The 57,671-nt window shown below is 29.3% G+C and carries 57 protein-coding genes, 1 tRNA gene, 1 pseudogene and 1 other annotated feature; of the genes and pseudogenes, 7 read left to right on the top strand and 52 right to left on the bottom strand.

Annotated features, from left to right (window positions below; translation table 11 throughout):
* Positions 1-305: 305 nt before the first annotated feature.
* The 4 genes from leuS to nadD form a co-directional block, all read right to left on the bottom strand.
* A complete protein-coding gene (gene leuS, locus BN899_RS11945; RefSeq protein ID WP_042275688.1) occupies positions 306-2,726 on the bottom strand; it encodes a leucine--tRNA ligase in 2,421 nt (806 codons plus the stop codon).
* 182 nt (positions 2,727-2,908) lie between these two features.
* Positions 2,909-3,100: a binding site (T-box leader), on the bottom strand.
* A gap of 30 nt (positions 3,101-3,130) precedes the next feature.
* Positions 3,131-3,481 carry a ribosome silencing factor gene (gene rsfS, locus BN899_RS11950; RefSeq protein ID WP_042275689.1) on the bottom strand — a complete coding sequence of 117 codons (351 nt, stop codon included), beginning with the start codon at positions 3,479-3,481 and terminating at the stop codon, positions 3,131-3,133.
* Positions 3,482-3,613: 132 nt separating this feature from the next.
* The gene (yqeK, locus tag BN899_RS11955) at positions 3,614-4,183 is read right to left on the bottom strand and encodes a bis(5'-nucleosyl)-tetraphosphatase (symmetrical) YqeK (RefSeq protein ID WP_042275690.1); all 570 of its coding nucleotides are present in this window, start codon (positions 4,181-4,183) and stop codon (positions 3,614-3,616) included.
* Between the two features lie 3 nt (positions 4,184-4,186).
* Entirely contained in the window at positions 4,187-4,873 is a 687-nt protein-coding gene (gene nadD, locus BN899_RS11960) for a nicotinate-nucleotide adenylyltransferase (RefSeq protein WP_042275691.1), read from the bottom strand.
* Between the two features lie 119 nt (positions 4,874-4,992).
* Between nadD and BN899_RS19825 the strand changes: the two genes are divergently transcribed.
* The 3 genes from BN899_RS19825 (at position 4,993) to BN899_RS11970 (ending at position 6,218) form a co-directional block, all read left to right on the top strand.
* Positions 4,993-5,292 carry a regulatory protein RecX gene (locus BN899_RS19825; protein WP_242824166.1) on the top strand — a complete coding sequence of 100 codons (300 nt, stop codon included), beginning with the start codon at positions 4,993-4,995 and terminating at the stop codon, positions 5,290-5,292.
* Positions 5,293-5,348: 56 nt separating this feature from the next.
* Positions 5,349-5,630, top strand: coding sequence for a regulatory protein RecX (locus BN899_RS20840; protein WP_373276238.1), 282 nt, complete (start codon positions 5,349-5,351; stop codon positions 5,628-5,630).
* Between the two features lie 189 nt (positions 5,631-5,819).
* Entirely contained in the window at positions 5,820-6,218 is a 399-nt protein-coding gene (locus BN899_RS11970) for a hypothetical protein (RefSeq protein WP_042275692.1), read from the top strand.
* A gap of 56 nt (positions 6,219-6,274) precedes the next feature.
* Here BN899_RS11970 and BN899_RS11975 read toward each other — a convergent pair whose 3' ends face one another.
* From BN899_RS11975 to BN899_RS11985, 3 genes are all read right to left on the bottom strand, one after another.
* A complete protein-coding gene (locus BN899_RS11975) occupies positions 6,275-9,040 on the bottom strand; it encodes a calcium-translocating P-type ATPase, PMCA-type (RefSeq protein ID WP_042275693.1) in 2,766 nt (921 codons plus the stop codon).
* A 156-nt stretch (positions 9,041-9,196) separates the two neighbouring features.
* On the bottom strand, positions 9,197-9,721 hold the full coding sequence (locus BN899_RS11980) for an ECF transporter S component (protein ID WP_042275694.1): 525 nt from the start codon (positions 9,719-9,721) through the stop codon (positions 9,197-9,199).
* Positions 9,722-9,745: 24 nt separating this feature from the next.
* On the bottom strand, positions 9,746-10,888 hold the full coding sequence (locus tag BN899_RS11985) for a pyridoxal-phosphate-dependent aminotransferase family protein (RefSeq protein ID WP_042275695.1): 1,143 nt from the start codon (positions 10,886-10,888) through the stop codon (positions 9,746-9,748).
* Between the two features lie 378 nt (positions 10,889-11,266).
* On the opposite strand from BN899_RS11985, the gene BN899_RS11990 reads away from it, so the two are divergent.
* Positions 11,267-12,184 carry a ribonuclease Z gene (locus tag BN899_RS11990; RefSeq protein ID WP_042275696.1) on the top strand — a complete coding sequence of 306 codons (918 nt, stop codon included), beginning with the start codon at positions 11,267-11,269 and terminating at the stop codon, positions 12,182-12,184.
* A gap of 92 nt (positions 12,185-12,276) precedes the next feature.
* Here BN899_RS11990 and BN899_RS11995 read toward each other — a convergent pair whose 3' ends face one another.
* The 10 genes from BN899_RS11995 to BN899_RS12040 form a co-directional block, all read right to left on the bottom strand.
* Positions 12,277-13,611, bottom strand: coding sequence for a CoA-disulfide reductase (locus BN899_RS11995; protein ID WP_042275697.1), 1,335 nt, complete (start codon positions 13,609-13,611; stop codon positions 12,277-12,279).
* Between the two features lie 114 nt (positions 13,612-13,725).
* Positions 13,726-15,129: an L-cystine transporter gene (locus tag BN899_RS12000; RefSeq protein WP_042275699.1), complete on the bottom strand. Its 1,404-nt coding sequence runs from the start codon at positions 15,127-15,129 to the stop codon at positions 13,726-13,728.
* A gap of 289 nt (positions 15,130-15,418) precedes the next feature.
* Positions 15,419-15,790 carry a YhbY family RNA-binding protein gene (locus BN899_RS12005; protein ID WP_042275700.1) on the bottom strand — a complete coding sequence of 124 codons (372 nt, stop codon included), beginning with the start codon at positions 15,788-15,790 and terminating at the stop codon, positions 15,419-15,421.
* Between the two features lie 20 nt (positions 15,791-15,810).
* Positions 15,811-17,088 carry a GTPase ObgE gene (gene obgE / locus BN899_RS12010; RefSeq protein WP_042275701.1) on the bottom strand — a complete coding sequence of 426 codons (1,278 nt, stop codon included), beginning with the start codon at positions 17,086-17,088 and terminating at the stop codon, positions 15,811-15,813.
* A 118-nt stretch (positions 17,089-17,206) separates the two neighbouring features.
* A complete protein-coding gene (rpmA, locus tag BN899_RS12015) occupies positions 17,207-17,497 on the bottom strand; it encodes a 50S ribosomal protein L27 (protein ID WP_042275702.1) in 291 nt (96 codons plus the stop codon).
* 13 nt (positions 17,498-17,510) lie between these two features.
* Entirely contained in the window at positions 17,511-17,828 is a 318-nt protein-coding gene (locus BN899_RS12020; RefSeq protein ID WP_042275704.1) for a ribosomal-processing cysteine protease Prp, read from the bottom strand.
* A 14-nt stretch (positions 17,829-17,842) separates the two neighbouring features.
* Positions 17,843-18,154 carry a 50S ribosomal protein L21 gene (gene rplU, locus BN899_RS12025; protein ID WP_042275706.1) on the bottom strand — a complete coding sequence of 104 codons (312 nt, stop codon included), beginning with the start codon at positions 18,152-18,154 and terminating at the stop codon, positions 17,843-17,845.
* A gap of 115 nt (positions 18,155-18,269) precedes the next feature.
* On the bottom strand, positions 18,270-19,667 hold the full coding sequence (locus BN899_RS12030) for an Rne/Rng family ribonuclease (RefSeq protein ID WP_042275708.1): 1,398 nt from the start codon (positions 19,665-19,667) through the stop codon (positions 18,270-18,272).
* A gap of 116 nt (positions 19,668-19,783) precedes the next feature.
* Positions 19,784-20,482 carry a TIGR03936 family radical SAM-associated protein gene (locus tag BN899_RS12035; protein ID WP_042275709.1) on the bottom strand — a complete coding sequence of 233 codons (699 nt, stop codon included), beginning with the start codon at positions 20,480-20,482 and terminating at the stop codon, positions 19,784-19,786.
* A gap of 2 nt (positions 20,483-20,484) precedes the next feature.
* On the bottom strand, positions 20,485-22,329 hold the full coding sequence (locus BN899_RS12040) for a TIGR03960 family B12-binding radical SAM protein (protein ID WP_042275710.1): 1,845 nt from the start codon (positions 22,327-22,329) through the stop codon (positions 20,485-20,487).
* 360 nt (positions 22,330-22,689) lie between these two features.
* Between BN899_RS12040 and BN899_RS12045 the strand changes: the two genes are divergently transcribed.
* On the top strand, positions 22,690-23,883 hold the full coding sequence (locus tag BN899_RS12045; RefSeq protein ID WP_042275711.1) for an FprA family A-type flavoprotein: 1,194 nt from the start codon (positions 22,690-22,692) through the stop codon (positions 23,881-23,883).
* 89 nt (positions 23,884-23,972) lie between these two features.
* On the opposite strand, the gene BN899_RS12050 is transcribed toward BN899_RS12045, so the two are convergent.
* From BN899_RS12050 to polA, 27 genes and pseudogenes are all read right to left on the bottom strand, one after another.
* Positions 23,973-24,386 carry a methylglyoxal synthase gene (locus tag BN899_RS12050; RefSeq protein WP_147568547.1) on the bottom strand — a complete coding sequence of 138 codons (414 nt, stop codon included), beginning with the start codon at positions 24,384-24,386 and terminating at the stop codon, positions 23,973-23,975.
* Positions 24,387-24,403: 17 nt separating this feature from the next.
* Complete coding sequence (gene rodA, locus BN899_RS12055) at positions 24,404-25,522, bottom strand: rod shape-determining protein RodA (protein ID WP_042275712.1); 1,119 nt, start codon at positions 25,520-25,522, stop codon at positions 24,404-24,406.
* Between the two features lie 113 nt (positions 25,523-25,635).
* Positions 25,636-25,920 (bottom strand): cell division topological specificity factor MinE, encoded by a 285-nt coding sequence (gene minE, locus BN899_RS12060; protein ID WP_042275713.1) that lies wholly within the window; start codon positions 25,918-25,920, stop codon positions 25,636-25,638.
* 17 nt (positions 25,921-25,937) lie between these two features.
* Positions 25,938-26,735 (bottom strand): septum site-determining protein MinD, encoded by a 798-nt coding sequence (gene minD / locus BN899_RS12065; protein ID WP_042275715.1) that lies wholly within the window; start codon positions 26,733-26,735, stop codon positions 25,938-25,940.
* Positions 26,736-26,764: 29 nt separating this feature from the next.
* A complete protein-coding gene (locus tag BN899_RS12070) occupies positions 26,765-27,445 on the bottom strand; it encodes a septum site-determining protein MinC (RefSeq protein WP_042275717.1) in 681 nt (226 codons plus the stop codon).
* A gap of 59 nt (positions 27,446-27,504) precedes the next feature.
* Complete coding sequence (locus tag BN899_RS12075; protein ID WP_042275719.1) at positions 27,505-30,507, bottom strand: penicillin-binding transpeptidase domain-containing protein; 3,003 nt, start codon at positions 30,505-30,507, stop codon at positions 27,505-27,507.
* A gap of 10 nt (positions 30,508-30,517) precedes the next feature.
* Positions 30,518-31,006, bottom strand: a complete 489-nt coding sequence (gene mreD / locus BN899_RS12080; RefSeq protein WP_042275720.1) for a rod shape-determining protein MreD — start codon at positions 31,004-31,006, stop codon at positions 30,518-30,520.
* Positions 31,007-31,021: 15 nt separating this feature from the next.
* Positions 31,022-31,915 carry a rod shape-determining protein MreC gene (gene mreC / locus BN899_RS12085; RefSeq protein WP_242824167.1) on the bottom strand — a complete coding sequence of 298 codons (894 nt, stop codon included), beginning with the start codon at positions 31,913-31,915 and terminating at the stop codon, positions 31,022-31,024.
* 10 nt (positions 31,916-31,925) lie between these two features.
* A complete protein-coding gene (locus tag BN899_RS12090) occupies positions 31,926-32,936 on the bottom strand; it encodes a rod shape-determining protein (RefSeq protein WP_042275761.1) in 1,011 nt (336 codons plus the stop codon).
* 95 nt (positions 32,937-33,031) lie between these two features.
* Positions 33,032-33,691: a RadC family protein gene (radC, locus tag BN899_RS12095; protein ID WP_161628747.1), complete on the bottom strand. Its 660-nt coding sequence runs from the start codon at positions 33,689-33,691 to the stop codon at positions 33,032-33,034.
* 22 nt (positions 33,692-33,713) lie between these two features.
* On the bottom strand, positions 33,714-34,319 hold the full coding sequence (locus BN899_RS12100) for a Maf family protein (RefSeq protein WP_042275721.1): 606 nt from the start codon (positions 34,317-34,319) through the stop codon (positions 33,714-33,716).
* Between the two features lie 302 nt (positions 34,320-34,621).
* Positions 34,622-35,593, bottom strand: coding sequence for an RnfABCDGE type electron transport complex subunit B (locus tag BN899_RS12105; RefSeq protein ID WP_042275723.1), 972 nt, complete (start codon positions 35,591-35,593; stop codon positions 34,622-34,624).
* Between the two features lie 18 nt (positions 35,594-35,611).
* Complete coding sequence (gene rsxA, locus BN899_RS12110; protein ID WP_042275724.1) at positions 35,612-36,187, bottom strand: electron transport complex subunit RsxA; 576 nt, start codon at positions 36,185-36,187, stop codon at positions 35,612-35,614.
* On the bottom strand, positions 36,184-36,792 hold the full coding sequence (rsxE, locus tag BN899_RS12115; RefSeq protein ID WP_042275725.1) for an electron transport complex subunit RsxE: 609 nt from the start codon (positions 36,790-36,792) through the stop codon (positions 36,184-36,186). The genes rsxA and rsxE overlap by 4 nt, the downstream gene beginning before the upstream one ends.
* A 3-nt stretch (positions 36,793-36,795) precedes the next feature.
* Positions 36,796-37,365, bottom strand: coding sequence for an RnfABCDGE type electron transport complex subunit G (locus tag BN899_RS12120; protein WP_042275727.1), 570 nt, complete (start codon positions 37,363-37,365; stop codon positions 36,796-36,798).
* Positions 37,365-38,345, bottom strand: coding sequence for an RnfABCDGE type electron transport complex subunit D (locus BN899_RS12125; protein ID WP_042275729.1), 981 nt, complete (start codon positions 38,343-38,345; stop codon positions 37,365-37,367). The genes BN899_RS12120 and BN899_RS12125 overlap by 1 nt, the downstream gene beginning before the upstream one ends.
* Positions 38,346-38,366: 21 nt before the next feature.
* A complete protein-coding gene (gene rsxC, locus BN899_RS12130) occupies positions 38,367-39,689 on the bottom strand; it encodes an electron transport complex subunit RsxC (protein WP_042275731.1) in 1,323 nt (440 codons plus the stop codon).
* Between the two features lie 148 nt (positions 39,690-39,837).
* A complete protein-coding gene (locus BN899_RS12135) occupies positions 39,838-40,803 on the bottom strand; it encodes a hypothetical protein (protein ID WP_042275733.1) in 966 nt (321 codons plus the stop codon).
* A 123-nt stretch (positions 40,804-40,926) separates the two neighbouring features.
* A complete protein-coding gene (locus BN899_RS12140) occupies positions 40,927-42,114 on the bottom strand; it encodes a C40 family peptidase (RefSeq protein ID WP_042275735.1) in 1,188 nt (395 codons plus the stop codon).
* 145 nt (positions 42,115-42,259) lie between these two features.
* Positions 42,260-42,631 (bottom strand): VOC family protein, encoded by a 372-nt coding sequence (locus tag BN899_RS12145; protein WP_042275737.1) that lies wholly within the window; start codon positions 42,629-42,631, stop codon positions 42,260-42,262.
* A gap of 58 nt (positions 42,632-42,689) precedes the next feature.
* Positions 42,690-43,418: an endonuclease/exonuclease/phosphatase family protein gene (locus BN899_RS12150; protein ID WP_081712257.1), complete on the bottom strand. Its 729-nt coding sequence runs from the start codon at positions 43,416-43,418 to the stop codon at positions 42,690-42,692.
* Between the two features lie 114 nt (positions 43,419-43,532).
* Positions 43,533-44,138: a hypothetical protein gene (locus BN899_RS12155; RefSeq protein ID WP_042275739.1), complete on the bottom strand. Its 606-nt coding sequence runs from the start codon at positions 44,136-44,138 to the stop codon at positions 43,533-43,535.
* A gap of 269 nt (positions 44,139-44,407) precedes the next feature.
* On the bottom strand, positions 44,408-44,620 hold the full coding sequence (locus BN899_RS12160; RefSeq protein WP_042275741.1) for a heavy-metal-associated domain-containing protein: 213 nt from the start codon (positions 44,618-44,620) through the stop codon (positions 44,408-44,410).
* Positions 44,621-44,768: 148 nt separating this feature from the next.
* A complete protein-coding gene (locus BN899_RS12165) occupies positions 44,769-46,421 on the bottom strand; it encodes an ABC transporter substrate-binding protein (protein ID WP_042275743.1) in 1,653 nt (550 codons plus the stop codon).
* The gene (locus BN899_RS12170) at positions 46,421-46,975 is read right to left on the bottom strand and encodes a lytic transglycosylase domain-containing protein (protein WP_042275765.1); all 555 of its coding nucleotides are present in this window, start codon (positions 46,973-46,975) and stop codon (positions 46,421-46,423) included. The genes BN899_RS12165 and BN899_RS12170 overlap by 1 nt, the downstream gene beginning before the upstream one ends.
* On the bottom strand, positions 46,971-47,573 hold the full coding sequence (coaE, locus tag BN899_RS12175) for a dephospho-CoA kinase (protein WP_042275745.1): 603 nt from the start codon (positions 47,571-47,573) through the stop codon (positions 46,971-46,973). The genes BN899_RS12170 and coaE overlap by 5 nt, the downstream gene beginning before the upstream one ends.
* Positions 47,574-47,581: 8 nt before the next feature.
* A pseudogene (gene polA / locus BN899_RS20845) lies at positions 47,582-50,229 on the bottom strand (DNA polymerase I).
* 149 nt (positions 50,230-50,378) lie between these two features.
* On the opposite strand from polA, the gene BN899_RS12185 reads away from it, so the two are divergent.
* Together BN899_RS12185 and BN899_RS12190 are read left to right on the top strand one after the other, a co-directional pair.
* Positions 50,379-50,464, top strand: a tRNA-Leu gene (locus BN899_RS12185).
* Between the two features lie 129 nt (positions 50,465-50,593).
* Complete coding sequence (locus BN899_RS12190; protein ID WP_242824169.1) at positions 50,594-51,574, top strand: tyrosine-type recombinase/integrase; 981 nt, start codon at positions 50,594-50,596, stop codon at positions 51,572-51,574.
* A 111-nt stretch (positions 51,575-51,685) separates the two neighbouring features.
* On the opposite strand, the gene BN899_RS12195 is transcribed toward BN899_RS12190, so the two are convergent.
* The 8 genes from BN899_RS12195 to BN899_RS12225 form a co-directional block, all read right to left on the bottom strand.
* Positions 51,686-52,798 (bottom strand): hypothetical protein, encoded by a 1,113-nt coding sequence (locus BN899_RS12195; protein ID WP_042275748.1) that lies wholly within the window; start codon positions 52,796-52,798, stop codon positions 51,686-51,688.
* Positions 52,799-53,018: 220 nt separating this feature from the next.
* Entirely contained in the window at positions 53,019-53,579 is a 561-nt protein-coding gene (locus BN899_RS12200; protein WP_147568551.1) for a hypothetical protein, read from the bottom strand.
* Positions 53,580-54,418: 839 nt separating this feature from the next.
* Positions 54,419-54,646, bottom strand: a complete 228-nt coding sequence (locus tag BN899_RS12205; protein ID WP_147568552.1) for a single-stranded DNA-binding protein — start codon at positions 54,644-54,646, stop codon at positions 54,419-54,421.
* Between the two features lie 133 nt (positions 54,647-54,779).
* Positions 54,780-55,517 carry a recombinase family protein gene (locus tag BN899_RS12210; protein ID WP_042275750.1) on the bottom strand — a complete coding sequence of 246 codons (738 nt, stop codon included), beginning with the start codon at positions 55,515-55,517 and terminating at the stop codon, positions 54,780-54,782.
* Positions 55,518-55,696: 179 nt separating this feature from the next.
* A complete protein-coding gene (locus BN899_RS12215) occupies positions 55,697-55,888 on the bottom strand; it encodes a hypothetical protein (RefSeq protein ID WP_042275751.1) in 192 nt (63 codons plus the stop codon).
* A gap of 59 nt (positions 55,889-55,947) precedes the next feature.
* Entirely contained in the window at positions 55,948-56,100 is a 153-nt protein-coding gene (locus tag BN899_RS19095) for a hypothetical protein (protein ID WP_154658901.1), read from the bottom strand.
* Between the two features lie 143 nt (positions 56,101-56,243).
* A complete protein-coding gene (locus BN899_RS12220; protein WP_042275752.1) occupies positions 56,244-56,447 on the bottom strand; it encodes a hypothetical protein in 204 nt (67 codons plus the stop codon).
* 350 nt (positions 56,448-56,797) lie between these two features.
* Complete coding sequence (locus BN899_RS12225; protein WP_042275753.1) at positions 56,798-57,316, bottom strand: hypothetical protein; 519 nt, start codon at positions 57,314-57,316, stop codon at positions 56,798-56,800.
* Positions 57,317-57,671: the final 355 nt, after the last annotated feature.

The raw sequence follows: 57,671 nt of genomic DNA on the forward strand, positions 1-57,671 counted from the left end.
AAATATAAAAAATAAAATAATTGAATTTATGATTTTAAATTATGTTTTATATTTTAATTTTATTTTTTAAGCATTATCATTTTAAACCATTGAAAATTCAAGTTTTAACATACTTTACCTAATTTTATTAAAATTTTAGTAATTATGTATATTTTTGATCAATTGTCTTTTTTAAAATATTAATTTCAATTTTAGTTTTAACTTTTTTAATTCTTTTATAATATTTATTTTAAAAATTTATTAATTAACATTGATTATATAATTTAAACAAAAAGGAGTAGTTATTTAAACTACTCCTTGAAAAACTACTTAACTACTATATTAACTAATTTTTTAGGTACTGCAACTACTTTAACCACAGTTTTACCTTCAACTAGAACTTTTATCTTTTCATCTTCCATTGCTACTTTTTCCATCTCTTCTCTAGAAATGTTAGCTGCAACGCTTAATTTTCCTCTTACTTTACCATTTACTTGAACTACTATTTCAACTTCATCTTTAACTAATGCAGTTTCATCGTATTTAGGCCAGCTTATATCAAATATACTTCCTTCTTTACCTATTATAGTCCATAACTCTTCTCCTATATGTGGAGCAAATGGTGCAAGTATAGTTACTATTGTTTCTATACCTTCTTTTATAACTGCTTCATTTCTATTGTCTAATTCTTTGTACTTGTACATTTCATTTATTAATTCCATTAAAGCAGATATAGCAGTGTTGAATCCAAACTTTTCATTTAAATCTTCTGTTACTTTCTTTAAGGTAGTGTTTATAGTATATCTCATAGCCTTATCTTCTTTGCTTAATTCTCCTAAAGATACATCTGACTTAGCAATATCTTTTAATTCATCTACTAATCTATATACTCTGTTTAAGAATCTGAAACATCCTTCAACACCTTGATCTGACCATTCTAAGTCTCTCTCTGGTGGTGCAGCAAATAGTACAAATAATCTAGCAGTATCAACTCCGTACTCTTCTATTATTTCTGAAGGTGCTACAACATTACCTTTAGACTTACTCATCTTAGTTCCATCTTTTAAAACCATACCTTGAGTTAATAAGTTCTTGAAAGGTTCTTTAAAATCTAACATTCCCATTAAGTTAAATGCCTTTACAAAGAATCTTGAATATAATAAGTGAAGTATTGCATGTTCTACCCCACCTATATATTGATCTACCGGCATCCAATTGTTAACAGCTTCTTTGCTAAATGGTTCTTCAGTATTTTTAGGATCTACGTATCTTAAGAAATACCAAGAAGAGTCAACGAAAGTATCCATTGTATCTGCTTCTCTTCTAGCTGACTTTCCACAATGAGGACAAGTAGCATTCATAAATGTTTTTGAAGTTGTAAGTGGAGATTCACCTTTACCTGTAAACTCAACATCTGTTGGTAATAATACTGGTAAATTTTCTTGTTTTTCAGGAACTATACCACATTCATCACAATATACTACAGGTATTGGACATCCCCAGTATCTTTGTCTAGAAAGTAACCAGTCTCTTAATCTATAGTTAACTGTTTTCTTTCCTCTTCCCATTTCTTCTATTTTTTCTATTATAGCATCGAAAGCCTTTGATGCATCCATTCCATCAAACTCACCAGAGTTTATCATTACATTATCTTCATTTATAACTTCAACTACTTCTAAGTTATACTTAGTTGCAAACTCTCCATCTCTTTCATCATGTGCAGGAACTGCCATAACTGCACCTGTTCCATAATCAGCAAGTACATAATTAGCTATCCATAATGGAACTTTATTTCCGTTTACAGGATTTATTACGTATTTACCTATGAACATTCCTTCTTTTTCTACGTCACTTGAAGTTCTTTCTATCTCAGTCATAGTATGCATTTTAGAAACGAAAGCTTCTACATCCGCTTCATATTCAGTTCCAGCAACTAATTCCTTTACTAATGCATGTTCTGGAGCTAAAACCATGTAAGAAACTCCATAAACTGTATCTGGTCTAGTAGTGAATACTGTTATAGTTTTATCACTTGAATCTATATCGAAAGTTATTTCTGCTCCAGTACTCTTTCCTATCCAGTTCTTTTGCATTGTTTTAACTTTTTCTGGCCAACCATCTAAAGTATCTATGTCTTGAAGTAATTCTTCTGCAAAGTGAGTTGTTTTGAAGTACCATTGTTCTAAGTCTTTCTTTACAACAACAGAGTCACATCTTTCACATGCACCTTGTACAACTTGCTCATTAGCAAGAACTGTTTCACAAGATGGACACCAGTTAACAAAAGATTTCTTTTTATATGCTAGTCCATGTTCTAACATTTTTAAGAATATTTGTTGAGTAAATTTATAGTACTGTGGTGTAGATGTTGCTATTTCTCTATCCCAGTCAAAGCTTAATCCTAATGTTTTTAATTGATTTCTCATATCTGCTATATTTTCCATAGTCCACTTGTCTGGATGTATCCCATGCTTTATAGCTGCGTTTTCTGCTGGAAGTCCAAATGAATCCCATCCCATTGGATGTAGAACATTATATCCTTGCATTTTTTTAAATCTAGCAACTACATCCCCTATAGAGTAGTTTCTAACATGTCCCATATGTAATTTCCCTGATGGATATGGGAACATTTCTAATGCATAGTATTTTGGTTTTGTTGTATCATTTGTATCAGTTTTGTATTGATTGTTTTCTTCCCAAGTTTGTTGCCATTTAGCTTCAATTTCATTTGGTTTATAAACGTTCATCTTTTAGCCTCCTAATTATTATATAAAAAATTCGCTTCGTTTAAGCCACTGCGTGGGCGCTACTCTTCATGTCGCCAACGACCTAAAAATCAGGTCCGTTGCTCAAACTTAGCTGTTGAAATTTATAAACTATAAATTTCTTATATTAAATATTAAAAAAATCCCCATCACTAAACTTAACGTTTAGGGACGAGGATTATATTCGCGGTACCACCCTAATTAGCCTAAAATCAGACTCTCTTAGATAGTTTTTATGCCAACTACGGCTAAATAGATTCTATCTAGCAAGTTCAAAGGTATATTTTACTAGTTCACAGCACCACTAGTTCTCTGAAAAAACATATTCTTTTACTACTCTAGTCTATTTAATTAATTTTAAGTTATAATTTTTTATATTATCACTTTTATGCTAAAGTGTCAACGTCAACAAAAGGTGCATCTTTCCATAACTTCTCTAAGTTATAAAATTCTCTACTTTCTTCATTGAATACATGAACCATAACATCACCATAATCAAGAAGTACCCAAGTTTGAGATTCATATCCTTCTTTACCTCTTGGTTCTATTTCAAGCTTAGTTAATTCGTCTTCTACATTATCAGCTATAGCTTTTACTTGTCTTTGAGAACCAGCTGTTGCTATAACAAAGTAATCACATAAACTTGATACTGCACCTATATTTATTATAGATATATCTTGACCTAATTTGTCATCTATTGCATCGTATATAACTTTTGTCATTTGTTCTACTGTCATATAATCTCCTACCTTTCCTAATTTTAAACACATTTAACTATTATACCATAAATAATAATCTCTATATATGGTATTTTTATTTTTAATAAAAAAGTCTTCTGTGTTAATATTTTATATTAAATCAATAACGTATTACAAGTTTTCTTTTATAAGGTAATTTCTAGCATCTATAGTTCTTGGATGTATCATTTGGTTATTATCTATAACAAACTTAATTGTGTTATTAAATGAAACTATTAAAGCTTCATTTAGTTTTCCTGAATAAGTTAATTCTCTTAAATAATCAACTCCTGGAAAATCTCTTCCTTCCTCTATTAAATCTGCAATATAGATTATTTTCTCTAACATATCCATATTCTCTTTACCTGTAGTATGATACTTTATGGCATTAATTATATCATCATTTTCTATATTTAATTCATATTTAGCTATATATGATCCTATAACACTATGAGATAATGCTAAATTATCTTTTTCTAAAGAATCTAAATTAATATTATATTTATTTACATAGTATTTAACTTCTTCTTTATTTAAGTATTTTGCACAATCATGTGCAATTCCAGCTAAATATGCTTTTTCTTTATCATAGTTATATATTTCACTTAACTTAACTGCACATTTTGCTACATTTAAAGAGTGATTAAATCTCTTTTCTGGTAACATTTCTTTTAATTTATTATTAATATTTTTTAAAATCATTTATTACTCTCCATGCTTATATAATTCATTGTCATATATATATTTTTCTACATATTCAGGAACTAAGTATCTTATTGATTTATTTTCCTTTAATTGATCTCTTATATATGTAGAAGATATATCTAAAGAAGGAACATAAACGCTTATTATATTAGCATTATATTTTTTTTCTAGACATTCTATCTTCTCCTGAGATCTTAATACACTTATGCCTGGTCTAGTTGCAGCAATAAATGTAGCTAATCTAAAGTTTTCATTCACATCTTTCCAACTTTCAATATCACAAATAGCATCCGCTCCTGTTATAAAATAGATATCTATGTTACTATACTTTTTCTTAAGTTCTCTTAAAGTATCTATTGTATAAGTTCTTTCTTCTCTCTTTATTTCTATATCTGAAACAATAAAGTTATTATTATTATTAGTTGCTAAAAGTACCATATTATATCTATCATACTTATTTGTAATATCTAATTTTTTATGAGGAGGATTACCTGATGGTATAAAAAGTATTTTATCTATTTTATACTTGTCTCTAATAAATTCAGCTGTTGCTAAGTGAGCATAATGAATTGGATCAAATGTTCCTCCCATTATCCCTATTTTCATTTTTTTGTTCTCGTTTTCAAATTTCTCTAGTTTACTATCATTTATTAGTTTTGCTTTGTTAACTAGATTATCAATACTCATACTTGCTCTCCTTTATAGAAATTATATTACTATTGTATCATTATTTTTAACTTATTAAAGGCTATAAATTGTTTTTTAGTATATACTTATATCTATAAATAATACAAAGGAGATTTAAAATGGCTATAATTACTAAAATAGAATCACAAAAAAAAAGCACTGATCGTGTTAATATATATGTAAATAATGAATTTTTCATGGCTATATTCGCTGAGTTGGTTTACAATTTTAATTTAAAAAAAGGAATGGAAATAGAAGAAGAAGCATTAAAATCCTTACTTAAAGACGAAATGTATATAAAAGCTAAAAATAAATCTTTAAATATTTTATCTAAAGCTGATCAATCAGAAAAAAAATCAAAGAAAAACTATCTAATGAATTTGAAGAAGATACTATTGATAGAGTTATTGATTTTTTAAAGAGAAATAATTTTATAAATGATGATATCTTAGCTCAAAAAATTGTTAATACTAATATTAACTTAAATAGATGTGGTCGAAATAAAATTAAACAAAATTTATACAATAAAGGAATTGATAAACAATCTATCAATGAAGCTATTAATGAAATTGATGAGGATGCTGAATACGAAAATGCTATGTACCTAGCTCAAAAGCGATATGACCGCATTAAGAATGAAGATAAAAGAAAAATATATCAAAAAATTTCTCAACATTTAGCTTATAAGGGCTTTAATTATGATATTATAAAAAGAGTTTTAAACAAACTTTTAAACACTGATGAATATGACTTTTAAATTGTTTTAGCCACACGTTGGCGACAGGAGGTAATACTTTTGGTTAAATCATTAATAATAGGTACCTTAAGTCTTATACTTGGTATCTATAACGTTATACAGTTATATAAAAAAGATAGTATTAGATAATTATACTTACAACAAAACCCCCTTTTATTAATATATTATTAATTAAAGGGGGTTTTAGCTATGGATCAAAATAGAAAGAAAAGAGCCTCGGGATATTCTTTTGCCACAATGCTAATATTAGTTGGTGTTCTTGGCTTAATTATTTTATCTGAAGTTTCAAGAAATGAAATGACTGGATTAGTATTTTTCTTTATATGTTTAATACCTGCCGTTGGAATTTATGTATATTTAGGTTGTACTTCTGAGAAGGATAATTATAATAAAATATATAAGCCTTATAAATCTAGAAAAAGTGAAGTGGTATCTTCTTCAATATGGTTACTAGCACTAGCCTCTTTTTTTATAATAGGTTTTATATTTGATGGATGGGATTATGCATGGGTGGTCTTCTTAATTGGAGCTGCTATTCAAAACCTTACCGAGTTATTTAATTCAAATGATAAAGATAATTTAAGTTAATAAAAAACCCCTTATAGTAGAAACAAAAAGTACTATTATAAGGGGTTTTTTATTAACTATTTTGTAGATTTTATATTTTTTCTTATATTTCTTAGAATAAATTTAATCAACTCATTTATTAACAGTACCGCAGATGAAGATAATATTATTTTAATCCACATACTAGTATCTAATGAAACTGCATTGAAAAGTCCTGGGCATAATTGAATAACTAAAATTTGTAAAACTCCAGTTATAATTATTACTTGTATAGCTAATTTATTTTTGAAGAAATTAGTTGCTGCACTATTTAACCCAAACTCTCTACAGTTAAATGCATTAAATAATGCATTAAATGCAAATAGTGAAAATATTACAGTACCTTGTTCTTTAGGAGCAGCACCTAGAAAATTATTTAGGTATTGAGAATATACAGCTATAACTATTAAAGATGCATTAATAATTATATTAACTACCATAGATCTAGTTATTATATTAGCTTTTCTATTTATTGGTTTTCTATTTAATACATAGTCTCTAACAGGCTCTAAGCCTAAAGCTAATGCTGGAGGTCCATCCATTATTATATTTACCCATAATAGTTGTATTGTAGTAAATGGCATTTCTTTTCCCATTACCTGAGATAAAATTGCTATTAAAAAAGCAACAATATTAACTGTTAACTGAAACTGTATAAACCTTTGGAAGTTTTCATAAATTCCTCTTCCCCACTTAATTCCATCAATAATAGTAGTAAAACTATCGTCTGTTAATATTATGTCTGCTGCATTTTTAGATACCTCTGTTCCTGATATTCCCATAGCTATACCTACATCCGCTTTAGAAAGTGCTGGAGCATCATTTATCCCATCGCCAGTAACTGCAACAACTTCATTATTATTTTGAAGTGCTGATACTATTCTCATTTTTGTATCTGGTTTACTTCTGGCAACTATTGATATATTTTTAATTTCTGATCTTAAATCTTCATCTGTAAGTGAATCTATATATGTAGCCTCAACCGCTATTTTTCCATTTTCTAATAATCCTATTTCCTTGCCTATTGCTTTTGCGGTATTTATATTATCACCTGTAAGCATTTTAACTTCTACTCCTGCATCATTAGCTATATTTATAGAATCCTTAACACCGTCTCTTAATGGATCTAATATGCCTACAAATCCACTAAATACTAAATCAGAAGAATTTTCATATTGTTCAACTTCCTCAGTAATAGCTAATTCATCTTCATAAGTAGCAGCTACTTGTGCATATGATTTATTTATTTTTTTATATGCAAATCCTAATGTTCTCATAGATTTTGATTGTAGTTTTTCTATTTCCCTCAATATGCTAGTTCTTATATCATTTGTAATTTTTATTATATCTTTTCCCTTTTGAATATAAGAACAGTTTTTTAAAATAATTTCAGGAGCACCTTTACATAAATATATTTCTGAGTTGTCTTTTTGAATAAGTGAAGACATTCTCTTTTTGTCTGAACTAAATGGTAATTGAGATATTAAGTTTGTACATTTTCGCACTTCTCTATAATCATTTTTATTATATAGAAGTAATGCACACTCTGTTGCACTCCCTATATACTTATAGCCTTTACCATCTTTTTCTATATCAGCAGTAGAATTAACCATGCAATTTTCATTAAAATAGCTATAGCTATTGTAGTCATTGTTTAAGTTGTCTACATAATTTCCATCTATATAAGCTACTTCTACCACCATTTTATTTTGAGTTAATGTTCCTGTTTTATCTGAACAAATTACTGATACTGCACCTATCGTCTCACAAGCTTCTTTTTTAGTTACTAAAGCATTTATCTTAGCCATTTTTTGCATTGTTATAGCTAGAGTTATATTTACCATTGTAGGTAACCCTTCTGGTACAGTTGCTACAATTAAAGCTATACATACCATATATGCGTCTTTTGCTGGCTCTAATGATTGTAAAAATGGTATAAAACCAGATGTATCTAGTATTAATTGCCCCTTTGTATGTAACTTAAACATAATATATATACAAAGTAAAGTTGCTATAGTTCCTGATATAGCTGCTATTTGAGCACCTAATTTACCTAATTTGATTTGAAGAGGTGTTGATATAGCATCTTGATCTAAATCTTTTGATATTTTTCCCATTTCACTACTATCACCAATCGACGTAACTACCATAGTTCCCCTACCATATGCAACTAATGTTCCTCCAAATACCATATTTATTTGTTTAGATGGAATTGCATCTTGTTCCTTAATATCATTTCTTGAGTATATAACTTCCATATCAACTGTAACATCTGATCTTTTTGCTACATCATCAGACTCACCAGTTAGCATATCCTCTCTCATTTTTAAATTTATTGATTCAATAAGCCTTCCATCAGCAGGTATCATATCACCTGTTTCTATGTATACTATATCTCCAGGAACTAAATCATTTTTAGAAAGCTTTGTTATTTTCCCGTCTCTAAGCGCTTTTACCTCTATATTTTCAGTTAATTTAGAAAGTGATTGAGCTGCCTTTTTAGATTTTCCTTCTGTTATTATACCTATTGATATTCCTAATATTATAGCTCCTATTATGCCTATTGCATCATGTAATTCTCCTACAAATGCACTTATAACAGCTGCACCTAACAATATTAATATCATTGGCTCTGTTATACTTTTTCCTAGTTCATCAAAAAATGAACTTTCTTCTTTAACTGTAAATTCATTTTTCCCATATTCTTCATTCCTTAACTTTACCTCATTACTACTTAGACCTTTTAAGGCATCTACTTTAAGGTCCTTTAGAACTTCTTCCTTTTGTTTGTTGTAATATCTCATGGTTTTTGTCCCCCTAGTTAAACTTAATTTATACTTGTCCTATGAGACATTATATAAACAATAGTTAGAAAATATTACTAAATTTTAAAAAGTATTATATAAAAATACTACTATAGTTTATATATCTAAAAATAAACTATAGTAGTATTTAAGCTATCATATATATTTTTTTATAATTTTAGCAACGGGTAATCCTATTATAAGCCCTATAACTACCTGAGTTATATTTCCTGGTATTGATGTTAAAGGAACAGTTAAATTTCCATATAATATTACTTCTGTTATATAATAACCAATTAACATCCATATCCCAGATATTATAACCGCAAAAATATTAGTAGCTGTATTGTTTCCGCATTTACCATTTGACCATGCTATATTACCTATTATATATCCCATAATCCCTCTTACTATAAATGTAAATGGAGCCCACATAGTCCATCCTGATACTAAATCAAATAGAGCCATTCCAAAAGCACCAGATATAGCGCCTTTTTTCTTACCGAATACTATTGATGATATAAACAACATTGTATTTCCTAAATGTATTAATCCACCATTTATAGATATAGGAAGTTTTATATTTATAAATTTGGTTGCTATAAATACCAATGCTATAAGTAAAGACGTTTCAACCAAATCTCTAGTTGTGAACTTTTCTCTTTTAATTACCGTTTCCACTATATCCCCCCTAAGTTTTTACTTTTAGTTGTAATATTTATTAAACAGTTTAACTAAATTTTTATCACTCTTAAATCCTAACTCTTTTAAACTCTCATCTAGTATATTTAGTATGTATATTATATTTTCTAACCTTGCATTCTCTCCCATATGACCTATTCTTAATAATTTATCTATATATTCACATAAAGATGTAGCTACAAGTGTGTTGTATTTTTTTAACATATAGTTAGATAGATTTAAAGCTCCTATACTTTCTGGTATCTTTATTGTTGTAACGGTATTTGAATATCCTTTATCTAAAAATAGTTCTAAACCATATTCTTTTATAGAGTTTCTAGTAGCAAACGCTATTTTTTCATGTCTACTAATTACATTTTCTATGCCTTCATCTAATATATTATCTACTGCTTTATCAAGTCCCATTATATCGCTTATAGGCATTGTGTATGGAAAGCTTTTATTTTCATAATAATCTTGCCATATACTCAAATTACAATAAAATCCACTTATCTTTGTTTTTCTATTTTTAATATATGTTTTTGCATCATTACTAATACTCACTATTGTAAGACCAGCTGGTGCAGATATTGCCTTTTGAGATCCTCCTAAAGCTATATCTATTTGCCACTCGTCGACATTTAATTCTTCTCCAACCATAGCTGCAACAGAATCTACAACTGTTAGTATATTATATTCTTTTAACAGTGGGCAAATTTTACTTATATTATTTAATACACCTGTTGGAGTATCACAATGAACTACTGTTGCATATTTAAAATTATTATCATGTTCTAAAAATTTTTTTAAATCTTCTATATCTAAATCTTTATTATAATCTTTTGAGAAATACACTACTTCTCCGCCATACATAGTAATAAAATCAGAAAATCCTTTTCCAAATATTCCATTATCTATTACAAGTACTCTATCACCTTTTTCCGTCAAAGATGCACAAGCCGCCTCTAATCCCAATATTCCTTCTCCACTTAATATGTAAACATCATTTTTAGTATTTATTATTCTTCCAATCTTTTCACATGTATTTTTATAAAAATCAAAGAAATCTTTATCTATATCTGGATTAGTTGTTTTTTGTGCTCTAGCTAACAAAACATTCTCTCTTATAGATGTTGGTCCTGGTGTATAAACAAATTTATTATTCACTTAATTTCCCCCCTTTTTCTATTATAAAAATATTATAGCTAAGTTTTATTCAAAGCGATACAATTTATGTTTTTTTAATGATTGTATGAATACAATTTTAATATATAAATTTAAACTAACTTTATAATAATTAAATATATTCTTACTATCTTTTAATTTAGACAAATTAAACTTTATAAAGTTATAAATTCTACTATATTAAATATAATTGTCACAACAAATACAAAAATACTATTTCCTAGGAAATTTTTAATATAAAGTTGTCAAATTTAAAGTTTTAATAATATAACAAAGTATAAAAATAAATGTTAAAATAATTAAATAAATATGTTTTCAAATACAAATACTATACTAAATAATCGGTATAAGGAGATAACTATGATTGATTTAATTTTGCTCGGATGTGGCGGCAACATGCCAATGCCTAATAGATTTTTGTCTTCTCTATTTATAAACTATATGGGAAGAAAAATACTTATAGATTGCGGTGAAGGAACTCAGATTTCTATGAGAATGAAAAATTGTGGATTTAAAAATATAGATTTAATATGTATCACTCATCTTCACGGAGATCATATAAATGGTATCATTGGACTTTTATCTACCATTGGAAATAGTTCTAGAACTGAAGATTTAACAATTGTAGGCCCTAAAGGAATAATAGATGTTATGAATGCTATTAAAGTTTTAATTGAGTATTTGCCTTATAAAATAAACATTATTGAAAATCCTAAAGGCCCTTTTTCTTTAAGTAATGGCCCTTTAAAAGATGTTGAAATCTCTACATTGGAGTTACAACATTCAACTGAGTGTTTAGGATATAGCTTATATTTTAAAAGAAAAGCCAAATTTAATATAGAAAAAGCTACTTCTAATAATGTACCTAAGATACTTTGGAATAAACTTCAGTCTGGAGATAGTGTTGTTTTAGATGATGTAGAATATACCCCTAGTATGGTTTTAGGTGATGATAGAAAAGGAGTTAAAGTTAGTTTTATAACTGATACAAGACCTATAGATTCAATCCCAAATTTTATAAATGATAGTGACTTATTTATATGTGAATCTATGTATGGGGATGACTTAGATATTTCAAAAGCAGTAAAAAATCAGCATATGACATTTAGAGAAGCTGCTAATTTAGCATCCCTAGGAAAAGTAAAAAAACTTTTATTAACCCATTTTAGTCCTTCTCTTGAAGACCCTAATTTTTATTTAGATAATGCTACTACAACATTTAAAAACACAATTGTAGGTGAAGATAGACTAGAAATTAATTTAAACTTTAAAGAATAAAAAAACTCGCTTTACTCAAGCCTATAAGTTGGAAATTATAATTTTCTTGTATTAAAAAAGCATCTATAAATTTATAGATGCTTTTAATTTAATTATTTAGATACATTTCCTGCTACATTTAATACATCCCATGTTCTTGCAAATGGTGGTGCATAACATAAGTCTAACATTCCTAATTGATTAGTTGTTAATTTTCCAAATATAGCTGCTGCTATTACATTTGTTCTTTGAACTGAATCTTTATATCCTGCAACCTGTCCACCTAATATTACTTTAGTTTTTGCATCATATACAAGTTTTACATATATTTTGTCTCTACCTGGGTAGTAATTAGTTTGATTAAAATCAGATATAAACTTTACTTTATAATCTAATCCTAATTTTTCAGCTTGTACTTCTGTTAAACCAGTTGAACCAGCTTCCATATCCATAACTTTTAAACAACTTGAACCTAAAGATCCTTGGAATGCGTTATTAGCTCCAGCTAAATTTTCTCCAACTATTCTTCCTAATTTGTTAGCTCCTGTTGCTAATGGTACATATGTATCTTGTCCACTAACAATATTTTTTATAGTTGCACAGTCACCTGCTGAGTATATATCTTCTACAGATGTTTTACCAAATTCATCTACTATTATAGCTCCATTTGGTAGCATTTCTATTCCACTATCTTTTAAGAAAGCAGTGTTTGGTCTAACTCCTGTAGCTATTATAACTACATCTGCCTCAACTTCACCTTTATTTGTTATAACTTTTTCTACTTTAGTTTCTCCAACTAATTCAGAAACAAGTCCTTCTAATACTAAGTTTACATCATGCTTTCTTATTTCCTCTTCTAATACATCAGTTATTTCTTTATCAAATACTTGTTCTAATACTCTATTTCCAGCTTGGAATACAGTAACATTTTTACCTAAATGTCTAGCAGCTTCTACAGCTTCTAATCCTATAAATCCTGCACCTATTATAACTATGTTTTTATTTTCTTCTTTATTTAATAATTCTTTTACTCTTATACCATCTTCCATAGACTTCAATGTTGAAACATTTTCAAGTTTAACATTTTTAATAGGAGGTATTATACTACTTGCTCCCGTTGCTATCATTAGCTTATCATACGAATCTTCAAACTCTTCACCAGTTTTAACATTTTTTACTATAACTTTTTTTGCCACTGGATCAACGTTTACAACTTCATGAAATACTTGTAAATCAATTCCTGTTTCTCTAAATTTTTCTGGACTTCTTGCTATCATATTGTTTGCATCATCAAAGAATCCACCAACAAAGTATGGAAGGCCACATGCACCAAATGATACTACATCAGTTTTTTCATAAACTACAACTTCATATTCTGGCTTACTTCTTTTTAATTTTGCTGCTGCACTCATACCAGCTGCAACTGCACCTATTATTATAACTCTCATGACCATTCTCCTTAAATGTTTAAATATTTTTATATTCTTATTTTATCATAAAATCGATTTTTTATAATTAATATTAATTTAATAAGACTAGGGCAAAAGCCCTAGTCATAATTATTATGCATTCATCTCGTCTTCTTCTGAATTATCTATAGCTGCATTAAACTTATTTTTATCTACTTCATTGAATACTCTACCTGCAACTAAACCTGCTGTTAAAGATCCATTTACGTTTAATGCTGTTCTAGCCATATCTATTAATGGCTCTACTGATATTAATAAACCAGCTAAAGCAACTGGTAAGTTCATACTTGAAAGAACTAATAATGCAGCAAATGTTGCTCCACCACCAACTCCTGCAACTCCAAATGAACTTACAGCTATTATAACTATTAATTGAATTATAAATCCAGGATCTAGTGGATTTATACCCACAACTGGTGCTATCATAACAGCTAGCATTGCTGGATAAATTCCTGCACATCCATTTTGCCCCATTGTGACCCCAAATGAACCTGATAAACTTGCTATTTCTTCAGAAACTCCTAATTTATCAGTTTGAGTTTTTATATTCATTGTTAAAGCACCTGCACTTGATCTAGATGTAAATGCAAATGTTAAAACTGGTAAAGCTTTCTTTATATATGTTATTGGGTTATATCCCGCAAAGTATAACATTACTAAATGTATTACAAACATTAATCCTATTGCAACATAAGATGCTAATATGAATTTACCTAAACTTACTATACCCGCTATATTAGTTTTTGCAACGGTATTTGTTATTAATGCTAATACTCCATATGGAGTTAATCTAAGTACTAAAGTTACTATACGCATTACTACAGCTTGACATGCTCCAACCATATCAATGAATAGTTCTGCCTTTTCTGGTTTTTTCTTTTTAATTTGATTTGTTGCTACTCCTATAAATGCTGAGAATATAACAACACTTATAGTTGATGTTGCTCTAGCTCCAGTCATATCTAAGAATGGATTTTCTGGAACCATATCAAGCATTCTTGTTGGGAAGTCTGTTTCTTGAACACTTGTAAGTTTCTCTTCAAGATAAGCTCCTCTTTCTTCTTCTGCTTGACCTGTTTGTATTTCTTCAGCAGTTAAGTTAAATGCTGATGTTACTCCTATACCAACAGCTGCTGATATACCTGTAGTTAATATTAATACACCTATAATTAGTCCGGCTTTTTTACCTAAGTCTTTAGATGACTTAGTTGATACTAAAGCTGATATAATAGATACCATTACTAATGGAACTACTACCATCTTTAATAGCTTAACATAACCAGTCCCCATTATGTTAAACCAACTTGTACTTTGTTTTACTACTTCTGAGTCTGAACCAAAAATAAATTGTAGCCCTAGACCAAATACTAGTCCTATACCCAGTGCAAGAAACACTCTCTTATTAAAAGGTACATATTTCTTTTGCATAGAAACAAGCATAAATACAATTGCTGCCATGATAGCGATGTTTATCACTACCATCATTGTTGTATTCATAGTAGATTTTCCCCCTTATGTATTTTTAGATAATTTGTTATTTAAGTGTCTACAAATCATCTTTATGTCTTATATATTAACATAAATGATTTCGTTTTCCCAGCCTTTTTTTTACATTTTTTCTTAATTTATCTTAATTTTTTTCCTATTTTTTTACCTTTTTTGTTATTTTATTAGCTTTCTTACCTTTTTTACTTTAATTTCTTTTTCATACACCAATCTTATTTATTTAGCAAAGCAAACTAAAAAAAGCATTGTTAAGTTTAAATAGCTTAACAATGCTTTTTGGTTATTTTCTAGCCGACCTCTTTGTTGGCTTACCTTTTTTAGTAATATTCTCATCTTTAACTTTAGCCTTAGCTGGAGCATGTCCAGGGAATACTATTTTAGGTTCATCCATATTTTTTTTATATAAAGTAAACTTAGATCCTATAGCTTGAACAAATTCTGCTCTTAAAGCTTCACATACTGCATTTGCAGTTTCTTTTGTATCAAGACCTGCAGTTTCAAGTATTGTAACTTTAACTATTTCTCTAGTTTTTAACATTCCATCAAGTTGCTCTAAAAAGCTTTCAGTTACACCATCTTTTCCTATTTGAGTAACAGGCTTTAAAGTGTTAGCTATTGATCTTAAGTATGCTCTTTGCTTTCCTTTTAACATTTTGTCACCTCGTGTCTTTTCTAATTATAGAATTCGAATTCTATTTCGTAAATTCTAACTGTGTCTCCATCTTCAATTCCCATTTCTCTAAGTCTGTCAAATACGCCTTGACCTTCCATAGCTTTTTGGAAGAATTGAAGAGATTCCATATCATCAAAGTTAACAGAGTACATAATTCTTCTAAGTGCTTTACCTGTAACAACATATACTCCATCTTCTATATCTATATTTAAGCCTTCCTCTTCTTGAACATCTAATTCTGGCTTGTACATTTCTTCTTCTGTAACTAACTCTACATCTTCAACTTCATTTAATAATTGAGATACATAAGTTATTACATCATCTATACCTTGACGAGTAGCAGCAGACATTTTAAATACCTTATAACCTCTGCCTTCTAGCTCTGCTTTGAATTCTTCAAATGTACTTTCATCTTCTAATATATCTATTTTATTAGCAACTACCACTTGTGGTCTTGTTGATAATCTTTCATTATACATTTTAAGTTCATCATTTATTTTATCAAAGTCTTCTAAAGCATCTCTACCTTCTAAACCTGATATATCTACTATATGAATTAAAACTTTAGTTCTTTCAACGTGTCTTAAGAAGTCATGTCCAAGACCAATTCCTTCAGCTGCTCCTTCTATAAGCCCTGGTATATCAGCTAATACAAAACTATCTCCAAACTTAGTTTGAACAACACCTAAATTAGGTGTTAAAGTTGTGAAATGATAGTTAGCTATCTTTGGCTTAGCCTTAGTTACAACTGATAAGAATGTAGATTTCCCTACATTTGGGAATCCAAGTAACCCTACATCAGCTATCATCTTAAGCTCTAATGTTACCCATCTTTCTTGTCCATCTGTACCAGATTTAGCAAAAGCTGGAGCTTGTCTTACTGCATTTGCAAAGTGTTGGTTTCCTTTTCCACCTCTACCGCCTCTAGCAACTACAGCTCTATCGCCTTCTTCTTTTAAGTCAGCTAAAATAAGACCTGTCGCTTCATCTCTTATTATCGTACCTGCAGGAACTCTAAGAACTAAATCTTCTCCATTTTTACCTGCTCTTTTTGACTTTCCACCGTCTCCACCTGGCTCTGCTGAGTATTTTCTCTGATATTTAAAATCCATTAATGTTCTAAGACCTAAATCCACTTCAAATACTATACTTGCACCATGTCCACCGTCTCCACCATCTGGACCACCAGCTGGAACATACTTTTCTTTTCTAAATCCTACCGAACCATTTCCACCGTTACCGGCTTTAACGAAAATTCTTGCCTTATCTATAAACATATTAATCACCTACTTGATTAAGTCATTTTTTATTTATTCTTTCCAAAATAGATATATATAATTCCGTAAATATCTATTTACAAGAAAAAGGAGTGCATTAACACTCCTTTTTTATGTATTACTCAGCTATTGATACTGGGTATACACTTACTTTCTTTCTCTTCTTATCTTTTCTTTCGAATTTAACAGCACCGTCAACTAATGCAAATAAAGTGTCATCGCCACCTATACCTACGTTAGTTCCTGGATGTATTTTAGTACCTCTTTGTCTTACTATTATACTACCAGCAGTTACTACTTGTCCGTCGAATCTCTTAACACCTAATCTCTTAGATATAGAATCTCTACCGTTTTTAGAAGACCCTACCCCTTTCTTAGATGCAAGTAACTGTAAGTTCATGTTTAACATATGGAGTCACCCCCTACTTTTTTAAGATTTTTATATTTTTGGGATATTCCCGTTTAATTCCATCAATTGCTAATTGAAAATGATTTAGTAATAATTGAGATTTCTCAATATATGTATCTTTAACAATACATTCTATATGACCTTCTTGTCCTATTACAGTTTCAAATTCAACCTTCACTAATTTGTCTAAAGAGTTTATTACTGCAATAGCATTAGATGTAACTGCAGAACATACTATATCATAACCAATTTCTGCGAAATCAGCATGACCTTTTAAACAAAATCCTTTTAGTGAAAAGTCATCATCGTAATAATATTTAACTTTTATCATTACTCAACCTTTAATTAAGCGTTTATCTTTTCGATAACTATCTTAGTGTATGGTTGACGATGTCCTTGCTTTCTTCTGTAGTCTTTCTTAGCTTTGTACTTGAAAACTACAACTTTCTTAGCTTTACCTTGCTCAACAACTTTCGCTTGAACAGAAGCACCTTCAACAACAGGAGCTCCAACTACTAACTCTCCATCTTTAGTGCAAGCTAATACTTCGTTTAAAGTAACAACATCACCTGCGTTAGCTTCTAACTTTTCAACGAATAATACATCACCTTCAGCAACTTTATATTGCTTTCCACCTGTTTTAACTATAGCGTACATTAAATACACCTCCTCGGTCTTAAACTCGCCATATAGGTACTTCCTAAGAAGTTTTTAACCTTTTCTGTGCGGCATTACAGTTATTAATATTACTACTTTATTGTACATTTGTCAACTAAGTATTATAAATTATATTTATTTTTTCGTAATTTAATTCACTGTTTTTTCCTAGCGATATGATTATACCATATTTTTCACCAATATTTTTAATTATATTTGTAAATTCTCCATTTATTATATTATATAAGTTACAATTTAATTCAATTTTTATATTTTTATATGATGTATGATTACTAATTCTTAATACTTCATTCTCAATGCTATCTATAATATAATTAATTGACTTTCTAGACCCACAGTCTTCGTATTCTTTATCTATATAGTATTTGTCTATAGAGTCCTTTTCTCTTCTTCTTGTTACTTCTACTAATCCTAACTTTGTCATTCCTAGTACTTCTGTTTTTCTTTTATCTTTTTTAAGTTCTCTATTTAAAGATTTTATTACATCTTCTTTATATGTATCTTTATGCATATCTATAAAGTCTATTATTATTATTCCACCAATGTCTCTAAGCTTTAGCTGTTTTGCTATTTCAATTGATGCTTCTAAGTTTGTTTTATAAACCGTTTCAGATAACTTTATATTACCTGTAAATTTGCCTGTATTAACATCTATGACTGTTAAAGCTTCTGTTTTTTCTATTATTAGGTATCCTCCACTTTTTAGCCATACTTTCTTACTTAAGGCTTTATCTATTTGACCCTCTACTCTATATAAATTAAATATATCTTTATTTTCTTCTAGTTCTAACTTATTTATATAATCTTTATTTATAAATTTTAAAATATTTTTTATTTCTTCATATTTTTCACTACTATTAGTTACTATTTTTTCTACACTTTCATTTATATTATCTTTTACATACTTACTTGATAAATCTAGCTCTTTATGTAGCAGTTTTGGCCCTATACCTAATTTATATTCTTTTAATATATTTTCATATTTATTTTTTAAATCTATAATATCTTTTTCTAATTCCTCTTTACTACACCCAACTGCTTCAGTTCTTATTATAAATCCTAAATTATTTGGGCTTACAGATTTTACAATTTCTTTTAATCTATTTTTTTCTTCTTCATTTGATATCTTATTTGAAATCGTCGTTTTATTATTAGATGGTATATAAACTAAATATCTTCCAGCTATACTTATTTCTAAATTAAGTTTAGCACCTTTAGTTCCTATCTCTTCTTTATTTACTTGAACTAATACATCTTGTCCTGATTTTATATTACTATCTTTTTTTAACTGAAGATAAGCTAACTTTTCAAACCCTATATCTACAAAACAAGCTCCCATACCAGGCAGTACGTTTTTAACTACACCTCTATATATATTTGATACAGTTTTACTTTTTATTTTATCCTCAATTAATAACTCTGTTAATTTATCATTTTCTAATATAGCAGTTTTTTGAGATGCTACTAGACACTCTATTATTATCTTCTTCATATATTACTCCTTACAAAATTAGCTACTCTCGAGCGATGTATCGGCGAGTCACTTCATATCACTAACTCAGATACTCAAAAATTGTACATAAAAAGGTGGTTTTACCCACCTTTTTACTACATAGGAGATACTAATTGATTATCTTCTACTACATATAAATCTCTTCTTAGTATATCAACATCTAATGGATCCATTTCTAATTCTAATATTTCTAATATCTTAGGAATAAATACATTATTGTTTAAGTTTGCTTTAGAACCAGTTGCTAACATTGCCTCTAAAGTTATTTTATTATCTTGGATATCTAATAAATCAAAACTTTTTATCATAGGTCTTATATTTGACTCTACAATTTTACCTTTTTTATTTTTCTTAGTTATCATTATTTCTTCATTGCTCATGAAGTCTAATATTTTAGATTTTACCAATTCTTTAGTTAATGGCTTTTCAACTTCTATAGTGAATATATATTCTCCGTATTCTATAGTTGAAGCTAATGATGGAGTTTGCTTATCTATCTCTATTGCGTTTATAAATTTTATACCATCTGGTAATTGTTTATTCATTCTATCTAAATATTCATCTACGCTTAAATCTTCTTCTATTTCAACGTCTACGTACTCTCCCTGGCTTTCTGTGCCTAAGGCTAGGGCATTTCCATAACTTATTTTAGGGTGAGGATTAAATCCTTGAGAATGAACTAATTCTATTTCAGCTCTTCTAAATGCTCTTTGTAATAATTGTTGTAAATCAAGGTGTGATATGTATATCATATCCCCTTCTTTGTTAAATTTAGTTCTTATTATTTTGCTCATAATTAACAAAGCCCCCTTCCTATATCATGTGCGTTTATTCCACATCCATTACACTTATGTCTACAATCTGGAGAAATTGCATCTTGTCTTGATTTTTCATTTTCTCTAACTAAGAACTTCTTAGTTACACCTACATCTATATGATCCCATGGGAATACTTCTTCATAACTTCTTTCTCTATTTGCATAGAAAGCTATATCAAGTCCATTTTTCTCCATAGCTTCTTTCCAAGTATCTAGGTTAAAGTATTCTGACCATCCATCAAACTTCGCTCCTGATTTAAATGCATCATATATAACTTTTCCTATTTTTCTATCTCCTCTAGCAATAACTGCTTCCATTAAACTTGTCTTAGAATCGTGATAGTTATACTTTATATTTCCATTTTTTAATTTTCTCACTAAGTGTCTTTGCTTTTCTACAACCTCTTCAGTTGTATCTTGTCCATGCCATTGGAATGGTGTAAATGGTTTAGGTACAAATGTAGATGTACTTACTGTAACTCCAAAGCTTCTTTTTATCTTTCCATTATGAACATCTCTATAAGTATCTATAACATTATAAGCAAGGTCTGCTATACCATCTAAATCATCATAAGTCTCTGTTGGAAGACCTATCATAAAGTATAATTTAACACTATTCCATCCCATTTCAAATGCTTTTCTTGTTGCATTTGATAAGTCTTCTTCACTTACACCTTTATTTATAACATCTCTCATTCTTTGAGTTCCTGCTTCTGGTGCAAATGTAAGACCTGATTTTCTAACTTGTTGTATCTTTTCAGCTATTTCCATAGAGAAGTTATCAAGTCTAAGCGATGGAAGTGATATACCTATATTTTTAGATGCATACTCTTCAACTAAGAAATCTGTAAGATCTGCTAACTGTGAATAATCACTAGTACTTAAAGATGAAAGTGATATTTCATCATATCCTGTGCTCTTAATTAATTTATCTACTATCTCTTTTAATCTATTTAAACTTTTTTCCCTTATAGGTCTATAAATCATACCAGCTTGGCAGAATCTACAGCCTCTAGTACACCCTCTAAATAATTCTAATACAACTCTATTGTGAACTGTATCAATAAATGGTACTATTAATTTTTCTGGGTATGGTACTTCTTCAACATTCTTTATTATTCTTTTTTGTACTTTTGCTGGTACACCTTCTCTATTAGGAGTTACTTCCTTAACTGTGTTATCTTCGTTATAAGTTACATCGTAGAAACTTGGTATATAAACTCCGTCTATTTTAGAAGCTTTATATAAGAAATCTTCCCTAGTCGTCTTATTCTTCTTCCACTCTTTATAAGCATTTACAACCTCTAAGTTTACTTCTTCACCTTCTCCTAAAATTACTATATCAACAAAATCAGATAATGGCTCTACATTGTATGCACAAGGACCACCTACCATTATAAATGGATCATCTAACTTTCTTTCTTCTCTTAGTAAAGGTATGTTTGCTAAATCTAATATATTTAATATATTAGTATATGAAAGTTCATATTGAAGAGTAAAAACTACAAAATCAAAATTAGTTATTGCTTCTCTTGATTCTAGTGCAAACATAGGTATATTTTTTTCTCTCATTATAGTTTCCATATCTACAGCAGGAGAATATACTCTTTCACAAAATACATCTTCATCTCTATTTATTACATCATATAATATATGACTTCCTAAATGACTCATCCCAACTTCATATAAATCTGGAAAACAATGAGCATATCTTATTAGATTTTTATTTGAAGTATCTTTATGTATTGAATTTATTTCGTTACCAAGATATCTTGCTGGCTTTTCTACCTTTTTCAAAATTCTTTTTAAGTCAACCTTATTCATTTATCTTAAAACCTCCGAATATGTTTATTGTTTTAGACATAATTACTATTATACACGATATGATATTATGTATCAAAATTTTATTGTTTATAAATAATAGTTTTTCAAAATATTTAGACATTATATATTTAAATATTTTGAGTATTTTTATATTATAACCTCAATCTATATATATAGTATTAAATTCCATACAAAAAATCATTTTTTTTATCCTTTTTTTGATATAATATAATTGAATACTATTTTTAAAATAAATTTTCAACGTTTTTTGTATACAAAGAACAAATATGTAATATTTTGTTTCAACGTAAATAAATTGGGTATAATCTTTATATGAAATTAATTTTAGGAGGATTTTCAATGAGTAATGTATTTGAAATAAAAAAAGATATTTACTATACAGGTGTTATAGATAAGGATTTAAAGGTATTTGACATAATAATGGAAACTGAATTCGGGACTACTTATAACTGTTATTTAGTAAAAGATGAAAAAACTGTTTTATTTGATACAGTAAAAGGAAATTTCAAAGAAGAATTTTTAAATAATTTATCTGAAGTTACAGATATAAAGGACATAGATTATGTAGTAGTACATCATACTGAGCCTGACCACGCTGGTAGCTTAAAGTACTTATTAGACTTAAATCCTAATATAGAAGTTTTCTGTACTAAGGCAGCTAAATTATATTTAAATGACCAAATAAATAAGCCTTTTAAATGTCACGTTATAGCTGATGGAGAAGTATTAAATATAGGAAAAAGAAATATTAAATTTATAACTGCACCATTCTTACACTGGGCAGATACAATGTTTACTTATATAGAAGAAGATAAAACTTTATTCACTTGTGATGCTTTCGGATGTCATTTTGCAAGTGTTGATGCTAATGTTGTTGAAAGTGAAGATTACTTAAAATCATCTAAGCATTACTACGATTGCATAGTTAAACCATTTGCTAAACATGTTTTAAGTGCTATAAATAAAGTTGTAGAATTAAAATTAGATTTTGATACAATATTAACTTCTCATGGTCCTATGCTTACAAAAGACCCTATGGCTGCAGTTAAAAGATATTTAGATTGGTCAACTGAAGTTATAGAAACTACTAATCAAAATCAAGTATCAGTATTTTACTTATCAGCTTATACAAACACTTTAACTATGGCTAAAAAAATAGAAGAAGGTTTACTATCTGAAGGTGCTAATGTTAAATTATACGATTTAGAAGAAATGACTTTAAAAGATATGCATGATGCTGTTGTAATGTCTAAAGTTATATTATTAGGTTCTCCTACAATAAATAAAACTATGGTTAAACCTATGTGGGACTTATTCTCTACAATAGACCCTATGGCTAATATTGGTTCTATAGCAGGAGTATTTGGTTCATTTGGATGGAGTGGTGAAGGTATAACTATTGCTGAATGTACTCTTAAATCTATGAACTTTAAAATGCCTATACCATCTTTAAAGAAAAAATTCTGCCCATGTGATGATACATTACAAGAATGTTTCGACTTTGGTGTAGAGTTCGCTAAATTAGTTAAATAATAAAATTCGCTGCGCTCATATCGCCGACGCAGTCGCTTAAAAATAAAAAAGGACAAGGTTTAAACTTTAAACCTTGTCCTTTTTATTTATTAAACTCTTTGACTAGTAGTTTTTCTAACTTCTCTCCAAGAAAGTTCCCCTCTATCTAATGCCTTTATAAATATTTCTGCTGATGCAAGATTTGTAGCTACTGGTACATGGTAAACATCGCACAATCTTATTAATGCTTGTATATCAGTTTCATGTGCTTGAGATGTAAGTGGATCACGTAAAAATATTACTAAGTCTATATCCTGAGATACTATTAATGATCCTATTTGTTGATCTCCTCCAAGCGGTCCTGATGCAAGCCTATTAATATTTAATTCTGTTTCATCCATTATTCTTTTTCCTGTTGTTCCTGTTGCGTAAAGACCATAGTTTTTTAATATAGCTTCATAACCTATACAAAACCCTACCATTGTATTTTTCATCTCATCATGTGCTACTAATGCAATATTCATAAGTCCCTCCATTATGATTAAAAGTTTATTTTTTTCCTTCTCATACAAACATTTAAAACTAATCCTAGGTTAGCTAAAGATGTTACTAATGAACTTCCTCCATAACTAATAAACGGAAGTGTTACTCCAGTTACAGGAATCAATGCTACTGTCATACCTATATTTTGAATAATCTGATATGCAAACATGCACATTACCCCTACTACTATAAGTGTACCATAAAAATCTTTTGCCTCTCTAGCTATATAAATCATTCTGGTTAGGAAAATTGCATATAAAGCTATTACAGCTGCCATTCCTATTGCACCTAACTCTTCACCTATAACAGCAAATACAAAGTCACTTTCTTGAACAGGTAAAAATCCTTCTTGACTTTGACTACCATTGTATAATCCTTTACCAGTTGGTCCACCTGAACCTATGGCAATCATAGATTGCATAACTTGATAATTTCCTTTTAGTGTTGGGTCTTCAGGATTTAAAAATGCTTCTATTCTATCTTTTTGATGAGGTGCCATAAATAAATACATTATAGGCAAAGATATAAGCGCTATTATTATCCCTCTCTTTATCAACTTTATATCAAGTCCAGCTGTAAATAACATTCCTGCTATTATACAAGAAAATACTATTGCTGTTCCTAAATCAGGTTGAGCAAATAACAATCCTATAAAAGGTAAAGCATACACTACAACTGGTATAATATCCTTTATAGTATTTAATTTACCTTTTCTAGATTCTACTATTTTAGCATAACTTAATATAAAAGTTAGTTTCGCTAATTCTGATGTTTGAAAATCTAAAGGTCCTAAATTAATCCAAGATCTAGCTCCACCTCTTTCAGCTCCAATCCCAGGTATTAAAACTATAAATAATAATACTAAACTAATTATATAAAGTGCCTTATAATACTTTCCTAAAAAATTATAATCAAATAATAGCATTACAGCTATCATTCCTATACCTAATGCAAAGGCCGTCCCTTGTACAAATACCTGTTTATAATTACCTGTATCTCGTGCATGTGTAGCACTCACTAAAACCACTAGGCCAAAACTGAATATTGCTAGTACTGTTAATATTAACTTCCAATCTAATTGCTTTATTAATTTAATGGTCGATTTATATTCGATCATATATTCACCGTCTTTCTAACTGTAAATTGAAAACTTAACTTGAGTTGTGTATTTGTGAATTACTTTAAAATAAATAAAGGGGGATTTTAGCCCATCCCCCTTTAAAATATCTTTTATATACTTCTATCTTTTATATTTTTTAGCGGTATATTAGCGACTAACGCAGATACTGTCATATCTTCTTGATCCCCTCTACATTTAGACATTTTGATTTCAAGACCATCTTCTTCTATTTCTGCATAATTTGATATAACCTTAAGAATATCTGTCTTTATCATATCTAAAAGCTTCGGAGAACAATCTACTCTATCATGTACTAAAACTAACTTAAGTCTTTCCTTTGCTACTGACTTGCTAGTTCTAGATTCGTTAGAAAAAACCTTAAATAAATCTAACACTGATATATCCCCCTTTATTACTTAGCCATTTTAAACATTTTTTTAATTTTACTAAAAATATTACTTTCAGATTCTGCTTCCATCATTGGCACATCTTGTCCTAATATTCTTTTAGCTATATTTTTATACGCTTGTCCTGCACTAGATCTAGAATCAAGTATAGCAGGCTCTCCTTTATTAGTAGATACTATGATACTTTCATCATCTGGAACAAGACCTATTAAGTCAATAGCTAGTATCTCTATTATGTCTTGTTTATCCATCATATCTCCACGTCTAACCATATCTTGTCTTATTCTATTTATAACTAATCTAATATCTTTAATTTCATTTGCTTCTAATAATCCTATAATTCTATCTGCATCTCTTACAGCGGATACTTCTGGATTTGTTACAACTATTGCTCTATCAGCTCCAGCAACAGCATTTTTAAATCCTTGTTCTATACCTGCTGGACAGTCTATTAATACATAATCAAATGACTCTTTAAGTTTTTCACATAAATTTGACATTTGTTCTACACTTACTGCATTTTTATCTCTTGTTTGAGCTGCAGGTAATAAATAAAGATTATCAAATCTTTTATCCTTTATTAATGCTTGCTTAAGTCTACATGTTCCTTCAACAACATCTACTATGTCATATACAATTCTATTTTCAAGACCCATAACTACATCTAAGTTTCTAAGTCCAATATCTGCATCCACTATAACTGTTTTTTTATTTTCCAAGCTTAGAGCAGTTCCTAAGTTTGCTGCGGTAGTAGTCTTTCCAACTCCACCTTTACCAGATGTTATAACTATAACTTCGCTCATAATACTACCCCCCTATGGATTCATCCTTATTATTTTATTATTTTAGGTAAGTAACTTTCTATTATTATTCTACCATTACTTACTAGGGCTATTTCTGGGACATTTTCTTTTTCTTCTCCGTAGGTTTCATCATCTGGTGCTTCAGCTATATTACCTGCAATCTGTAGTACTTTAGCATTAAGATTGTTAGCAACAACATACGCATTTTCATTTCCAGTTGATCCTGCATGTATAAAGCCTTTAACACTACCCATTACTATAACATTGCCATGGGCTACAACTCTGGCTCCAGAACTTACATTACCCATGATTACTACATTTGAAGTTGAGCTTACCTGTGATCCTGATTTCATATCCGTCATTACAATTACATCGCCATCAAATTCAATATTTTCTCCAGATCTTAAGTTGTTTACATATTTAGTTTGAAAATTTTTAACTATTTTATTTTCATTGTCTTCAACAAACTCTACATCAAACCTAGATGATATATCGTCTTTTATATTTATAATTTGTATATCACTTAGACATTCACTATTAACCTCACAAATCTTAGCCCCGTTGAAAAAGCCTATAGACGATTCTAATCTATCTATTATAGCTTGCTTTATTTCATTAAAAGACGCTACTCTTTTAATGTTTACTATTATCCCTCTTTTACTGCCTTTGAACTCTACTAGTTCTTTGGCTTCAAAATCTATCAAAGACATAACAACCTCCAGAGTGATATATCAATATTATATATTCTTCAAAAAAATCTTAATTCCTCTTATTTTTTCATTTGTGAAACGAAATTTATATTTTCTTTATTAGATGCATCAGTTTTTTTCTCATTAGAATTATTTTCATCAGTTTTTGTCTTATATTTTCCTAGATCCATATAAGCTCCTATTAACTCTCTTACAGGTAACATTGCGTATACACTTTCATTACCTTGAGGTATCATAGTTACTACTGCAATTTCAGGATTATCTGCTGGTGCAAATCCTACAGTCCATGCAAAAGCTGCATAACTTGGTTTATATGAATCAATTTTTTCATCAGTTATCTTAGGATTTAATTCTTTTATAGCTTTTCTTAAATAAGCAGAATTAATTTTGTCAGTATCTTCTAGCTTAACTTTAACCCCATCTTTTAACTCTTCTTCTAATTCTTTTCTCTTGTTGTCATCTAATTTTTTATCTTTTAATTCTTCTTTTATTTCTTTTTCTTTTTCTTTAGAAAGTTCTTTTTCTCTTTCTTTTTTCATTTCATTAGACAACTTAATTGCATCTTCTTTAGATACATTATAAGCTCCCATATGACTTAGTAAATACTCATAGTCATTTTCAGTAGGTATTTTACCACTCTTTTCAGCAGTCCCAGTTTTAGCAGCAACACTTACTGGGAAGTTAGTAAATAAACTTTTAGTTGAACTTTGAGTTGTAACTCTTTTCATACCTTCAGTTAAATCTTTTAGCTTTTCACTATTTTTAAATGGTATTTTCTCTTTACCATTTTCATCTATATCAACTGATGAGTAATCACTTGATATAACTCTGTCTATTACAGACAAGTCTACTAAGTCTCCCCCATTTGCTATGGCAGCAACATATCTTGCCATTTGTGCCGGAGTATATTGATTTTCCCCTTGTCCTATTGCAAGGTTAAATGTATCTGCAGTACTCCACTTAGCAAACTTTAAATGATCGTATACTATTTTATCCGCAAAATAAACTACCTTATCTTCCTTAACCTTTAATTTAGTGAGCCTTTTCATTGCTTCTACTCTATCAATAGTTTTTTCTTCATCTGCCCAACTAACTATTTCTTCTATTCTTTCTTCATACTTTGCTTCATCTTTTTTCTTACTTATATCAGTAAATGCATTTGCCATTTCTTTATCAAGGAACGTTCTAAGTAAAGCTTTTGCTGAGTCTAATTTAGCTTCTAAACTTGGTACTTTACCTTTTCTTTCATCTATTTCAGTATTTAATCCTGTATAATCATTTAAACCAAATAACTTAGCATATTCTAGTATATCATTAGGTCCTATCTTTACATCAGGATCTGCTCCTATTCCACGATTTTTACCAGAACCTATACTATAAAAATAAATATTACAAGATTCTTGAATCGCTTTATAAAGATTAGTAGAACCATGGTTACGTCTAGATTTATGCCATATATAATCGGCAAAAGGTCTTCCACCTTTAGAAAGATACGTAACACCTGTATCTTGTATTGTATAATTTGGACTTAACCCATTATCTATTGCAGCCATCCCTGTTACCATTTTAAATGTAGACCCTGGTTGGAATACACCTTGAGTAGCTAAGTTAACTTGAGGATTTGGTGCTAATACATCATTTTTATTTTTAGGTTGAAGAGCTTCAAAATCTTCATATGATATACCATTTACAAATTTATTCGGGTCATAATCAGGATAACTAGCCATTGCTAATACATCTCCAGTTTTTACATCTATAGCCATAACTGCCCCTGACTTTGCATTTGGTGCTGTATTTGAAAAACTCTTATTTCCAAATTTACTTGTAAATGTACCACCTGTTCTGGCTACATCTATAGTCCTTTTTAATACATCTTGTGCTACTTCTTGTAAGTCTTTATCTATACTTAAGTATACTGTGTCTCCAGACTGCGGTTCTGATACTTCAAGTTCTTTAGTTACTCTACCTAAAGCATCAACTTGAACTTTTTTATATCCATCTATACCTCGTAGCTGTTCTTCATAATTTTTTTCAATTCCAGATATACCAACTGTATCACCTTTAGAGTATTTTTTTCCTTCTTCTCTATTTAGATATGATGCCTCGTCATTTGATGGCATTTTACCCATATGACCTAAAGTGTGAGAAGCTAAATTTCCATTTGGATAATCTCTTACAGGCTCTATTGCAACTGATACTCCAGGAAGTTCCATAGCACTTTCCTCTATTTTAGCTATAGTTTCTTCACTTATATCCCTAGCTATAGTTACCGGATTATACTGTGAATAACCTTGAGATTTTATATGGTCTCTTACAACTAATATCTTTCTCGCCTCTTTATCACTTAAACTTTTGTCTATTTGATAACTTTTACTATTTCTAATTTCGTTAAAAGCTTTTTTAGCATTTATATTAGTTTCTTCTATTTTATAACTTTGTAGCCAGTCTTGTTTATTTTTTTCTTCTGTAAATAGCCATTTACTAACCAGAATAGGAGGATAGTATCCATTTTCATTTAATTTCTTTTGAAGCTTGCTTGCATCTAATTTTCTATCTTCTTGAGTTAATACACCTTCGCTTATTAATCTATCAACTAAATAGTAAAAACTTTCCTTAGCATTTAAATCAAGAGGTATATTATTATCTTTTTTAAAGTTTCTAATATTTCTGTCAAAAGTATAAAAATATTTTCCATTTTCTATATATATAGGAAATTCATCTACATACTCTTCATTATTATCTTCTAATAAATTTATAAGCTTTAATGATATATCATTTGCCATAGACTCTTTTTTATCATTAAGTTTATTAATTTCATTTCCAGATACTTGAATAGTAAATAAGTTTTTATTTCCTGCTAGTAACCTTCCATACTTATCCCTTATTTCTCCTCTAGGAGCTTTTATAGGAAGTTCTTTATAAGTTTTATTTTCTGCTAGTTGAGTATAATGATCATATTTAAATGTTGTCATAAATACTATCTTGCACAAAATTACAATAAATGCTACTAGTATGATATTTCTAATTATGGATAATCTATCTGCTTTTTTATTTTCTTCCATGAAATCACCACTAATCTTCTTTAAGTTTTAATATATATTTTTTTGACATGTTATATAAAACCACACTAAGTAAACTATTGCACAATGGTGCTATTAAAATTCCCTTAGAAATCATAGTCACTATTCCGTAACTGTTATATACTTGACTAGCTGTTGCAATATTTACCATAGAGTCAAATAAGCTAGTTATAAATACTAGTGCGAATATAGTTACATTACTTTCTTTATAAATTTTATTCTTTAAATGACTAATTCCATAAGCTATCGCAAATAAAATAAGCCCATTAACTCCAAATATGGCACCAACAGTTACATCCTTTACTAAACCGATTATAGCTCCTATAATACCTACCTCTAATTCATCTGAATATAGTGCTATAATTGTCATGTATATAATAACTATATTAAAACTAATCCCGAATATATCTATATAATTTGTAATACTATTTTCTATTATCACTAATAATATCCCCAAAAGACAAAGTAAAACTTTTTTCATAATCATTAGTCTCCTTTATCCTATATTTCTCGGTTCTATAATAGTAACGTCATCTATGTTTTTAAAATCTGCATAAGGTTTTACAATTACAAATTTCATAGATTTATTTTTATCGTCTATTACTTTATCTACTTCACCTATTGGTATACCTTCTGGATATAATCCTAAACCTGATGTTACTAATACATCTCCTGGTAAAACTTTATCCGTTGTCTCAAACATGTATCCATGTAATTGACCTTTGTTTTTATAATTTTCTTTATCTTCTAAAGTTGAGTTTTGAGTTATAACACCCTTAGAGTTGGTATCTTTCAATTTAAAACTAACTGATGATTTAGTGTCTAATAAAGAAATTGCTTTACTATAATTATCAGAAACTTCATATACCTTTCCAACTAATCCGCTTCCATTCATTACTATACTATCTTTTTTTATACCTTGTTTTTTCCCAGCACCTATTACAAAACTGTTGTACCAGTTCCCATCATTTTTTCCTACAACACTTGCTGATACACTTTTAGCTTTATAAGATTCATCTATAAAATTCAAAGATTTTTTTAAATTTTCTAGTGACTGTGTATCTGATATCTTGTTGTTTAATGCTATTATTTCTTTCTTTAATTCATCATTTTCTTTTTTTATATTTCCTAATTCATTAGCATTTTTTTTGTAATTTAATAATTCTTGGAAATTATCTTTTAAAAATACAAAGCCTTTATTTAAATTTCCTTCTATTGCCGTTATTCCATCCAATATTTTTCCTGGCCCAACAGGATTTTGGCCAGAGAATTTGCCTATTGATATTCCTACTATTCCAATTAAAGTGATAGCAACTACCCCAGTTGCTATCACTTTAATGTTAAACCTCTTTTTATCTTTTTTATTCTTATCGAATCTCAAAGGTATCACCAACTTTTAATTACTTTCTAGCGTTCATCATTAATACTTTTTCAAATATTTCTTGATCTTCAACTGATTTTCCTGTTCCTAAGGCAACACAATCTAGTGGGTCTTCAGCTATTTGTACTGGCATTCCTGTTTCTTGCTTAACTAATTTATCTAGTCCTCTAAGTAATGCTCCCCCTCCAGTTAGCATTATTCCGTTTTCCATTATATCTGATGCTAATTCTGGTGGTGTTTTTTCTAAAGTTGATTTTATTGCATCTACTATTGAGTTTATTGGCTCTTTTAAAGCATCTCTAACCTCTGTAGAATTTATTTCTACTGTTTTAGGAAGACCTGATATTAAGTCTCTACCTCTTATTTGCATATTAGTTTCTTGGTCATCTTTGAAAGTTGAACCTATGTTTATTTTAACATCTTCTGCAGTTCTCTCACCTATAGCTAAGCTGTATTCTTTTTTAACATAACTTACTATAGACTCATCAAACTCATCTCCACCTATTCTGATAGATTTTGCAGTAACTATACCACCTAAAGATATTATAGCTATTTCTGTAGTACCTCCACCGATATCTACTACCATATTACCTTCTGGTTCTTCAACTCTTAATCCTGCTCCTATAGCCGCTGCCATTGGCTCTTCTATAAGATAAGCATCTCTAGCTCCTGCTTGTCTTGCAGCTTCTTCTATAGCTCTTTTTTCAACTTCTGTAACTCCATATGGAACACATATTGCTATTCTCGGACTTACAACTCCTTTTTTAGCTGCTGCCTTTTGTATAAAGTAGCTAAGCATTGATTGAGTTACATCAAAATCAGCTATAACCCCATCTTTCATAGGTCTTATAGCTACTATATTACCTGGTGTTCTACCTATCATTTTTTTAGCTTCTTCTCCTACTGCTAAAACTTCCTTACTATCATCTCTTATTGCTACAACAGATGGTTCTCTTACTACTATTCCTTGCCCTTTTATATAAACTAATGTATTTGCTGTACCTAAATCTATACCCATATCCTTAGTCATTTTCTTTAATCCAAACATAGACCCGAATCCTTTTTTTCTCTTTTTTATCTTTTTTTTTCCTTAGCCATTTTGTTGCTCCTTCCTACTCTATCAAATCAAATTATCATGTTTTCTTTAAAACTAAAATATAATCCATCTCCTATTATTATATGGTCAATAACTTCAATTCCTATTATTTCTCCACATTTTATAAGCCTTGAAGTAATATTTTTATCTTCTTTAGAAGGCTCTATACTTCCCGATGGATGGTTATGCATTAGAATTATTTTGTTTGTACTTCTTTTTATCGCTTCTCTAAATACTTCTCTCGGATGAACCAGCGAAGAATTTAAAGTTCCTATAGATACATCTATATCCGATATTATTTCATTCTTTGTATTTAAAAGAACTACCTTAAAAACCTCTTTTTTTTGATATCTTAAACTGTCCATATAATACTTATATATATCCCAAGGATTTTTCACCTTGTATGTCTTCGGTTTAACACTTGCAACTCTAATGCCTAATTCTAGTGCTGCCTTTATCATAGTCGCCTTAGATAGTCCTATTCCGTCTATTTCACATAATTCTTCTATAGTCATATCTTGTAGATATCTTAATCCTTGTAAATCTTTGTTTATAATATAGTTAGCTAATTCAATAGCATTTTTATGTTTTGTGCCTGTCCTAAGTAAAATTGCTAATAATTCTGCATTGGATAAACTTTTTTCTCCTTTTGCAAGCATTTTTTCCCTAGGTCTTTCATCAAGTGCCATTTCTTTTACTGTCATTTGTAAATTAAAAGGCATCTCCAGATAAATCACCCTCCATAAAAAGATTTATACTAAAATGTTTCTTTAACAAATCACTTAGTCTAGATATAGGTAACCCTACTATATTAAAGTAATCACCTTGTATTTCTTCAACCAATAACGCTCCATATCCTTGAATTCCATAAGCTCCTGCCTTATCTAAAGATTCATTTGTTTGTATATAATCCATTATGTCCTCATGTGATAAATCTTTAAACTTAACATTACTAACTACATAATCAATTATCTTCTTATCTGCATCTAACCTTATTAGACTTATTCCTGTTATAACCTGATGCACTTTACCTGATAATTTTTTTATCATGTTAATTGCATCTTCTTTATCTTTTGGCTTTCCTAATATAGCATTATCTAAAACTACAATAGTATCTGCCCCTATAACTAAGCTATTTTTATTCTTAGATGCTATATCCATACACTTCTCAAATGCAAGCCTCATAACTGCTTGTGTAGGTGCTTCATCTTTTAATATAACCTCGTCTATTTCACTTTTTATTACGTCAAATTTGACCTTCGTATTACCTAGAATTTCTTTCCTTCTAGGAGATGCTGATGCTAAGATTATATTCATTTATTCACCTCATTCGTTACTTAGAATTTGTACTTATTTAGTCTATCATTATATTGTAAAAAATTCAACACAAATGTCGAACGTTTTTATTACACTATTGTTATTTTTCCGCATTAAATTACAGTTTTTTGTAAAGCTTTTATATTTTTTGTTTTGTAATTTTGATATGCTCTTCAAAATACAAATTTAAGTTTAATTTTCAGTATAATCCATACGTATTTAATTATTGCTCAATTTATATACTCATAATACCTTTATATATAAAAAAGGTATGGAAAATCCATACCTTTATCTTATCCATATTATATAGTTTTAATAGCCTTTTTCGGACATTTTTGAATACATAAATGGCATCCTACACATTTATCTTTGTCAATTTTGTGTTTTTCTTTTAATTCACCAATTATTGAATCAAACTCACATTGTTTCTTGCAAATTGTACAACCTATACAAAGAGATTCATCAATTTCTACTTTTTGCCTATTACTTAAATCACCTTTTATAACTTTTGTTGGGCATTTTTCAACGCATACCATACAACCTACACATTTATCATAGTTGATCTTTGCAATTTTATTTTCAAATTCTATTGCACCGAATTTACAAGATTTATAACAAATTCCACATCCTATACATCCTACACTACATTTTTCTTTAACAGCCTTACCAAATTCTTTACTATTACATTCAACCACTATATCTTGGTTAAAAGGTTTTATAGATATTACTTTCTTTGGACAGACTTCTATACATTTTCCACACATTACACATTTTTCTTCGTCTATTACAGCTATATTATCTATTATAGTTATAGCATCAAACTTACATACGTCTTTACAAGTTCCCAGTCCTAAACATCCAAATTCACAAGATTTAGCGCCTGCATTTAAAGTTGCAGCAGATCTACAATCCGATATGCCTTCGTATATGTATTTATCTTTTGAATTTTTGCAATCACCTTTACAAATTACTTTTGCGACTTTCTTTTCTGAAACGTCTGCACTAATTCCCATTATTTCTCCTATTTTAGATGAACAATCTACTCCACCTACTGGACATGCATTTACAGGAGCATCTCCATTTGCTATAGCATTTGCCAATCCCCCACATCCGGGAAATCCGCATCCTCCACAATTTGCCCCTGGAAGAGCTGCTATAATTTTTTCTACTCTTTCATCTATTTTGACTTCAAACTTTTTTGAAGCATATGCTAAGATAGCGCCAAAGGCCAGGCCTAAGCCACCTAATACTGCAATTGAACTAATTATAGACACTTATTTCTCCCCCCCTGTTTATAAATTTATAAGTCCTGCAAATCCTAAAAAAGCCATAGACATTAAGCTTGCTGATATTAAAGTTATAGGAAATCCTTTAAATGATTCTGGTATATCCGATAATTCTAATCTTTCCCTTATTCCAGCAAATAAAACTATTGCTAATGTAAATCCTACTCCCGCTCCAAATCCGTTTACTATAGTTTCCACTAAGCTATAACCTTCTTGAACATTAACTAGTGCTATACCTAATACTGCACAATTTGTAGTTATTAAAGGTAGAAAAACACCTAGTGCTTGATATAGTGATGGACTCATTTTTTGAATTACCATTTCAACAAACTGAACTATAGATGCTATTACTAATATAAAAGCTATCGTTTGTAAAAATTGATTTCCTGTTACCTCCAATAAACTTTGTATAAAATATGTTATTACTGATGCTAATGTTAAAACGAAAGTAACTGCAAATCCCATTCCAACTGCAGTATCTACCTTTTTAGATACTCCCAAGAAAGGACATATTCCCAAAAACTGAGACATTATAACGTTGTTAACTAAAACTATACTTAGAAATAAAAGTATTAATTTCATTTGCTCCCCTCCTTATGCTTTTTTATTTTTATTTTATTAAATCCAGCTAATAAAAATCCTAATGTTAAAAATGCTCCTGGTGGTAATATAAATAATAATATAGGCTCAAAAGATGCTCCAAATATACTAAATCCAAATATGCTACCACTTCCAAGAATTTCTCTTATTACCCCTAATACTGTAAGAGATAAAGTAAATCCAAGTCCCATACCTAAACCGTCTACTGCTGATTCTATAGGTCCATTTTTTGATGCAAAACTTTCAGCTCTAGCTAAAATTAAGCAGTTAACAACTATTAAAGGTATAAATAGACCAAGAGCGTTATCAAGGGCAGGAAGAAAAGCTTTTAAAAGCATTCCTACAATTGTAACAAAAGTAGCTATAACTACAATAAATGAAGGTATTCTTATTTTATCAGGTATTATTTTTCTCATTAAAGATATTGCTATATTTGAACAAACTAAAACTACTGCCGTGGAGAGTCCCATACCTAAGCCATTTATAGCTGATGTTGTTACAGCTAGCGTAGGACACATCCCTATAACTTGTACAAGGGCTGGATTTTCATCTATTAATCCATTTTTAAATATTTTTCCTAACTTCATAGCTTATTTCCCCTCCTTATTATTTAATTCTTCATTAAATAAATCTATTGCAGCATTAACTCCAGATGTTACAGCCTTAGATGATATAGTTGCACCAGATATTGCAACTATATCTGATTCACTTGAAGCTTTACCTTTTACTACATTTATTTGATTATCTGTTGATTTATCATTATATTGACCTTTAAATTCAGGCTCTGATGCTTTAGATCCAAGTCCAGGAGTTTCAGAATTCGTTCCTATATTTACCCCTGTAATTTTCCCATCTATAGATATACCAACTATAACTTCCATTTCTCCACCGTATCCCTTAGGCTTAGTTTTCATTGTATATCCTACTATATCTGACCCATTGCTTCCTTCATATACTTCTTCTACTAATTCACTTTTTAGATTATCTATTAATTTAAATTCTTTTGCACTTTCTAATACTATCTTCCTTGATTCATTGTTAGCTTGTATATTTCTTTCCTCTATAATTGGGGCTGTAACATCATTAGTAATCCCAAGGGCTAAAGCTGCTACTGCACAAATAATAAATAAAGTAATTCCTAACTTAACTATATTCTTCATTATTTAGATACCTCCCCAAAGACTCTATTTTTAGCATATTTATCTATAAGAGGAGTCATTACGTTAACCATTACTATTGAATATGATGCTCCCTCAGGGTATCCTCCATATAGTCTTATGACAGTAGTTATAATCCCAGCTAACACTGCATATATTATCTGACCTTTTACTGTCATAGGAGATGTAGTATAATCTGTTAGCATAAAAAATGCTCCTAACATAAGCCCTCCTGCAAATAATTGATAAATTGCAAAGCTAATGTTAAATCCTCCTAATATAAAAGATAATATAAATACTGTTAATATGTAAAATACTGGAATCACATAATTTATTATACCTTTGCTAATTAAATATACTCCACCTATTATAAGTAATAAAGCCGATGTTTCTCCAATACATCCCCCTACATTCCCTACAATCATATCCGTTAAGCTTGTTCCACTATCATAAAGAGCTGATAATCCTGCTGGACCTTCTTTTAGAAAACTAAGAGGTGTAGCAGTAGTTACAGCATCTAAAGTTGTAGAACCTATCCAGTTAACACCTGTTTTAGTCCACGCAGTCATAGCTACTGGAAAAGATGCTAATAAAAATATTCTAGCTGCTAGTGCCGGGTTCATAAAGTTATGACCTATTCCTCCAAACACCATTTTAACTACTATTATTGCAAAAGCAGATCCCATTAAACACATCCACCATGGAAGTGATGCCGGAACATTAAATGCTAATAATAACCCTGTAACTACTGCTGAATAGTCTCCTATTGTACTTTCTTGCTTACATATTTTTTGATATAAATATTCTGATAATACTGCACCAAGTATACAGAAAAACATAACATTTAGTGCATTTAATCTAAAAAAGTATAAACTTGTTAATGCAGCAGGCATAAGAGCTATTATAACCTGTTTCATTATATACGAGGTATCTTCACTACTTCTCACATGAGGAGAAGATGATACTATAAACTTATTATCCATAAACTGTCCCCCTAATCTCCATTATTTCCTTTTACTTGCTATTATTTCTCTTTTAGCATTTCTTATAGATTGAAGTAATTGCCTTCTTGCTGGGCATATAAATGAGCATGATCCACACTCTATACAATCTAGAGCCCTATATTCTGAAGCTTTCTCAAAATCATTTTTAAGTGAGTATGCGCTTATATAAAGTGGTTGTAAAAATGCTGGACATACATCTACACATCTTCCACATCTTAAACAATTTTGTTGTTTTGGTGTTTTTGACTCTTCTTCATCTAAACATAATATTCCTGATGCTCCTTTATTTACAGGAATATCCATTGTATATTGAGCTATTCCCATCATAGGCCCACCCATTATGAATTTACCTACTTTTTTATCTTCTTTTAATCCTCCACATTGTTCTACTATCTCTGATACTAAAGTTCCAACCTTGACTATTAAGTTTTTAGGTTCATTTACACAACTTCCTGTCACTGTTGTAATTCTATCTATTAATGGTAATCCGGTTTGTATCGTTCTTGCAACTTGAGCAGCTGTTGCAACGTTGTTAACTACTGCACCTGCATCCATTGGTAATCCGCCTGATGGAACTTCTCTTCCTGTACAAGCATAAATAAGTTGTTTTTCTGCTCCTTGAGGGTACTTCACTTTAAGCCCTACAACCTCAATATCTTCATACTTTTGAGCTGCTTTTTGTAATGCCTCTAATGCATCCGGCTTATTATTTTCTACTGCTACGTATCCCTTTTTAACGTTTAAAGCTTTCATTAATACTTTAAGCCCAAACAAAACATCTTCTGGATTCTCTAACATAAGCCTATGGTCTGCTGTTAAGTATGGCTCACATTCTGCTCCATTTAATATTACTACATCAATTTTTTTATCTGGTGGTGGTGATATTTTTACATGAGTAGGGAATGTTGCTCCACCCATACCAACAATTCCTGCCTCTTTTACAATATTTACTATATCCTCTTTTGTGAGCTCTTCTAATTTTCCTTTAGGTTTTATACTTTCGTGTATCTCTTCCTTAAAATCGTTTTCCACAATTATGCATATACCATGTCCTCCAGGAAGTTCACGCTCTTTTATTGCTATGACTTTTCCAGATACAGATGAATGTACATTACAAGAAACAAATCCTTGTTGTTCACCTATTTTTTGGCCTATCTTTACTTGATCTCCCACATTTACAATAGCTTTAGCAGGAGCACCTATATGTTGTTGCAGCGGTATATATACCGTTTTAGGATTGTCTGCCTTTTGAAGTGGTTTTTGATTTGAATAATCCTTTCTTTCTGGAGGGTGTGTTCCTCCTTTAAAAGTTAATACTTTCATTTTTTGCCCCCTTATTATAGATAAAATAAATTTATTCTACTTTATATAAGTATACTATACAAGTTGGTAAAACTTAACTATTGTTAAAAATTTATCCTTCTTTTATTTAATTATTTAAATAAAAAAGGTTGTTAAAAAACAACCTTTTCTAAGCTTTATTTATAGAATTTATAAATGAAAAATATCCTTGCATAGATGATAAGTATAAACTTTCACTTATATAATAATTTTGTTCATTTGCAGCCTTTGACGCCATAGTGATTTTTTCTTCCATATCATTTAAATACTTAACTAAATTTTGTTTAAAAACATCCATATTTGAATAATCTATTTTATCAGCTTCCTTTTTAACATTGTCTATTATTTTTTTTCTATTTGTTAATATATTATTGTATTGTGATAAATCCACTTTATCTTTATTTGATTCCCAGAATTTAGATTCTTCTTGGAAACTAGAAATTAAATTATTTAATTGTTTTGATATATCTTCTACATATGAGTATTTTTCAGTGTATTCTAATGATAGCAGAGGAACTTTCATTTGAGATAAAAATGCATCTGGGAATACTTTTTTAACTTCATCCATATGATTTCTTGCACTTTCTTTATCAAAGAATGCATATGTTTGTACTTTTTTTAACCCATCTATTTCTACTACTGAAAATGGTATTTTATTTTGAGTTAATTGTTCTTCTATTTTAGGCATATCACTGTCATTTTCTACCGAAGCAACCTGAACAGTATTTACATTCCATCCCTCTATAATTGCTAATTTAATATCTTCACTTAATTCTGATTGACTTTGTTTTTCCACTTTTTCATTTTCTACTTCTTTACTTTTTTCTTTTTGAATATCCTCTAATTCTTTAGATATATCATCAGAACTAGTAATCTTTGGCTTTTCAAGTTTGAAATTATCTAGATTAAATGATGGTATTTTATCAGTTAATGATGATACCTTACTACTTAACTTTGTAAATACCTTCATATCTTTAACTTTTATAAATGCGTATCCACCTATTAAACATATACTCATACCAATTGCTGCTATTTTAATAACTTTTGTCTTGCGTCTTTTATTAAATCCTCTGTATATTGTTCTTCTTTTATTCATTAGTTTGTCCCCCCTAAAAATATTCTTAATAATATATATTTTTAAGAATCAAAATTTATGAATAAATATAAAAAAAACTACATTAAAATATAATATTTTAATGTAGTTTCATAATTTATCTAGTTAAAATCTTCTTACACCCTTAAGTACTTTTGACCAATATGATGACCCTAGGTTATCAATTTTAACTTTCTCTGGTTTACTTGGAGTTCCACTGCAATGTATAAACTGATTATTACCAACATATATACCTACATGGTTAACTTCACCATTACCATCAGTATCAAAAGATACTAAGTCTCCTGGAGCATAATTTTCTCTAGAAACAGCCGTTCCGTATCTGGCTTGATCTCTAGACACTCTTGGTATACTTTTTCCTCCTGATTGCTTATATACATATTGAGTAAATCCTGAACAGTCAAAACTATCTGGTCCTTCTGCTCCCCACTTATATGGCTTGCCCATTAATTCATATGCAAGATTTACAACTGCATTTTTATCTATAGAAGACGGCGGTTGTGGTGTATTGTTGTTGTTGTTATTGTTATTTGATGATTCAGTAGTTTCTTCTATATAGTCTCCACTTCCCCATCCTATAGTTCCATTTTGTGATTTTATCTTATACCACCCATTACTAGATTTCTCTAATAAATCAACTATATCTCCATTATTAGCACTTCCTATTACTGAATAAGTAGTGCCTGCTCCACTTCTTATATTTAATTTTGGATTAGCTTTTATTTTTCCTCTTTTACCTTGAATAGGTGTAGAAGTCGATGGTTTTTGTGTATTTTCATTTGAATCATTAGATGATTGATTAGTCTCTACTATATAGCTAGTACTTCCCCATCCTACTATTCCATTTGACATTTTTATTTTAAACCATCCATTACTAGATCTTTCTAATATCTCCACTATCTCTCCATTATTAGCTTTTCCTACTATTGAATAGTTAGTACCTGATCCACTTCTTATATTTAGTCTTGGACTTGCAACAATTTTTCCTTTTTTCCCTTGAACTGATGTATCAGTAGATCCACTATTAGAGGCCTTAGATATGTACTGTCCACTTGCCCACCCTATTTTACCATTAGATAGCTTAACTTTATACCATCCATTACTCGATTCTAATATTTCTATATTTTGACCTTTATAAGCTTTATCAATTATCGAATTACTTGTACTTGGTCCACTTCTTATATTTAATGCACTTGTAGTTATAGTTCCCGTTTCCATTGCGCTTGCTTCTATAGCATTTATAGAAATGGCCACAGCGCTTATCCCTAAAGTTGCAACTAACTTTTTAACCATACTCAAGCTCCCCCTTTATATTATACTCTATACTTTTATTACATTATTATCCATTTTTATTAGTATAATTTAATAATAACTCATTTTGTATAATATTGTAAAGGTATGCGACAACATTAAGTATGGTTTATCTAAATCCTATTTTTTAATAGTTTTTAGGTAATATTTCTATCCAGTAATTGTCTGGATCTGCTATAAAATAAATCCCCATTTCTGTATTTTCATAGCATATACAATCTAACTCTTTATGTAATTTAAGAGCTCCTTCAAAATCATCTACTTCTAAAGCTAAATGGAACTCGTTATCTCCTAAGTTATATGGTCTATCCCAATCTCTAAGCCAAGTTAATTCTAATGTATGTGGAGTTATTCCATCTCCTAAGTATACTAATATAAAGCTTCCATCTTCTGCTTCCTTACGCTTAACCTCTTTTAAATTTAAAGCCTTTTTATAAAACTCCAAACTTTTATCTAAATCTCTAACATTAAAATTATTATGACAAAAATTAAATTTCATTTTTAAATCCTCCTAAAAATATAAATAATTATTAATATTGCTTTATATTATTTTATACTTAGATTCTTATTTTTGCAATTATTGGATAGTGGTCTGACATATTTTTTATTAATACTTCATAGTCTAATACCTCAATATCAGGTGATACAAATATATAATCTATCCTATCTAGCCCAGTTGCAAAGGTTAATACATTAGCTTTATCTAATTCTTTTGCGACATCTTTTAAAATACTCTCATCAATATTCATACTACCATCATTGAAATCTCCAACAACAATATAAGGCTCATCTCCTATTTTTTTTATAAATTCTACTAGTTCCTTAACCTGTATTTCTCTCTCCTCTTTACTTAACCCTAGATGAACATTTATAATATTTAATTTTCGTCTATCTATGTTTACAACCGTGTGTAAAATTCCTCTTTGTTCTCTACCACTGCTTAGATATATATGATCTTCACTTTTTATAGGATATTTCGAGTATGTAACAAGTCCATAATTTAAACCAAAGTCAACTACATTAGCTCCAAAATGGGAATACATTTTTAGCTCGTCTTTAAAGCTACTAACTTGAAACCCAGCCTTTGCAGATTCATTAACTTCTTGAAGACATATTATATCTGCATTAGAAATTCTTAAAAAATCAATTATATCAAAGAGCGTTGGGAACATATCCTTATTCAAACCACTATGTATATTATAAGTAACTACTTTAAGTTCTTTTTTAGCTGGGAAAAAACTTTTATCTATGTTATAAGCTGTGATGATTAAAGATACTACTAACATTAATATAAATCCATTTTTTAAACGTATACGTCATCATCTCCTCATATGATCTCTTTTATATTATATGCCAAAACAAAAATTAAAGACGCCAATTTGGCGCCTTAAAATCTTATTTTATTTACTTTTAGAAAGTTTCTCTTTCATAATATAATTTATTACTTTTTTCCTTATCTCTTCTGCTCCATCATCTTCTTTTACATTAATATTTAATAGCTTAGCTATAGATCTCATGTCATTTCTAGTTTTAGATTTATAGCTTTCTATTAAATCAATTTTCATCTTTTCTGGTTCTAAAATATATTCTTCATCTCCTCTTTTATATGAAACATATCTTTTGCTATATGAATTTCTATTTGAATATATGTGATTTGATACTTTTCGTAGTATCTGATTATATGAGCTTTTCATGTTTACGTTTATTCCTAAATGTTTTGCAAACTTAACTAATTCATTTTTAGACTTAAATAATTCTTCTCCTTTTATAGACCTTGCTACTGAAGAAATATTTTCTTGATTTGCACCATTTTTCAATACCTTTGAATATACTCTGTTTACCCCTATACCTTGATTAAACTTTTTAATATTTTCATTTATTATCTTATCAACGTTTCCATCAAAGTATTTTTGAACTCCTTTTTGAGATACATAGCTATCAAGTTCTTTTTGGGCCATATCAAGTATTAATTTTCTTAAATTATCTTTATATCCTCTTTCATCCATGATACTCCCCCCTTAGTTATTTATATTATATTCAAACTTTTTTAAAAATGTGAGTTCCATTCTTGGCCAATTTTCATAATATAGTCTTATACAACTAAATTATATTAATTTTATATATTTTAGTGTATATATTCATTGAGTGTGGACATACTATTAATGTAAAATCAAACATACTCAATCTCCCCCATTTAGACTTCTATTTATTTCCCCCAATAGAAGTCTTTTTTTAATAAAAAAAGAACTAGCAATTGCTAGTTCTTTTTTGTTAATTATTCTATTCCTTTTAACTCATATCCTACTTCTTCTATTACTTCTTTTAATGCGCTTTTAGATACATTCTCATTCATATCCACTATAGCACATTTATCTTCTAAACTAACTTCTATTACTTTAACACCTTCTATATCTTCTGTAAGTGCTGTTTTTAAATGATTTACACAATGTCCACAAGTCATACCATCTACTAATAGTTTCTTTTTCATAACTATACCTCCTTATATACCCTATAAGGGTATTATATCATAAGTTATTTTATTTTTTAATACATTTTTTATTATTTATCTTATTTTTAAATATATTCTATTTTAAATCTATAAAATAAAAAGTAGGACATTAATGTCCTACTTTTTATTATTTTTTATTTTCTGTATTTAAATTTGTTATTCCTTCATATACATCAAAATCATTAGGTGAAATTTTTCCTTCTAAACGTCTGTTTGTAACTATATAATCATCTCTAATAACTAAACTCATAAATAATACATTATCATTTACATATTTTTGTAAAGATTTATATATATCACTTATTTGAGATTGTGATGTTGCGTTTATTAAAGATGTTATATAACCAGTTAATTTTTCATCACTATATCCTATGTTTTCTATTATATTTCTAGCATCTGGTATGCTTGATAATTCCCATCCTACTAATGCTAAATCATATTTTTTTGAGCTAATAGCTTCATCTAATTCTTTATCTACTAATTCAACTACTGTAGATTTTATTCCTATAGCTTTTAAATTTTCACTTATTAAATATGCTGATTTAACTCTTTCGCTGTTATTTTTATTAACTACTATTTTTAGATTTAATTGAGAAATCATCTTTTTAATTTCGGCTTTGTTATCTTCTTTTTTATCTTTATCATTGTCTGTAGTTTTATTATTTTTATTTTCTTTTGACGCATTTTTATCTTTACTATCTTCATTTTTATTTGATAGTTTATCATCTGATATAAGGTTTACTTTTGCAAGATAACTTTTAGCCTTTTCTTTATCATATTCCAATTGTTTAATATCATCATTATAGTACTTAGATTTAGAATTTAATGGAAAATTAACTAATTTTGCATTTCCCATATATCCTTCTTCTAGTATTTTTTCTTTATTTATAGCATGTGAAATTGCTTTTCTAAAATTAACATCTTTTAAGAATTTATTGTCATAATTAAATATTACAGATTCATAATCTCTTCCTTCATATTTAGTTATATTAAATTCTTTTTCATAAAATTTACTTAAATCACTTAGTGAAACACTAGTTATATCACTATCTAAAGCCATTACCATAGAAACTTGAGCTTCTGCATCTGGAACTATTCCTATTTTTATATCTTTAGAATTAGAAGGTAATTTACCATAGTAATCTTTATTCACACTTAAAATCATACCATCCCTAGTTCCATATTTCTCTATCTTATAAGGTCCATTTCCTATTAAATTATTCTTTTCTTCATCAGCCTTGCCTTTACTTAATTCATCTTTAGATACTATTGGAAAAATTAATGTATCTATTGAGAATGCATATTTATTTTTAAATTTAATAGTAAGCTCCTTATTATTTATCGTAGATACAGATGAAATATTATCTGTCAAAATTTTATATGGACTCTCCGGACTTTTTTGAATTAACTCTATACTATATTTAACATCTTGTGATGTTACACTATTTCCATTATGCCATTTGGCATCTTTTAATTTAATATCTATACTCATACCATCTTGAGATATTCCATACTCTTCTACCAATTGAGGTACTACATTGTAGTTTTCATCAATTGTAAATAATCCGTCATAAATCAAATTCATTATATATCCTACTGACTTATCTTTATTTATTATAGGATTTATAGTTTCAGGCTTTACCATTGTAAGATTTATGTACTCTGAATTTATAGCACTTTTTTTAGTGTCTGTATCTGTCTTATTCTCAGTTTTAGCACCACACCCAACGACTGTAAGAGCTGATGCTAAAATTATAGCTAGAATTTTTCTCTTCTTCATTAGTTTTTACCTTCCTTGCTATATATCTTATTGTACTTTTCATAGTTATTGCTTACTTTTTCAACATAATTTGAAGTTTCCTTAAATGGTATACTATGAAGCTGTTGTCCATCTTTGCTATATTCATTATTACGTAACCATTTTTTAACATTTCCTGATCCACCATTATATGCAGCTATAACTAAATCTAATTCTCCGAACTCTTTATACAATTTATTTATATACCAACATCCTACTCTTATATTAACTTCTGGATCAAAAATATCTATTTCTCCTAATTCTAATTCTTCTTTTGCCCAATCCCTTGTTATATCACTTATTTGCATTAAACCCTTTGCACCCTTACGAGATACTGCATCTTGCTTAAATTTACTTTCTGCTTTTATAACGCTATAAACTAAATGTTCATCTAAGCTAAATTCTTTAGCATATTTTTCTACATACTCAGAATACTTCTTGGGGTATATTAATTTATTTATTGTGTCTTTCTCAACAAGTAAGGCTCCAAATAGGATTATGAAAATAGATAATATTATTAATATCCTCTTCTTAATCACACCATTTCTCCTTCATGTATTTTATAAAATTATATACTTTTTCTTTAAGCTCTATAATACTCCCCGAATTATCTATTATAAAGTCTCCATATTTAATTTTTTCTTCTTGCTTCATTTGAGATTTTATTCTACTTAAAGCTTCCTCTTTGCTACAATTATCTCTTTTTTGTATTCTTTGTATCTGAATTTCTTCATCACATGTAACTACTACTAGTTTATCTACTATATCTAAATATCCGCCTTCTACTAATAAAGCTGCATCTATCACTATTATATCTTTGTTATTATTTTTGGCTTCATTTATTTTATCTATTATTTTTTCTTTTATTTTAGGATGAGTTAAACTATTTAGTAAAATAAGTTTTTTATCATTATTAAAAACTATATTTCCTAATGCTTTTCTATTTAAAGTTTGGTCACTATTTATTATATTTTCACCAAAAGCATCAAATACTTTTTGTAAAAGATCTTTATCTTCAAATATATGCCTCGCTATAATATCTGCATCAACTACATCTATATTATTTTCTATTAATATATTGGAAAGGCTGCTTTTACCACAGCCAATATTTCCTGTAAGTCCTAATACCAACACAATATCACCTACTTTGTTTCATACCAAGATTTACCTACATTTAAGTCTACATCTAAGTTAACATCCATGCTAACTGCATTTTCCATCTCTTCTTTTACAATTGTTCTTACTATGTCAACTTCGTCTTCTACAGTTTCAACTATAAGCTCATCGTGTACTTGTAATATAAGCTTAGATTTTAAATTTTTCTCTTCTAGCTTTTTATATACATTTACCATTGCTATTTTTATTATATCAGCTGCACTTCCTTGAATAGGAGCATTCATAGCTGCTCTTTTTCCAGCATTTCTTACCATAAAGTTGCTAGATTTTATTTCTGGTATATATCTTCTTCTATTTAATATAGTTGTTACATATCCATCTTCTGAAGCTTTTTCTATAGTATTATCCATAAACTCTTTTATCTTAGAATATTTATTAAAGTATCCTTCTATATATTCCTTAGCTTGCTTAAGAGGTATATGAAGTTCTTCAGATAAACCAAAATCACTCTTACCATAAACTATACCAAAGTTTACTGCTTTAGCTGCACTTCTTAACTCACTAGTGACATCTTTAGCATCTATGTTAAATACTTGTGTTGCCGTTTTAGTATGTATATCTTCATTATGTTTAAATGCATCTATCATAGTTTCATCTTGACTCATATGAGCTAGTACTCTAAGTTCTACTTGAGAATAATCGGCATCAACTAAATCACATCCATTGTCAGCTATAAATACTTTTCTTATATTTCTTCCCATTTCAAGCTTTACAGGTATATTTTGAAGATTCGGTTCTGTAGAAGAAATTCTACCTGTCGTAGTTATAGTTTGGTTAAATGATGAGTGTATTCTACCACTAATAGGATTTATTATAGCTAAAAGACCTTCTACGTAAGTAGAGTTTAATTTTACTATTTGTCTATACTCAGTAATTTTATCAATTATAGGACTTTTATCTCTTAATTTATCTAATACCTCTGCATTAGTTGAGTATCCTGTTTTAGTTTTTTTGATTACAGGTAATTCTAATTTCTCAAATAATATTACACCTAACTGCTTTGGAGAATTTATATTAAACTTTTCTCCTGCTATTTCATATATCTCTTCTTCTAATATTTTTATTATTTCCTTAAACTCGCTACCTAGTTCATTTAACTTTTCTCTATCTACCTTTACACCTTCATATTCCATATATCCTAATACTTCTACTAAAGGCATTTCTACATGATAAAATAGTCCATCCATATCCATATCATTTAAGCTTTTTTCCATTACAGGCATAGTTTTAGCTACTGTATCTATTATTTGACCAATATACTCACTTAGTTCACTAAATTCTAAATCTTGATACTTCTTAGCTTTTACGCCTTTTCCTAATAGCTCTTCACTTGATTTAACTTTTCTAGTTAAATACTTCATAGCTATAGCACTACATTCATATGATGTTGATGACGTTGAATCTATAAGATATTCCGCTATTGTTATATCAAAGTTCATATTTTCTAGTTTTATTCCATATGATCTTAAAGCTATATAATCATCTTTTAGATTATATCCAAATTTGTTAATTTCGTTACTTGAAAATACATCTTTGAATTTATTTATTTCATCTTCATTTATATAATATATATTTTTACCATCAATACTCATAAAGACATACATTATATTTTTTCTAATATGTTACCTTCTCTTTTTACAGTTTTTAATATAACTTTCTTATTTTCATTAATCTGTTTTATAAATTCATCTATATTTTCTAACTTATCTATATTAAGTTTAACTTCCTCTTCTTCTTTTTGTTGTCCTCCATCTAAATCAACTAATCTAGATATTAAACTTGTAAACCCAAGGTTTCTAAATGCTTCTATAACAGCATCTTTGTCAAACTCTCCATACTCTAAATCTTCTAATTTAAATTCTACTGGAACATCTCTTATAATTGTAGCAAGTCTTTTACTCATTATAGCTAAGTCTTTATTTTCTTCTATTTTCTTTTTAACACTTCCTTTAAGACTTTCTACATTTTCAATTATTCCTTCTATATTAGAAAATTCCTTTATAAGTTTTATACCTGTCTTTTCACCTATACCTGGAACCCCTGGTATATTATCAGATTTATCTCCCATAAGTCCTTTTAAATCTATAAATTGAGTAGGCGTCATTTCATACGTTTTCATTACAGATTCAAAATCGTACTCTTCTACTTCTCCTACACCTTTTTTAGTTATTAATGTAGTTGTTTTATCTGATGCAAGTTGTATAGCATCTTTATCTCCCGTTACTATGTATACTTTATAGTCGTTGTCCTCTGCCAACTTAGAAACAGTTCCTATTATGTCATCTGCCTCATAACCATCTATTTCTAATCTGTTTATATTAAATTTATCTAATAGCTCTTTTAATGGTTCAAATTGTACTCTTAACTCATCTGGCATTTTCTTTCTACCAGCTTTGTATTCATCAAATTCTAAATGCCTAAAAGTCGGTGCTTTTCTATCAAATGCTACACTTATGTGTGTTGGTTTATATGTATCTATTATTTTAAATAGCATAGTTGTAAATCCATATATAGCATTTGTTTTTAACCCTTCTTTATTGTTCATTTCTGGTAGAGCATAAAATGCTCTGTTTATTATTGAGTTTCCATCTATTATAATTAATCTTTTGTCCAAGTTTATCACTCCCATATTTTTTCTTATTATTTTATTATATATAAAATATGTTATTATTTAATATTACCATATTATTGAGAGTATATTAAGGATTATTATGTTGCAAACGATTTATTTAATTGTTATAATTTATATATGATTATTAAATCGCCGGATTGGTGGAATGGCAGACGCGACGGACTCAAAATCCGTTGGTTTAAATACCGTATGGGTTCAAGTCCCATATCCGGCACCAATACAGTATTTGCAAGGGTTTTAACGTAATTGTTAAAATCCTTTTTTATTTCTCAAAAATACTCAGTCCGTTGTTATAATTTTTAATACTACTAAAACAAGAAAGTGAGTGTTTTAAATGTCTAAGCCAATGCTAAAATTAAACAGACCTACTAAAACCAATCCGTTGTACAATTTGTCCGACTCTCTAGTGTCCGACTTCACATTCGATAACTTCTTTGATGTATTCAATAACTTTATTGAACTAAAAACATTGGAGGGACTGTCTCCTAGAAGTCTAAAGGACTATAAAATACACATGAAATATTTCAGAGATTATATGGAAGAGCAACAACGGACTTACTCAATCCGTAGTGTTGAAATTGACACTTTTAGAAGCTACCTTTATTATATGTCACAAGAGAAAAAGTATAAACCCTGTACTATAAATATTAGGCTTAGGACTATGAGAGCTTATCTCAAGTGGTTATACAAAGAAGGATATCTTTCTGAAGATTTATCTACTAGAATTAAGCTAGTTAAAGAGCCTATAGATACAATAATGCCATTAGACAACAGTTCTGTAAGAAAGCTACTTAAGCAACCTGATACTAGTACTTATGTCGGTTTGAGAGACTTAACTATAATGGTTGTTATGCTCGATTGTGGTATTCGTGTTGGTGAATTGGTTAATCTTAAAGCTTCTGATATAGACTTGAAAGGTAAGGTTATTAATATTAGAAGTGAAATTGCCAAGTCAAGAACCTTTAGACAAGTACCTTTGTCCTATAAAAGTGTAAAGCTGGTAAAAGAGATAATCTCTATAGTAGGCAACTCTAACACAGAATATCTATTCTCTAGTGCATATTGCAATAAGCTAAATACCAATCAAGTAATTCACAACTTTAGAAAATATGGACAAGAAGCTAATATAAATCAAAGGTGTACACCCCATGTATTACGTCATACTTTTGCTGTATCTTTCCTTAAGAGTGGCGGAGACGTGTTTACTTTGCAAAGAATACTTGGACACAGTACTTTAGAAATGACTAGAAGATATATTCAGCTTACAAGTAACGACTTAATTAGGAAACACAAAGAAGTATCCCATTTAGATAAGCTCTTTAGGTAGTAGCAAATAAAAACATACAGTTTAAAAACGTATTATAATATATACTATTTATTATACGTTTTTGAATTGTATGTTTTGTATTATTAATTATTTACTTATTATACTTTAAGTTTACATATCTAATTCCACCTTGTACATATTTGTACATTTAAGGCTTTCAGGTAAACGCATTGCACCTTTATATATTAAAGAAGCTGTTATCTTATCACTATATTTTACATATTCTTCGCTTGAATGAAGTTCAATCTTCTTAATTTTATAGTGCTTCATACCATTTGTATCAGCTTTTTTAGCTGTTGTGTGCCTTCTTTTACTACTTGTTTTTATTGATTTAATCATATTATCATTAAGCTCATTCAAACCTATATTGTTACCTATTTGCTGTAACTCGTTGTACTCTTTCTCAATATCATTGCGATTCCAAGTTATTTCATAAGCTTTATAGTAAAAGTTAATATTTACTTTTGCTTCTTTTAGCTTTGTCTTTACTAATTTGCTATATATTCCCCAAGCTCTATTTGAAAATATATCTTTATCTGTAGAGAAACCTAGTTCATATTTAGCTTCTTTCTCACAAGCAAGTATTACTTGTTTTTCTTCCTTAGTTGCTTTTCTATATTCAGTATGCCTATAGTGCAATATTCGACCATTCTCAACTATTGGAGTATTTAATTCATTATATTGTATATCAATTCTTTCAACCGCAACAGCTGTTACTATATCAAACATTAAAAGCGACTCTTTTCTAAGAGCCTTTAAGTTCCTCTCTGTAGTCTCTCTTATTTTTTTATTATTTTCTCCATAAAAATCCGATATATACTCTTTTGGCACTTCTATTACTTTTGACAACTTATCAATATTTTGTTTCCCTAACTTATAGTTTTTGTTAACTAAATTCATAGCTTCATACAGTGACCCTTTTGAAATCAGTATATTCTCAGAGTTGTCATTATGTAGCATACTTATCATAAGTTTCCTAAAATCTACTTTATACTTCACATTATTTCCACCACGATTCTCTGATTTAACCTTAGTTACTTCATATATTTCATTAATAATGTACTTTCTACCTCGCTTTGTGTAACTAAAATACCTTTCAAATTCTCTGTAGTGCGCCTTTCTACCATTTGTATTATTACTTGGCTTTGGCTCTATGCCCAATAGATTACATAGCTCAGTGTAATCTTTCACTGTCATTCCGACCTTTAAACTTGCTGTATTCATTTGTGCTTACTCTCCTGTTCTTATGATTGGAGCAACACACACTATATAGTAATTGTTGACACTCTTTAAAAAAAGTTATAAACTATAGTAGTTGATATAGAGGTATAAAACCTATTTATTTAACTAACAATAGTAAATATCGTACACATAGAAAGAACGACCAATTCTCTCTACACTACGACCAATAGTGTGTGTTGCGAATTATATAAATGTTTTTATGCTAGACTTGAGTGCGACCAACACTTGAGTCTTTTTCATTTTCAGAGAGTTTATCAAAACTATATTGAAAAACCTCTGCACCCAATTTTACCATATCCTTAAAAGCTATATTGATTATCTTAGTATCCTTATCATAATCATTTTTATTAATAGATAAATCTATACCATTTTCCAGTAACTCACTGGTGGTATACCCCCTATCATCTAACAGCTCCAAAACTCTCTTTCTTAATTCTTGGAACTTATTAACTATGTAGAGCTTCTTACTCCAAGGATTAACACATATAAGGCTGTCCGACCTTAAATGATATATATACCCTTCATTATTATTGCTATTACTCGGAACATAAGCTTCTTCACTGTCCTTTTGATAGTGTTTATAGTCTAATCCTACCTTATCTACTCCGTTCCAACTGTGACTAGCCTTAATATCTGCATAAATAGGTTCTTTGTGCTTATCTAATATCACTACGTCTCCATAAAGATATTGTATCGTTGGATTATCTAATCTATCATAGCTACATTTAAGCTCGCTAAGTGCCTTCTTTACTATCTGTTCCATTAACTCCCCCTTCTCTTTTGGTGTTAGTACACTATAATAACCTAGTCTAGTTATTGAGTGCTCATTTACTATTAATACTTTTTCTTTTACTTTCATTAGTTTAACCTTTTAGTGTATTTCTCCCTCATTAAACACTTATAGAAAACCGCTTTTCTATTAATTTTCTTAGTACGGATTAAAAAAACTAACACCCTAATTATACCATATTGAACGTCCAAAGTCAAGTTATACCAACAGTTACAAGCATTCTAACACCCTATATTTTACCGTGTGAAATAGTAAAAAAAATATTTTTTAGAAGTGCTTTCTAACCTTCTTGCGTGCGTGTAGTAACTAACTCCAAACTAGAAAATATATACCCCCTCACTCGATGAAAGTCCCCCCACTCCTTTGCTCTATGTAGTTCTATGTGTAACTAAATATGATACCGTAAAACTCTTATAACTAAGGACTAGAAGCTGATTTCGCAGCCAAAACTAGTCAACCGCTCGGAGACAAATATTTTCTATGTGGATATATTAACTACAATACATTCTACAAGCTCTCACAATAGCTCTCATAACTTCCTATCTACACTCTGTAAGCATTACAATACCTCACTTGTGAGTCTAAATCAACCAGCTCAACTGTAGCCATTCTGAGCTTCCATTTTTCCACTTCCGGTAAATTTGCACATAGAGTTCGCTCGAAGTTCTTACAGTGGCTTCTATGAGGTCACAGATACCTTTATGAGTAAATTTCCCTCTCGTTGTAAAATCAGAGTTTTAATAATTAATTTCGTCATCTCATATAACCTTAAAATAAAAACACTCATAATTAAAAATGAGTGCTTAACTTATCTAATTCTTTTGATATTTCTGTTGGTTAGAAGTTGTTTTGTCTAAAACAGAAATATTTAAACTCGGATTATTTTGTATATGGCTTAAAAATATTGTACCAAGATTAAGTCTCACTGCCCTATCTAACCTTTTCCATTCATATCCTTTAAATAGTTCCTTAACTAGAAATACCTCACCAGAGTTAAGGTTAGACAATTCATTTATAGCTTGTTGTAAAAGTGGATTCATTTTAAAACCTCCTATAATTATTATTAATATACTTGTTAACAACATTGTTAACATTATTATATACAACGTTGTTAACAAGTGTCAATGTATATTTACATAAAAAGCATTAAAAAAGGACTCTTATCAAGTCCCTCTAGTTCTTATTTAATTCCTCTCCTAATTCCTTCTTATACTTATAGTATGAGTTCCTAGCTATTCCTATTAGCTTCATTACTTCTATATCCTTTAGTGTCCCTTGGAAGTCCTTACTATACTTTTGTATCTGCTCCTTAGCTAGAACACTCTTTTTAGTAGTCAACTTAGTTCCCTTCTCTAGTCCTATTTGCTTACCATTAAGTCTTGCTGTCTCAATGCCTTCTCTAGTACGTTGTTGTAAGTCCTTCACTTCCTTCTCACTTTGATTAAAAGCTAACTTAATCTGTTGCTCTGCTAGTGTTAATAGATACTTGTTTATACCTTCCAGTATGAAGTCTAAGTCTGTACCAGTTAGCTCTATACCCTGTGTCATAGCTTGCTTATACGTTGTTGTATTAATATGTGGTTCTTTTATAAACTCTAACTCTATACCTTTATCAAACAACTCTTTATATAGCTTAAAACCTTCTTCTGAGTCTCTTGACATTCTACTAACACTATCGAAAACTATCGTGTCACCTGCTTTTACTTTACCACCCTTCAATATGACCTTATTTTTATCCTTAGTCCATTCACCTACTAACTTCTCAAACTCTTTTCTACCGTCAACTTTTGTTCCAGTAAATACTTCCTCAACTATGACTGCTCCTGCATATAAGTCCTTTATGTTTCTTACTTGTCTTTCTATATTTTGAGTGCTTGTTGATATTCTACAGTATCCATATATTTTCCCCATTTTAGTACCACCTTTTCAATATTAAAGTATCAAATCTATCGACCATTTGTTTTTATACTTGAATATTATACTATGATTATATCTAAGTCAATGACTTTTAATACTATTTTCTAAAGCATTTCTTTTGATACTTAATTATCAATAAAAAAACTAGAGTATTAACTCTAGTTTATAATCTATTATTCTTCTAATGATTCATAAAAGGTTTTTAACTCTTCTTCAGCTTCTTCATTCGTTGTTGTGCTATAATGTTCTTCGTAGTCACAATTAATTTTTGTATTTTCACAAATAAGGGTACCTACTATATCTCCTTCTTCATTATAGTTATGGTCTAATACTAACGGTTCTCCACACTTTGGACACTCTTTCATTTTAAGCTCTCCTTAACAAAATGATTTTATCTTCATTATAACCTATAGCTAAAAATAATCTATTCTTCATTTATTCTTTCACGTCTATTATATTCATTTATTAAATCTTCTAATTCTATTTGAGATAAATTTTTTATTGTTTTTTCTGCATACTCTTCTAACTCTTCTATTTCTACTTCTGTAAGTTCCTCTAACTTATAATTATTTATCATTCCCCCACCTCTTTCCATGTAATATTTAAATTATATCATGTAGTTATAAGTATTACAATAGCTGGTCTTTATCGATTTTGATATACATTTCCATGATAAAAAATCAGCTTTTATTAGGTACTCATAAGGGCTCTATTATCATATTATTCTATTTCTCTTATATAGATAGTATCTTTATCGTCTATATTTTCTATGTATTCACGTTTAGAATTTTCAATTGCTTCTATATCCATTTTTAACAATCGCTCTACTGTAGTAAGATTTCCTGTTTTTTCTCTTTTTTTATAGTCTATGTATTTACATATTTTTTTATAGCTGACTTTATAATGCCTTGTATCTTTATGCATAAATGTCTAATTGCTCTCCCTATCAATTTAGAACATGAAAATATTAAGTTTACTATTATAGCAGATATAATAGCCACCAAAATAGACATTCCTAATGTAATATCTGTTGTATTAAGTAGCTCCAAGCACTTCTCAATCATAACCCTTACGCCCTTCTAATATATTCATTTTTATTACTTTATTATAGTATAACTTGTCCTCTAGCTCTTTCAGCTCCTAGAGTACCTTAAGGTGTTCACTTACCCACCCTGTTTGTACTAGACACCATGTAGCTACAAATAAAGGTGATTTGTTCAACCTTACATTTTAGATTCACATTGAAATAATTACCTTACAAAATGGGAACGTTTTTATAAGTTACTTATCTCCTCATACTTTTGTAATGCTTTCTCAAGCTCTTCTTTCGCCTTATCCTGTCCATTGCTATCTTCATTTTTAACATAATTAATTTCATAATCTAAACTACCGCTATAATATTTTTTCAAATCTACTAATAGAAAGTAATTGTCTTTAGAGTTATTACCTTCTTTCTCCTCAATATCCATTACTCCAATATGAATGTCCTGTATAGATTTTTCAATATTCATTAGCTTGTCTCTATACTCATTCATTGCTATAAATATATCTTCTTTGCTTTCATTCTTTTCAATTAATCCTGCATAATCCTCCTGAGCTTCTTTCATTTGATTAGCAAGATACTTTATAGTCGCATTATACTCCTCACCTGTAGATTCTCTACTATCTATTATTTGGCTGACTTCTTCTTCAGTTAATACAATCTCTTTCTTATTTGTAGTACTGTCACCACTGCCACACCCAACAACTCCTATTGCTAATAATACTATTGTTCCTATTAATACCTTTTTCACTTCTCCAATACCCCCTATAGTATTTACTTGTACTTTTTAACTAGCTCCTTTAGTGCTTGCTCACTATCTGTTGCACCTTGTACTCTTTATGTTCATTACAGAACTCTATAAACTCCTTATATACGTCTCCATATATTTTGAAGCTCCTAGTGACTATCTCATTCGCATTGGATTCAATCCTAAGTTGTTCCTTCTCAACGACATTCTTCTGTAAGTCGTACCAGTTTATACATTTCCTCGAACTTGCTGTACATTGACTTGATACTTTGTAACTCTTCTATAAACTTTTTATACTCCTCACCTGATACAACTACATTATGGTTACTTTTGTATTCGGTGTCAGTAGCAAATACTA

It is taken from the genome of Faecalimicrobium dakarense (assembly GCF_000499525.1).
GTDB classification, from domain to species: domain Bacteria; phylum Bacillota; class Clostridia; order Peptostreptococcales; family Peptostreptococcaceae; genus Faecalimicrobium; species Faecalimicrobium dakarense.

Coding starts and splice junctions, on each gene's coding strand:
- leuS (WP_042275688.1), bottom strand. CDS start 2,726: ATGAACGTTTATAAACCAAATGAAATTGAAGCTAAATGGCAACAAACT.
- rsfS (WP_042275689.1), bottom strand. CDS start 3,481: ATGACAGTAGAACAAATGACAAAAGTTATATACGATGCAATAGATGAC.
- yqeK (WP_042275690.1), bottom strand. CDS start 4,183: ATGATTTTAAAAAATATTAATAATAAATTAAAAGAAATGTTACCAGAA.
- nadD (WP_042275691.1), bottom strand. CDS start 4,873: ATGAGTATTGATAATCTAGTTAACAAAGCAAAACTAATAAATGATAGT.
- BN899_RS19825 (WP_242824166.1), top strand. CDS start 4,993: ATGGCTATAATTACTAAAATAGAATCACAAAAAAAAAGCACTGATCGT.
- BN899_RS11970 (WP_042275692.1), top strand. CDS start 5,820: ATGGATCAAAATAGAAAGAAAAGAGCCTCGGGATATTCTTTTGCCACA.
- BN899_RS11975 (WP_042275693.1), bottom strand. CDS start 9,040: ATGAGATATTACAACAAACAAAAGGAAGAAGTTCTAAAGGACCTTAAA.
- BN899_RS11990 (WP_042275696.1), top strand. CDS start 11,267: ATGATTGATTTAATTTTGCTCGGATGTGGCGGCAACATGCCAATGCCT.
- BN899_RS11995 (WP_042275697.1), bottom strand. CDS start 13,611: ATGAGAGTTATAATAATAGGTGCAGTTGCAGCTGGTATGAGTGCAGCA.
- BN899_RS12000 (WP_042275699.1), bottom strand. CDS start 15,129: ATGAATACAACAATGATGGTAGTGATAAACATCGCTATCATGGCAGCA.
- BN899_RS12005 (WP_042275700.1), bottom strand. CDS start 15,790: ATGTTAAAAGGAAAGCAAAGAGCATACTTAAGATCAATAGCTAACACT.
- obgE (WP_042275701.1), bottom strand. CDS start 17,088: ATGTTTATAGATAAGGCAAGAATTTTCGTTAAAGCCGGTAACGGTGGA.
- rpmA (WP_042275702.1), bottom strand. CDS start 17,497: ATGTTAAACATGAACTTACAGTTACTTGCATCTAAGAAAGGGGTAGGG.
- BN899_RS12020 (WP_042275704.1), bottom strand. CDS start 17,828: ATGATAAAAGTTAAATATTATTACGATGATGACTTTTCACTAAAAGGA.
- rplU (WP_042275706.1), bottom strand. CDS start 18,154: ATGTACGCTATAGTTAAAACAGGTGGAAAGCAATATAAAGTTGCTGAA.
- BN899_RS12030 (WP_042275708.1), bottom strand. CDS start 19,667: ATGAAGAAGATAATAATAGAGTGTCTAGTAGCATCTCAAAAAACTGCT.
- BN899_RS12035 (WP_042275709.1), bottom strand. CDS start 20,482: ATGAGCAAAATAATAAGAACTAAATTTAACAAAGAAGGGGATATGATA.
- BN899_RS12040 (WP_042275710.1), bottom strand. CDS start 22,329: ATGAATAAGGTTGACTTAAAAAGAATTTTGAAAAAGGTAGAAAAGCCA.
- BN899_RS12045 (WP_042275711.1), top strand. CDS start 22,690: ATGAGTAATGTATTTGAAATAAAAAAAGATATTTACTATACAGGTGTT.
- BN899_RS12050 (WP_147568547.1), bottom strand. CDS start 24,386: ATGAATATTGCATTAGTAGCACATGATGAGATGAAAAATACAATGGTA.
- rodA (WP_042275712.1), bottom strand. CDS start 25,522: ATGATCGAATATAAATCGACCATTAAATTAATAAAGCAATTAGATTGG.
- minD (WP_042275715.1), bottom strand. CDS start 26,735: ATGAGCGAAGTTATAGTTATAACATCTGGTAAAGGTGGAGTTGGAAAG.
- BN899_RS12070 (WP_042275717.1), bottom strand. CDS start 27,445: ATGTCTTTGATAGATTTTGAAGCCAAAGAACTAGTAGAGTTCAAAGGC.
- BN899_RS12075 (WP_042275719.1), bottom strand. CDS start 30,507: ATGGAAGAAAATAAAAAAGCAGATAGATTATCCATAATTAGAAATATC.
- mreD (WP_042275720.1), bottom strand. CDS start 31,006: ATGAAAAAAGTTTTACTTTGTCTTTTGGGGATATTATTAGTGATAATA.
- BN899_RS12090 (WP_042275761.1), bottom strand. CDS start 32,936: ATGACTAAGGATATGGGTATAGATTTAGGTACAGCAAATACATTAGTT.
- radC (WP_161628747.1), bottom strand. CDS start 33,691: ATGGCACTTGATGAAAGACCTAGGGAAAAAATGCTTGCAAAAGGAGAA.
- BN899_RS12100 (WP_042275721.1), bottom strand. CDS start 34,319: ATGAATATAATCTTAGCATCAGCATCTCCTAGAAGGAAAGAAATTCTA.
- rsxA (WP_042275724.1), bottom strand. CDS start 36,187: ATGAAATTAATACTTTTATTTCTAAGTATAGTTTTAGTTAACAACGTT.
- rsxE (WP_042275725.1), bottom strand. CDS start 36,792: ATGAAGTTAGGAAAAATATTTAAAAATGGATTAATAGATGAAAATCCA.
- BN899_RS12120 (WP_042275727.1), bottom strand. CDS start 37,365: ATGAAGAATATAGTTAAGTTAGGAATTACTTTATTTATTATTTGTGCA.
- BN899_RS12125 (WP_042275729.1), bottom strand. CDS start 38,345: ATGGATAATAAGTTTATAGTATCATCTTCTCCTCATGTGAGAAGTAGT.
- rsxC (WP_042275731.1), bottom strand. CDS start 39,689: ATGAAAGTATTAACTTTTAAAGGAGGAACACACCCTCCAGAAAGAAAG.
- BN899_RS12135 (WP_042275733.1), bottom strand. CDS start 40,803: ATGAATAAAAGAAGAACAATATACAGAGGATTTAATAAAAGACGCAAG.
- BN899_RS12140 (WP_042275735.1), bottom strand. CDS start 42,114: ATGGTTAAAAAGTTAGTTGCAACTTTAGGGATAAGCGCTGTGGCCATT.
- BN899_RS12145 (WP_042275737.1), bottom strand. CDS start 42,631: ATGAAATTTAATTTTTGTCATAATAATTTTAATGTTAGAGATTTAGAT.
- BN899_RS12150 (WP_081712257.1), bottom strand. CDS start 43,418: ATGTTAGTAGTATCTTTAATCATCACAGCTTATAACATAGATAAAAGT.
- BN899_RS12155 (WP_042275739.1), bottom strand. CDS start 44,138: ATGGATGAAAGAGGATATAAAGATAATTTAAGAAAATTAATACTTGAT.
- BN899_RS12160 (WP_042275741.1), bottom strand. CDS start 44,620: ATGAAAAAGAAACTATTAGTAGATGGTATGACTTGTGGACATTGTGTA.
- BN899_RS12165 (WP_042275743.1), bottom strand. CDS start 46,421: ATGAAGAAGAGAAAAATTCTAGCTATAATTTTAGCATCAGCTCTTACA.
- BN899_RS12190 (WP_242824169.1), top strand. CDS start 50,594: ATGCTAAAATTAAACAGACCTACTAAAACCAATCCGTTGTACAATTTG.
- BN899_RS12195 (WP_042275748.1), bottom strand. CDS start 52,798: ATGAATACAGCAAGTTTAAAGGTCGGAATGACAGTGAAAGATTACACT.
- BN899_RS12200 (WP_147568551.1), bottom strand. CDS start 53,579: ATGGAACAGATAGTAAAGAAGGCACTTAGCGAGCTTAAATGTAGCTAT.
- BN899_RS12205 (WP_147568552.1), bottom strand. CDS start 54,646: ATGAATCCACTTTTACAACAAGCTATAAATGAATTGTCTAACCTTAAC.
- BN899_RS12210 (WP_042275750.1), bottom strand. CDS start 55,517: ATGGGGAAAATATATGGATACTGTAGAATATCAACAAGCACTCAAAAT.
- BN899_RS12215 (WP_042275751.1), bottom strand. CDS start 55,888: ATGAAAGAGTGTCCAAAGTGTGGAGAACCGTTAGTATTAGACCATAAC.
- BN899_RS19095 (WP_154658901.1), bottom strand. CDS start 56,100: ATGATAAATAATTATAAGTTAGAGGAACTTACAGAAGTAGAAATAGAA.
- BN899_RS12220 (WP_042275752.1), bottom strand. CDS start 56,447: ATGCATAAAGATACAAGGCATTATAAAGTCAGCTATAAAAAAATATGT.